Consider the following 47,557-nt stretch of genomic DNA (forward strand, 5'->3'; position numbering starts at 1 on the left):
GGTGCGTGAAACCACCGAAGATGAGTCTCAGAACTATGGTTACAAGTTTGGTCAAGAGGAAGAAACCTACAACATTGTGGCTGCCCACGGCTACTTTGGTCGGTTGATCTTCCAATACGCATCCTTCAACAACTCTCGGGCGCTGCACTTCTTCTTAGGTGCATGGCCTGTGATCGGGATTTGGTTTACGGCTCTGGGCATTAGCACCATGGCGTTTAACCTCAATGGATTTAACTTCAACCAGTCTGTGATTGATTCCCAGGGTCGAGTGATCAATACTTGGGCTGACATCATCAACCGGGCGAACTTGGGTATGGAAGTGATGCATGAGCGCAATGCTCACAACTTCCCCCTGGATTTGGCTGCGGGTGAGGCGGCTCCGGTTGCTCTAGTGGCTCCTGCTATCCACGGTTAATTCCTCCTCGGTTAACGGTTGAGTCTGTTAAGTCATCAGCGCTCCCTTCCCAGGGGGCGCTGATGATGTTGGAAGCAATTGGAACGATCACGATGGATCAATTTCCACTAGTGCTAATACCTCCTGCCATCCGACGTCTAAGGTCTGAGCTTCCTCCTGTACCACCCTTTCAGGATCAGATGCCTGTGTGCCCTCGGGTTGACTTACAACTCATCAATATAAAATTGATATTTCTAGAAGCCTTGGGGCTGATGATCTTAGGAATTATCTTCACCCAGTTCTTGGGTTACTTGGGAACTCTGGTATTGCTTTTAGGATTGGTGGGTTTAGCAATTCAAATCTGGCAGCAACGCCGCACTTACGCCCAACGGGCTCGGGAATATCACCAACAACTGGAAAGCTATTATCAAGCCCTGGAACTATACTGCAAGAAAGAACTTTGCTACCAAGCCGAGATGACGGCAGCTTGTAGCCCTGATAAGGTTTCTGCCTACCAGTACCCACGACTTTTAAAAATTCTTGGTCGCACGGTGGTCGAAGATGGGGTGACCACGATCGCCCCTACATCCCCCGCGATCGCGATGTGGCTGCCAAGTCTACACCACTATTTCCCAGACAAAATCTCCACGGGTCTCTGGTTCAAAATGCCCCTAGAGCAACGACCCTATACGATTGATCTAGCTTACATTGACCCGGCGATCAATTTGCGCATTGCCATTGAGGTGGATGAACCCTATGACCTGGAATCGCTACAACCGACGCAGTTTTTTGCGATCGCGCGCCGATGAAGCCTGGAATACATTTTTCCTCGGTCAAGGCTGGCTCGTTGTCCGCTTTAGCCTCCAGCAAGTGACAGCGCAGCCCCAGTCCTGTTGTCGCGCGATCGCCCAGGTTCTCCACCAATTACTCGCGGACCCATTGCTATTGAAGCCTTTCGAGGAGGTACCGGAGTTAGTGCCAATGCCGCGATGGACTGAAGCGGAAGCCCGACAAATGCTAGCGCGGGAAAGGGTACTCTCAGAGTAAAGGACACCCTTAGGCGGGCTGCCAAAACTGTGAGACTTCATGGCCTAACTGCTGCACCATCTGCCGGAGCAGGGGTAAACTCAGACCAATGACATTGCTGTGACAACCCTCTAGTTTGTCTATAAACAGACCCCCACGACCCTCTAGGGCAAAGCAGCCTGCACAATTCAGTGGTTCGCCCGTGGCGATATAATCTGCAATTTCGCGATCGCTGATTTGGGCAAAATAGACCCGCGTTACCTGGGCTTTCACCAAGAGGCGACGATCTGCTGCCAATCCATCCACTAAGGCATGGCCGGTCCATAAATCCCCCACCTGACCTCGCATTTGTTGCCAGCGTTGGAATGCATCGTCGGGATCCCTTGGTTTACCGTGAATGGTGCCGTTGAGGGCCAGCACTGAATCGCAGCCTAAAATCAGCTGGGGAAAGGCACCCTCCTCCGGCAGTTGCGCAGCAACGGCTTCTGCTTTCAAGCGGGCTAAGGCTTGCACCAGTGCCAGGGGATCACTGAGTTGTACCTGGGATTCATCCACCTGGCTGGGAAAGACAAGCGGTGTGATGCCAGCACTTTGTAATAATCGGTAGCGTGCGGGTGAGGCAGAGGCTAAAACAAAAGTACCCATTAATAATTAACTTGGAAGGACTTCACAGCCTGTTCTAGTAAGGAATGAATCTTAGACCAGCGCTTCTCCGTGGTTGAAGCATTAAACGTATAGAGCTTCCCCCGGCTAACGACGGCACTGGCAAGGTTGTGTCGCTGCTGCTTGTTAGAGAGGGTGACGGCGTACTCTAGCAAATAATAGGTTTTAGCATCTATCTGGCGGGCTTCGGCATTTACCAGCTCGGCTTGTCGTCCCGATCCAGGAGGGGCGATCGCAGCTTTTGAGAGGCGATAGCCGACTTCACCCGGAGTGCCCAAGTCCTCAAGAGTTTTGCCAGCCGGAATCGGATTAATTACCACACTGACATTTTCGCTCTGCTCGATCAAGTCGTGAAAAACAATATCGGGGCCGCTGGTTACCTTGACAGGTGCCCAACCGACTGGATAGAGGAAGGCGTAACCATCGGAACTGTCTACGTAGGGTTGGAGACCACCCACGGCTAAGGCAGCTGGACAGGGACTCAGACTCAGACTCAACATGACCAGCAACATGGCTGCAAGCTTTTTCAGCATTTCCTTCACTCCTTCCGTGGCGGTGCTGCGGCCATCCCATCCGGTACTGTCTTGAGGAGAGATGCAACCTTTCTATTCTCCCATCAATCATTTCCCAGAGTTGGCTGTCAACGTGCAGTTGTATGATTTGGAGCAGCCTATGATCATATCCATCCGTATAACGCTGAATACTTGCAGGCTGCACCCTTGAACTTTCCCAGGCTCCTCCTCCCGGCATGAAACAACTTTGGATATCTCTCAAGCCCTATCTCCGCTGGGCAATTCTGGGAGGAACCCTTTTTTTTGTCGCCAAAGTCTTGAAAGACAATTGGCAAGAGGTTGCCGCTACCCGTCTCGATCCGGGGGGCTGGATCTTTCTGATCGCTGCCTTGGTGGTGACGCTCGCTGCCCACACTTGGGCGGGGTGTGTCTGGGGCTGGATTCTTCGGGACCTCTATCAGTCAGTTCGCACCCCTTGGGCGATTCGTGTGTATCTCAAGACCAATATTGCTAAGTACTTACCGGGGAATGTCTGGCACTACTATGGACGCATTGCCGCCGCCAAAACCATTGGGATTTCCCTGAGTACAGCTGCGTTAAGTGTGTTGCTAGAACCCTTACTGATGGCAGCGGCAGCCCTACTGCTCATTTTGGTCGGGAGTCAACAATCTTGGACAAAAATGCAGGGGGTGTTGCATGGCCTGTCCATTGTAGGCGTGGTCGGGTTGGTGTCTGGCCTGGTTGTGATTCATCCCAGGGTGCTGAATCCGCTGATGCGGTTTTGGAGCCGCCTCAAAGCCAAGGCAACCCATGGATTCCCCGCTGATGCTTCCACCTCTTATATCCGCTGCTATCCCCTCAAACCCCTGATGGGAGAACTGGTATTTCTCTCCCTGCGCGGCGCGGGATTCTTCTGTACGTTGCTGGCATTTAGTGTCATTCAGCCCAGTCAAGTCATTTTGGTGCTCACCACCTTTAGCCTTGCTTGGTTCCTGGGCTTAGTGCTGCCCGGAGCACCTGGGGGCATTGGGGTGTTTGAAGCTGCCGCGATCGCCCTGTTAGATAAATCCTTTTCACCTGGAATTGTCCTGACCACGGTTGCCCTGTATCGGCTGCTCAGTATTCTAGCCGAGACCCTGGGAGCTGGTCTCGTCTGTTTAGAAGAACGCTATTTGATGCATCCGGTTGACTAATCAAGTGGTTCCCAGGGTGATGCAACAGGTCAGCAGCAGGTTAATCAGGAGCAACACCGCCATGGTTGACTGAGTGACTTGGGGATGGGAGGACGGTACCACTAGCTGCCGCACCAAAATGGAAGCCATGGTTCCGGTGGTATAGCTCATACATAGGATCAAGTAAGGCCAGCTGACGGAGAATTGCCAGATCAGAGCGCAACCCCAGATCATAAACCAGCCTAATGCCAAAACCCCCATTACCAGTTCAATAAACTGTGGTGGGTGATTCCGACTTTCTTGCACTAGGGTGCGCCACCAGAATTGACACGCTCTCATGGGAACCTCGACTTATGTCGGTTCGCGACTGCTTAGCTTCTCAGATGTCTGGCCCATTCTAGCCCCCTGATAAAGCTGGACAATTTGGTCAACTACTTGGTCAATGGTCAAGCCATCTGTTGGTATTGCAATTGCGTCCCCTGCTTGGCGTAAGGGTGATAAATTGCGTTCACTATCCTGCTGGTCTCGTGACAGAATCGCCTGCTCTAGCTGTGCAAGGCTGATCTCCTCTTTGCCCTGCTGCTGCAATTCCAGTTGTCGGCGGCGGGCTCGTTCTTGGATGGAAGCGGTGAGGAAAATCTTGACCTCGGCATCGGGAAACACATGAGTGCCAATATCTCGGCCTTCCATGACAATACCTCCCTGGCGACCAAAACGGCGTTGTTGGTTCACCAAGGCACGACGCACAGCGGGTTGGGCAGCGATCGCAGACACTTTGGCAGTGACGGCTAAACTTCGAATTTCCTCGGTGACATCCTCTCCCTGTACCCACACTCGGAGAGTATCGTTCTCGGTGCCGATCTCGATCTGGCATTGGCTGACCAATTCAGCGATCGCGGGTTGATCGGTGATCTCGATCTGGTTTTGTAAGACGAACCAGGTAATTGCCCGATACATTGCCCCCGTATCGAGATAGAGAAGCCCCAAGACTTGGGCAACCCGGCGAGCCACGGTGGATTTCCCAGCCCCTGCGGGCCCATCAATGGCGACAATGGGGCGGCGATTGCGCAGCAGCAGATTGTCGATCAGGCGGGTGGAACCGAGATAAGCCGCGATCGCCAAGAGTCCTTGGTCATCTAAAGTGGTTAAAGGCTTGAGGCTTTCGGGATCGACCAACTCAATATAATCAAGCTGTACCGTTGGCGCGGTTGCTAAGGTCTGGTTCACTGCCGCAATCAGCACCGGGGGCGATCGCTCCCCCGACCGGAATAATTGCTCAGCTCGTTGTAACCCTGCGAAGATCACCGCCGCTTCTTGGCGTTGTGGTGCTGATAAATACTGATTTCGCGAACTCACCGCTAAACCACTGGATTCCCGAACCGTTGGACAGGCGATAATCTCAACGGGAAAATGCAGATCCAACACCAACTGGCGGATGATCGCTAACTGTTGCGCATCTTTCTGCCCAAAATATGCTCGGTCGGGTTGCACCAAATGGAACAGCATCGACACAATGGTGGCAACTCCCTGAAAATGCCCCGGTCGAGAGCGTCCACAGAGGCCAGCGGTCAAACTAGGAGGGGGGAGCACCTGGGTTAATTGCCACGGCTTCTCGAGTTCAGCCCCTTGTAGCTGTAATGCCGTTGACGTTGGGGTAAAGAGCACATCTATCGATGCCTGCTCACACAATTGCCGATCTTGCGCTAGGGAGCGGGGATACTGCTGCCAGTCCTCTGTAGGGGCAAATTGCAGTGGATTCACAAAAATGCTGACCACAACCAGATCATTGTCACGCCGTGCCTGTTGGATCAAGCTGGTATGTCCCTCATGGAGCGCCCCCATGGTAGGGACAAAGCCAACACTGGGCTTGGCTGCACAAGCGAGCGCTGGGTGCAGCCATTTAGATCCATTGAGAATCTGATCGAGATAGCAGCGTAATCCTGCAACCGTCGAGAAGCTGCGCATGGGTTTGGCTAGGTCAACTTTTTGCTAGCCCTAGTCTAGCAGTGGGTTAACTACTGCCCCAGTACCTCCAAGCGTACCGGAGCCACGCCGCTACTGACCAAACCAATGGTTTGCGCTGCCGCTGTCGATAAATCGATAATCCGACCATGGGAAAAGGGGCCACGATCGTTGATCCGTACCACCACCGAGCGACCATTATCGACATTGAAGACTCGCACCCGCGTCCCAAAGGGCAGGGAACGGTGAGCCGCAGTTAAATCGTATTGATTGAAGGGTTCACCACTGGCACTGGGACTGCCATGAAAACCAGGCCCATACCAGGAAGCCATGCCACTCAACTGGAAGCGGACAGGCCCAAAAGCAATCTGTTGCACCTGCGACCGCGGCTTGCCAGCAACCTCCCGCAGGGGAGGGGCATTGCCGAGGAGGCGACGCAGGCGGTTGGCAACCTGTAGTGCCGTAGCTTCCGAGTTCTTTTGCTTTCCGGGAACCAGGGTGGAACTGTCAAGGGTGACGAGCAATCGACCACCAGCTTCGATGGTGTAGCGATCGCGCCGCACCCCGGTGGCATCTGGTTCTGCTTTCCACTGGACTTTGATGGTAGTGGGATCGATCTTGTCTCGTGATAGTTGATTCAGTTGCGCCGCCACCGCCGTTGCCCGCCAAACTGGATCGGTGATTGCGGAGGTGGTGAGGCTGGAATCGGGGGAAGTGGCGCTGGAAATAGCGGTGATGCCAGTGACCGCTGTGGAAATGACTGCAGATTTAACGTTGGCATTCAGCGGCGAGACTGCATTTCCAGGCGTACCCATTTTGATCGTCTGGGAGGAACGGCGACCAGAACCTAAGAAAGTTAGGATAGGGAGATTCCGGACATACAGGGTTGCAGCCTTGCGTCCAGACCATTCATGGGGTTGGATTTTGGCGATGATTTCTCCACTGACTTGAGGCGTGGAAGGAGCTTGACGTTCGCCTACTTTTACAACATCACTGCGCTGCAGTTGCGCGGGGTTCAAAGGAATAGAGGTGGGAACTTGTGACAGTTGGGAAAGTGGTTTGATGGCAAACGGTACAGCCCCTGAAGACGGGATAGTATCTTGACCTTGAGCTACTGCTACACTCTGCTTCACCTGGGAGGCATAAGCTGTCCCCAGGGCAGCAACAAGTATTGCGAGTTTAAGGCCATTCCAATGTTTTTGATTCATACGTCCATAGGTGAAGGTCACTAAGGAGGCGAGCGCAAGCCTCAAATCGGCACTGATGAGGGGAACCCCCTGCCACCGAAAAACTCATACTCGTTCCGTGTTCACTTTTGGTGAGTAACTGCAACAGACTATCACGAACTTCCTAGCTTCGGGATCAGGGTAGTACCTGCCTGACCCACAATTAAGCCTTAGCTCGAGACTCAGAGGTCTACAGGAAAAACTGTTCCTGACTGACTTTCCGCCGTCTCAGTACCCTAAAGTAATATATTAATATATCGAAATATTTACAAAACTTTACAATTTGTCGATGTTTTTGCCCCTCAAATGCTCCTATTGGGGGATGCTCGATGATGAAGCTTGGGTAAAGATGGTGCTTTTTAAGGAAATTCGGCATTGCTGGGAATTGATGAGTAAAATACACCCTGCATAGAGTGTTGGCGATGTAAATCATGGATTATCGTGAGGCAGGGGTCGATGTGGTGGCGGGTCGCGCATTTGTAGGCCAGATCCGCAAGCTAGTAGAACAAACTTACCGTCCGGAAGTCTTGGGGCAACTGGGTGGATTCAGTGGCTGTTTTCAACTGCCCACGGGTTATCGAGAGCCAGTCCTGGTGTCAGGAGCGGATGGCGTTGGCACGAAACTGAAGCTCGCTCAAGAGCTGGACTGTCACCATACTGTTGGCATTGATCTGGTCGCCATGTGTGTGAACGATGTCCTCACCTGCGGGGCGGAACCCTTGTTTTTCCTCGATTATTTGGCAACCAGTCAACTCAACCCTGCCCAGTTGACCCAGGTGATCACGGGCATTTCCCAAGGATGCCAGACAGCAGGCTGCGCTCTGCTGGGCGGCGAAACAGCTGAAATGCCAGATTTTTATCAACCCCAGGAGTATGACTTAGCTGGCTTCTGCGTTGGGATTGTGGAAAAAGGGCAGATGTTGGATGGTTCCCAGGTTCAGGTGGGCGATCGCGTCATTGGCTTAGGCAGTCAAGGGGTTCATAGTAATGGTTTTAGTCTGGTGCGGAAAATTGTCCGAGATCGTGGTTGGCAGTGGAGCGATCGCCCCAATCTCCTAGCTGGAGAAACCTTAGGAGCAGTATTACTTACACCGACCCAAATCTATGTCAAGCCAGTTTTAGCAGCGCGGCAGGCGGGTCTGATGGTTCATGGCATGGCTCATATCACCGGGGGGGACTGCCGGAAAATTTACCCCGTTGCTTGGGAATGAATCAAAGTATCAAAATAGACATTAGCACCTGGGAAATTCCCCCGATCTTTACCTGGCTTGCCCAGGCAGGAGATGTCAATCTTTCCGATATGTTCAACACCTTTAATATGGGAATTGGCTATGCCCTGGTTGTGCCTCCCTCCCAGGTAAAAGCAACCCTTCGCTGGTTTACTGACCGGGAAATGAATGCCTGGGAAATTGGCGGTGTCATCAATGGCGATCGCGAATTGCTGGGAATTCCTGAATAGGCCGGGATGCAGGCGTTGCTTCATCCAAGTATGCATCGAAGAGCTTAACAATGCCACAAGCCAGGTACAGGTAAATTTTGGGATTGCCAGAAAGAGTAGATTCATACCGCTAATCAGCAACACCGGAATGCATTGGCAGAGCCGCTGCGAGCTAGAACCCTCTTCGAGGATGGCACACAGAGTAGTGATGCCACAAACACAGACACCTCAGAAATCAAAGTCCAAATCCCTTGGGTTTTGAGTGTTACCGCCAGTGACTTCAGTGCAATTCAGTGTTGTGGAGATTAGCCATGCTCTTGATCAAGATCCCACCGGATTCCTAGCTTTCTCCGCTGCTAGAATCATCTCCCCAGGGAAGGTAAACTTTAGTTGCACAGCTTTGATCCCAGCCCAGAACAGATTATATTTAGAGGTGAAGCAGACAGGCTTCCCTGGCAGATTCAACAGCCAAGTTCACATCAAATCAATGAGGTAAAAAAGCTGTTATTTCTCCGATCTGTCTCGTTAACCAACAGCATCACCCAAACGGCAAGCTGATACTTCCTCAATCTGAAACATAGGGAGATAGGCAACTAGTTGTTCAAGAGACTCTTGCAATTAGTGCAACTCTGTAGTTAAGACATAAGATGAGGAGTTTACTCGGTGGACTAGTCTTGGGTGTTGTTGTTTTTAAATGAAATTTTATTATGTTCAATTCCGTAGATTTAAATGCTGAATTTCTCAGTCAATCGAAACTAAGGCTATAAATAAAACCAAAGCTGATCTCTTCAGTCTCTGAAAGTCTGCCCAGGATGGATTGTAATCGGGGCTTAAATCACCAGAGTCACCCAGTGGGTTGGAAGGCATCTGTAAATCAGAACTGCCTCTAGATCTTCGGTAAAGTGATGGGCAACACTGTTTAGACCACAGTTTGCGGCTAGAACTTCTAGAGAGTTCTCTGCATCCCTTCCTTCTCATTCAGATAGCATTCATCATGGCAATCATTGCCCTTAAGGCCTGGTATCTTCAAGAGTATGAACCGCTCCGAGACTTAGAAAAGCGTCCCCATGACCTGCGGCTCAACAAAAATAGCCTCTTAAAGTCAGCCCTGAGGGCAGACTTCCTTGATGACAGTGAAACGGTCAAGCACTCAGCTTGGTTCCAGCGCTATCTCCAAGGCGAGAGGGTTGAGTTTTATATTGAAGGCAGTGGTGGCTATGCCATTGCCAATATTGACCTCAGCAGCCACGAAATTTATTTCATCAAACAAGAGGTTCTGGCTCATTTAGAACCAACGATTTTCTTCTGTTACCAGACGGAATACCCTGTCTCCAGTGATTTATTGCGAGACGAACTGAAGCAGACGATTGCCACACTGAACCATCGGGCACGCCTGCCCATTCTCTTGGAAGAGTCCCATCGCCTGACGGAAGGCCCCCTGCGACTTAACAGTACCCTGATCCGCAAAATGCGTCTGAGCCTGCTGCTGGTTGCTGATGTCACCGCGATCGCCCAGATTCCAGGAACACCTCCCCAACTGATTCCCAGTCCCAAGGTTTGTGTGGAGGTCGGCTATGCCTTGGAAAGTAAACGACCGGAACAAATTTTATTACTACACCAAGAGCGGGCAGAAATGCCAGGGCAATTTCCCTTTGATTTGCCTAGCCCGAACCGCTTCAGCTTTCAGACCCAGGCAGACTTACACAAAGCCTTACCCCAGATGATTTCCACCCAGCTGCGGCGATATCATCTCTTCATTGATGCGTGACCCGTGAAGATTTTTTGATGGGTTAAAAACCCTCAAAAAATCACTTCAATTCAAGCCCTTGAGCCATCAACGAGTGGCTGACAAAGTCTTAGTTTTTGGGAACAGCAGAGACACCGTAGTAATCGGGTTCATGGCCGGGTCGCCATTTAATATTGCAGCCAATACTAGGGCGTTGCTCTAAGGGCAGGGGCTGGTGGGCGAGAACTGCATCAATGGCCGTTCGTAGATCTCGACCATCCACTGGCAGATTGTTGCCCGGACGGCTATCATCTAATTGCCCCCGATAGACCAACTGGAACTTACTATCAAACAAAAAGTAATCAGGGGTACAGGCGGCACTGTAAGCCTTGGCGGTTGACTGATCCTCATCGAAGCAATAGGGGAAGGTGAACCCCAGCCGCTCAGCCATTGCCTTCAGGTATTCCGGGCTATCTTGGGGATGGGTCTCAATACTGTTGGAGCTAATGGCTACAATTCCCAGGGGTTGATGCTGATAATCCTGACCGATGCGCGCTAACTCTTGCTCCACATGCTTGACGAAGGGGCAGTGCTCACAAATAAACATCACCAAGAGTGCTTGTTTGCCTGCGAAGGTAGTCAGGGAAATAGTTTGCCCGGAAACAACATCGGGTAACTGAAAATCTGGAGCCGGGGTGCCCAGCTCTAACATCATTGAGGCAGTACGTGCCATTGTCTGAAGATCCTCCTAATCTGAGTCGTAGCCAGGAAAGGCTTGAGATATCGTGCTGGTCAGGCAGCTTAGATCATTCTCGGGGCTGACGCAAGGGACATTTGAACCGATGGGTACTTGGGTTGTGCCACCAATTACTTTGACTGCATTTCCAGCTTAATTTGATCCATCGTTCTTTAAGACCCTTTATCCATCAACTCAAGAATAACGGAGTTCTAGTTGTAGTAGCGAACGGAGTGTAGATAGTGATCCAGCGCTTGATCGGGGCTACCGATAAACTCAATTTGTCCCTTATTTAACCAGACTACACGTTCACAGGACTGGCGGATAAAGTCGAGATCGTGGGAAACCACCAAGACCGTCGCATGGGCTTCCCAAAATTTCTCAATCCGCTGTTTACACTTACTTTTAAAGCTTTCATCGCCAACGGAAAGGACTTCATCCAAAATTAGAATGTCCGGCTGTACATCTGTGGCGATCGCAAACCCGAGCCGCGCCACCATCCCCGAAGAAAGTGCTTTCACTGGTACGAGAGCATAGTCTTCTAGTTCAGAAAATTCTAAAATTGACCGCGATCGCCGGAGCATTTCAGACCGGGAGAACCCCAGCAGCACGCCATTAAAAATAATGTTGTTGTTCACCGACATCTCTGGATCAAAGCCAGCCCCCAGCTCAATCAGGGGGGCGATTTTACCCAATACCTGAACATTACCTGTGGTCGGCCGGAGAATGCCACAGATGATCTTGAGGAGGGTAGACTTCCCGGAACCATTAGAGCCGACGATGCCGATTTTCTCGCCGGTCTTGACCGTCAACTCGACCCGATCCAAGATTAATTTTCTTGCTGGTTTCCGGTACTTGCCCTCCAAAAACGACAGCACGGTTTTTTTAGGTCATAGGTGTACTCCTCTTGGGTTCGTCGCCACAAAGAAACCTGATTGAGCCGAATCACTTCCATCTAAAGCAAATCCATAAACTGCGATCGCGACCGACTGAAGCAAAGCCATCCCAACCCCAAAATCAAGAGACTGCTCAATAATGCCTTTCCGATCAAAATCAGATCAGGGGCAGTTCCCACCACAGCAATCTGACGCAAGCTCTCAATAATGGAAGCCAATGGATTCAGTCCTAATAACTTTTTCACATTGCCCTGCACAATATTTGCCGGATAGAAAACGGCACTGCTCATCAAGATCACAAGGAGAATTAATTCATAGAAGTAGGGCAAATCTCGAAAAAATACGTAGAGGGCGCTGACAAAGAAACTCACACCCATGGAAACAAAGATCAAGGCTAGCAGTGGCAGCGACAGGGCTAAGACATTCAAAATGCTCCCTGACTTGATCAGCGCCACCACCGCTAACAGGGGCAGCACCCCCACCACAAATTGAAAGATGTTAGCCCCCACCATCGAGACAGGAAAAATGCTGATCGGGATACTGATCTTGTTCAAGAGCCCCCCATTGCCGACAATGCTTGGCAGGGCTTGGGTTGTGGAAGCCGAGAAAAAACTTGATCACCACCAAGCCCGTAAAGACGGCAAGGACATAGTTGAGAACCGAGTCACCATAGTAAGACTTGAAGGCAGCCCCAAAAATGGCGGTATAAAGTCCCGTCATCAACAGGGGATTGAGCAATGACCAATACACCCCCAGCAAAGAGCCTCGATAGCGAACTTTCAGTTGCCGCGCGATCAAAACCTGGAGTAACTCCCAATAGCGCTGTGCTTGTGCCCAATTTTTCTCGGATTTCAGCGAAAGTATCATAGTGAACGGAAGGCAGGGGGCAAGGTAAACAAAGGCTAAGAGATTGAAGATGGGGTCTCATCAGTTCCTGGATGGATGGCTCCGATGAGTAAGCCAGGTTTGGTCTCGGAGGGCGGTAAAGGGTATGGGAATAGTCAGGCAAAAGGTTTGAAGCGTGGTGCTCACGGTCACTCACTCCCACGGCACGTAGATTCAAGGCTGGCCGTGCAATGTTGTGCCAGTGCCCACAGTTTATCAGTCGAGAGTCCCCGGGCGATCGCCTCCGAGAGGGTCTGGGTGACCTCTGAAAGCACTGCTTCCGAGGAGAGTTGACCCGCAACAGCCACAATTTTGGGATGGGCGGTGGCGACAATTTTCTCGGTTGCCCCCACTAAAGACTCATGGAGTTTCTCACCGGGGCGCATTCCCGTGACCTGGATGGGAATATCCAAATCGGGGGTAAATCCTGCTAGTTGAATCATCTGATGGGCCAGTTCATAGATGTTCACAGGCTCTCCCATATCTAAAATCAAGGTCTGTCCAGACTGCCCCACCGCCAGACTTTGAATCACGAGTTGCGAGGCTTCTGGTGTGGTCATAAAGTAGCGGGTCATCCCTCGATCCGTCACGGTCACAGGCCCCCCCCTGGCAATTTGCTGCTCAAAGATCGGGACAACACTGCCGCGACTGCCAAGAACATTGCCAAACCGCACAATTAAGTAGCGAGTTTGACTTTTGGTAGCATACGCTTTCACCATCAGTTCTGCCAAGCGCTTACTCAAACCCATAAAACTGGTGGGGTCAATGGCTTTATCCGTGGAAATCATCACAAAGGTTTGGACGCCGCAGGCTGCCGCTAATTGGGCGAGATGGGCGGATGCCAAACTATTATTCTCAATTGCCTCCGTGGGGTTGCGCTGCATCAGGGGCACGTGCTTGTGAGCCGCAGCATGAAAAACAATATCAGGCTGCCAGACTTTGAAGATGTCTTGCATTCGCTGGCTGTGGCGAATATCGGCAATGATGGGCGTGGTCATCACCGTCGGGAAGTCTCGCCCCAACTCCTGCTGGATATTGAAAATACTATTCTCCCCTCGCCCCAACAACAACAACTGTTTAGGATCGAGGCGAACCAATTGGCGACAGATCTCGGAGCCAATGCTGCCCCCGGCTCCGGTGACTAGAATTGTGCGTTGATAGACTTGAGCCTTGGCGGAGGGGAAGTGAGGGGTAAAGGCAAGCGCCGGATCTAACTGAATTTCCGGACGTCCTAGAATATCTTGGATTTTGATTTCTCGAGCCTGGGGAATCAGCCGTTGACTCCCCAGAATTTCTGCTTGTCCCGGCAAGACCTTCAGTTTTAGCCCAGTACCTCGGGAGAGATTGACAATTTTGCGAATTTTGTCGGCACTGGCGGAGGGCATAGAAATCAACACTTGCTCGACCTTCAGGCGCTGGGCGATCGCAACCAGCTGCTGGGTTTGTCCCAACACGGGCTTCCCTTCGACTTTGCGACCCACCTTGGTGGCATCATCGTCAACAAATCCCACCACTTCCAGATGAAGTTGGGGGTTCTGCTGCACTTCTTTCACAATTTGAGCCCCTGCGAGACCCGCTCCGACTAAGAGCACCCGATGGCGTTCTCCTCCTGAGGCGCTCGATAGCTGTTCCAGTTGTTGTCGGCGAGACGACCCGCGACGGACATAGCGCAGGGTCACCATCCCTAAAAAACAGAGACTCCAGTCAATCACAGCCACGCTCAGGGGAATGCCCAGGGTGGTAGAAACAGCAGGTAACACCCCCCGTGTCACCACGAGCTGTGCCAGGGAGTACAGGCTAACCGCCTGGAGCAGGGAAATCGCATCTTTAAAATCAAACAAACGCCAGACCTGTTGGTACAGACCCAGACGACTTTGTAGCAACAAACGCCCTGGTACAGCAATTAGGGGTAAGAGCAATGCCAAGATGTCATGGGTGGGGGGGGTTACGCCTTCAAATCGCAACCAGAAGGCAGCACTACAGGCGAACCAGGCGACCAACCCATCTAAGCTCAACTGTCCCAGTCGATAGACAAATGGTGGGATCGCAGGCTTGGTCATCAATCTTTTACCGTCAGACTCAATCTCTATTCATGGTACTCATACCGCAGCCCTAATCTCGACGGCTGCCCAGATAAGGTTGGGGATCTGCTGCTACCCAGCCCAGGGTGGAGGCATGGCGCACTTCAAAGTGGAGGTGAGGTTCCACAAGACTCGGTGTCCCCGTGGTACCCACGGTTCCCAAGCGATCGCCTGCCTGAACCTGCTGCCCAGTTTTCACCGCCAGATGATCCAGCTGGGCATAGCGGGTTTGGAGTCCTCCCGGATGGTTGACAACCACCAGTTGACCATAGACTCCCTGGCTGCCTGCAAATGCCACCACACCTCGATCCACCGCCTGCACCGCAGCTCCCAGGGGGGCTGCCAGATCCCAGCCACTATGGAAAGCCACCTCTCCGGTGCGGGGAAACAGTTGCCAGCCATAGCCCATGAGCAAGGGGGCAGTAACTGCCAAGGGATAGGCGGGGAAACGTCGCGGGAGGGCTGTCGCTGGGGGCACCAATGGTTGAGCCGGGGATTGATTAGGTGACCAATTCACCCCTGGTACAAAGACCACCTGGGGATTCGGCTGGCAGCCATTGACCTCAAATAGGGTATCTGGACGTACCTGAAAGGCACGGGCGATCGCTTGCCAGGTCTGTCCAGGGGAAACTGCGACTCGGATGCCATTGTAGGGGGGAATCCAGATGTCTTGACCGGGGGTGACGCGACCCTGGCGCAGGGTTGGGTTCAACCCCATCAGCGTTGCTGGAATCAGATTATAGCGTTGGGCGATCGCAGCTAGGGTTTCTCCAGGAATGACCCGATGGCGGACAAATCTCTCTAGGGCGGGCAGTGGGCAATTGGGGGGAGACTGGGCAGCGGCGATTGGCAACGCCATCCCCGTTAAGAAGAACCCGACCCTGAAAAGCCAGTGGCGTGCAGTCATCTCTAGCAGTAGAGTAGTCCTAAAAACGTCTGGATGTCATTTATGCCATTGCTGAAAAAAGTTTCTCCTTGGCCGTCCTTAGGAATTCTCATGGCAACCTATAGTGCCTTTGGCTGGTATATCACCAACTTCGTCAATCACCTCAAACCAGCTCCGGAAGACCTCGATCCAGTTTTTAGCATCCTGGGCTGGACAATCCCTGTATCGACATTACCCTGGTTAATCTGGTCATCGGCCATTACGGGCACCTTGCTGTTGGCTGCCACTCTCACATCTCCCCTCGCCAATATGCGGGCACTGATCGCTCGTTCCTCCCAATCGGAAACCAGAGCCTTTATTTCAATGCTGATGGCTGCAGTGGGGCTGGTGTTTGTCTTAACCTGGATTCACATTACCGCCCATGTTTTGGTGATTGTGGCAGCAGCGATCCTCGCCCGCCTGGATATTGACCAGGGTGCAGACTTAACAAAATTGCAGGATTTCCTCATCCTAGGTGGTGTTTCTGTCACTGGCTTAGGCATGGGCTGGATCGGCTGCCAGCTCTTCTAGCTGCCAGCCTAGCTGGACACTCCAGAAACCGTCACAGCGCCCCTACAGTGGCAATCAGCGAGTTGAGAAGCTGAAATCAGCGTTTAACTGTGTCAATGCCCTACCGCCAATTGGCCGTGGGGCACTTTTGTTTAGGGATTCGTGGCTTGCGCTGCTAGCAGCTGCTTCAGCTTTTCTAGCTCCTGTGCCCAACGGGGATCGGGTTGGGTGGCCTCTGGATCTCCACTCGTACGGGTGGTTGTTCGTTGTTTGTTTGACTTTTGGGTATTTTTGCGCCGATTGCTCCGCTCCAGTGGAGGAGCAACGCTATCTTCTACCTCTGGGCTTCCCTGCAACTCTTCATCTGATTTGCCCTTGGCCCGTGGGAGTGCTTTCTCGATTTTCAGTGCATTCTCTTTAAAGAGGTAACCATTGAACTTTTCGATCAGCTCATCTGCCTGCTCAGGTGTTTTCACCGTCACGAAGCCAAAACCACGGCACTTCCCTGTTTTGCGGTCAGTGATCACCTTGGTAGACACAGAATCCCCAGCCTCTGCAAAGACAGATGCTAGTTCCTGACGGTCTAGTTCTTCAGGAAGATTGCCCACATAGAGACGGATGGACATACGAAAGATACCTCCAGATTCAGACACATTTGCTAAACAACACTGTTAACTTCCGGAATAGCAAAAAACTGGCTCAAGCAGGAACTCGCTTCCAGCTTGGCACAACTGCTTTTTACTTGGGAACTGACTGGGTACAACAACCACCCTAAAAAACTCAATATTTTCAGCTCTCTGGTCTGTGTCCAGTTGACAGCCAAGGGTGCAGGGGAGAGATCACAGATTTGGTCTTCGGACATAACTGGAGGCTTTTCGGAAAGGCTTACCAGGAGAGCTACCCCACTAGCTTGTACCCGGTAAGAACAAGCCACTTATATGAACAAGCCACTTATAAGGTTATCACAGCATTTGTTACAGATGGGGGATCTGTGTTGTTGGCGACGACTCTCATAGAAGCTGAAGATAGTTTAGTTGCAGTTCATTGAACGCCATCAAGACGGAGTCAAAAGATACACCTGTAGAGCTTTCAAACACTACAATTCATGCTAGATAAGAGCTTCCAAACCTTATTACTCTAGGCTGTGGGTCGATGCAGCTGATTTAAAGTCTATCTCTGTTCGGGTTCCTTGCAACAGCGGCCATCAAGATTGGGCAAGATCAAGGTACGCGGGAGCTAGGTTGCCTCTCCCTAAGCTATGGCAATCCAGTAAATCCCCACCAAGGCGGTTCCGGCGATTAATAAGGTCGACCAAAGGGGATGACCACTGCGCTCAAGCGGCTGGTTGGGACGTTGCCAACTGGCAACATCTACCCACGGGGTCGCCCCCCGACGAAACCAGCCTGTAACTTGAATGGATTGTCCAATTCCTAGCCTCTGAGGGCGCAGCCAGAGATTACCGCAGACCCCAAGACTAGATAGCCAGTGTAGTTTGACGAGGCCACTTTGGGTCTGCAAGATCAGGTCTTGGTTCAGCCAATTGCCGGTGCCGGGACGACCTAACAAGACACCATCTTGCCATTTGACGGCCAAACTATCGACAGGAAGGGCTAGGGGTTGGGAAAGTAGTTCTCGGAGCGAGGGCTCAGTCTGCAGGTTTCCGGGTTTGATATCGGGGAAGAAGGAATTCATCCGCACCAGAATGCCGAGGCTGACTCCAATCGATAGGCAGCCCTGGATCACGAGTTGATTGCCATAGAGCCAATCCAACAGCCCAAACCGAGTCAGGTAACTAATCGCGCCCACCAGCCAGAGACTGATGCCTAAACTCAAGCCCAGCAATAGACCCAGGTAGGGGGCACCCTGAAGCCAGAGGGGATGACGGAGATTCCAGAAGGGTAATCGGCCTCTAGAAGACACGGGAGTTGATATCTGAAATTCAGGGCAGATTTGCCACTGGTGCGCGTAGTTGATCAGGCGTTGGAGGCGATCGCCCAGGGAAGGATGGGGTTGATTCAGGGTTAACCAATGACGACCGAGATTTTGTGTGTCCCAGATAAAACAGGCAGTGGGGGTATCAGTACTCAAACTCCCGAGAGTGAGCGCCTGACGATGCCCGAGGGGCATGAGCAGATCAAAGCCCTCTAGGAGGTAACTGGTCTGTTGCTGCTGTTGAATATCAGTGGCAATGCCGATCGCGAGTTGGGAGAGGGCTCGAATCAGGGCGTTGGGGTTCCCGGTGATCGCGATGGCTTGGCGATCGCTGTAGGCCACCCGCAGGCGAGAGAGCCAGAGCACTGGCCAGCGCCACAGCCAGTAAACACCATAGGCGGCAGCAGCAATGATCCCCAAACTGCCTTGAAGGAAGGGATGCTGCCAGCGATCGCCCCAACGCGCCGCCTGCCAATAGAGGGTGTAGGGTATTTGCAGTACCAGAATGATCAGAGACATCACCCCCACATTCCAGTGGATCTGATGCCCAAGTTCATAGGCAAAAATCGCTGCCAGTTCCTCATCAGCGAGTTGCTCTAAAAGTCCCTGACTAACGACGATCCGGGCAGTGCGGGGGAGCCAGCCATAGGTGAAGGATAGGGGAGCCAAGGTCGGAAGAACGCCAAGCTGCGGCCAAGGCCAATTTCGTTGCCAGCACTGACGCTTCAGCAATTTCGCTACCCCAGGATGCTGCTGAGTCAGTTGCTCCATACTCAGAGGGTTTAAGCCATAACCCCACTGTAAGAGTTGCTGGAGTAGCCAGGGAGCCCCCCCCCCGAGGCAGACAAAAACGGCAATGACAAAGAGAGTGGGATCTGCATAAAGCCAGTCAAGGGGGTTGAGCACTGGAGCTATCCCCAACACCCAATTGAGGGCGAGCATTAAGGTCTGTAGGCTCCAGCGCACCCACCAGAACAGAGCCAGGATGGTTACCCCCTGTACTAGCCAAAGTTCCCAGAGAGGGGAAGACCTCAAGGGCGATCTCGGTTCCGGTGTCCGGGAGGGTGGTGGCTGGGAAGCAGGGCGGGGGGGTAACCGATGGGTCACTAGTGAAGGATTCCTGGGAGCTAGGTGATGCCGCTGGGGACGGCACGGCAGGAGCAGGGACGGATGCACCAGGTGATGGGGCAGCAGTCTCAGGGGAAGAGGATGGTGGTACTGCTGGGGTGAATTTAGCCAGGAGGCTGTTGAGGGTTTGCTGAGCCCAAGCCTCCACCGTTGGGGTGGGACTCTGGGTCAGTTCCCGACAGTAGTCAATGGCCTGCTGGGGCTGGGCAATTTTTTCGCAGGCAATTACCAATCCCACCAGTGCCTGCTGTCGAGGCTGGGAATGGATGTCTGGATACTGCTGGTAGACCAATTCCAAATAGGCGATCGCCGTCGGGTAATCCCCCAACTTCAAGGCAGTCAGACCATCGGATAACAGCGGGTCTGGGGAGGAATCGGCCATTGGCGTTAAGTTTGCAAGGGCTACAACAACGCTGGCTGGGAACCAGAGGCCACAGGGGCGATGGTATTCAGCTTTAGTTCAGGATGATCAGTCTGGATTTGCTGGCAGTTCCATTCATTGCGAAACAGCAGCACCGGGCGATTCCAGGCATCTTTCACCGTCAGGGTATTGAAGAGGCGACCCACCTGCTGGAGTGCCTCCCAACCGCCCTCTACCCAGCGCGCTAGGGTGAAAGGCAGCAACTCTAGTTGGGTTTCCACCCCATATTCATTCTGGAGACGGAACTGCACCACTTCAAACTGCAACTGCCCCACCGCTGCCAAAATGGGTTCTCGCTTGGCCTCATCGGCGGAATGCATAATTTGCACCGCCCCCTCTTCCTTTAGTTCTGAAACGCCTTTGTGGAATTGTTTGAACTTAGACGGGTTGGGGTTGCGCAGGTAGGCAAAGAGTTCTGGTGAAAAGCTAGGAATACCCTCATACTCAAGTTTTTGGCCATTATAGATCGTATCTCCAATGGCAAATACCCCTGGGTTATTGAGGCCAATCACATCCCCTGGATAGGCTTCTTCCAGGGATTCACGATCTTGGGCAAACAGCTTTTGGGGACGGGAGAGACGCACCGTTTTACCCGTGCGGGCATGGTTGACGTTCATGTCCTTCTCAAATTTGCCGGAGCACACCCGCACAAAGGCAATGCGATCGCGGTGCCTCGGGTCCATATTGGCTTGGAGCTTGAACACAAATCCCGAAAAGTCTGGGTGGGTCGGGGGGAATGTCACCCAGATTACTGCGGTGAGAACTGGGTTTGAGAGCACAGTCTAGAAACGAACGCAGGAAGAGTTCCACCCCAAAATTGGTCATGGCGCTGCCAAAAAACACGGGCGTCATTTGCCCCTGGTGAACCGGTGCTAAATCTAAGTCAGGCCCGGCTCCCTCCAATAACTCCAAATCGTCCTTTAATTGGTAGTAGAGGTCTTGCTCTAATAGGCGCTCAATCCGGGGGTCTCCTTGGTCGATCACCGTATCAATGGCTTCTCGCTTGCCATGGGCACTGCGTTCAAATAAATGGATCTGCTGGCGCTGGCGGTCATAGACCCCCTGGAAGCGATCGCCCATGCCAATCGGCCAATTGACCGCGTAGGTTTGCAAGCCTAGCTCTTGCTCAATTTCATCCAGCAGGGCGAGGGGTTCTCGTCCAGGACGGTCGAGCTTATTGATAAAGGTAAAAATTGGCAGCGATCGCAGGCGGCAGACCTCAAACAGTTTCCGGGTCTGGGGTTCTAAGCCCTTGGCTGCATCAATGAGCATCACCGCATTGTCTGCGGCTGCCAGCGTCCGGTAGGTATCCTCACTAAAGTCCTGGTGACCGGGGGTATCCAGTAGATTAATCTGACAGCCTCGATACTCAAACTGCAACACCGTTGAGGTGATGGAAATTCCCCGCTGCTGCTCCATCTCCATCCAGTCAGAGGTTGCATGGCGCTGAGCCCGACGCGCCTTCACGGCTCCCGCCTCATGAATGGCCCCTCCATAGAGCAGCAATTTCTCTGTCAGGGTTGTTTTCCCGGCATCTGGATGGGAGATGATGGCAAAATTTCGACGCCGCGCCACGGCTAGCTGGAGTTCAGTTTGCAGTTCATCAGACATGGATACGTCCCAATCCTTTCAGTGCCTTTTCCATGCTAGCAGGCTGCCAGAAATTGCTAAAACTAGGGAGGTTGGTGCCCTGGAATGCTGTCAAACCTTCAAAGGCGCTAGATAAAGGCAATACAACATTGCTCCCGAGTAAGTTGCTAGAGTGAGATAGTACTTAACCTTTCGCCATGTCCCGATCCCGGTTCCTCAGTGCAATTGTCGCGATCGCCCTCGCTTTGGGCATGATTGTATTGGGAGGCTGGTACTTTACCCTCTGCTTCGGCGTCATCATCTATTTGGGGCAACTGGAGTACTTTGAGCTTGCCCGCACCAACGGGGGTTGCCCCAGCGCGGAAAACCACCCTGGCGGTGAGTCAGGTGTTATTAGTCACGGCAACCTTTGCCCCTAACCTGGCGGATGCGGTCTTACCCGTTGCCGGTACCTTTATTTGCTTTTACCTCCTGTTTCAGCCCAAGCTGTCAACCATCGCCGATATTTCTACCTCGATTTTGGGACTATTCTATGGGGGCTATTTACCCAGTTACTGGGTGAGGCTGCGATCGCTGGGGAGTTTAGAAAGCAGCAACCTTCCCCTCGGCGGCTACTGGCCAGACTGGGCGCATTTAAACTGGCAGACCTTGCCCCAAGGTTTGAGCCATACCCTGCTGGCCTTTGGCTGCATTTGGGCTGCCGACATTGGAGCCTACCTGGTTGGGAAGTTCTTTGGCCGCACCCGGTTATCGAATATTAGTCCCAAGAAAACCGTCGAAGGTGCTGTTTTTGGAGTCGTGGGCAGCATCACCGTGGCCACCATTGGTGCCTGGTCCCTCCACTGGCCGTTTTGGCAGTTCACAGGGGTGGGGCTGGGGCTGGTAATCGGCATTGCCAGCCTCTTGGGTGATCTCACTGAGTCAATGATGAAACGGGATGCCGGAGTTAAGGATTCGGGGGATTTAATTCCCGGTCACGGCGGCATCCTCGATCGGGCAGATAGTTATGTGTTTACGGCTCCACTGGTCTACTATTTTGTTACCCTCCTGCTCCCCCTCTTACAGACTCAGTGATCTGTAAAGATATTTTTGAGGGGTTTCAGCCCCTCAAAAATATCCCCCTTGAAACCGCTTTACCCCTTCACTTAAGGTTGACAGGGTGCGATGGGGAGCGATAACCGCAGGCCCATTTAGCCTTAGCCAGCCGCTCGCTCCGTGAGGCGGGTCAGCACTTGATTGGAGCGTTCCACAAAGGTCTGCATGCCCTCGGCATCAAACCCTTTTTGGGCCATCAATGCCAAATCGTAAACGTGCTGGCAGATGAGATTTGCCAGTTCTCCCGAGGGAGACTCGCCACTTCCTTGAATGATGCCTCCCTGACTCAGACTGGTGAGATTTTGAATCAGGGGATGGGCCGTGTTGACCAGCAGGGTGTGTTCATCGGGGAATTGCGCCAGTTGCTCTTGACGCATTAGTGCCGTCATTTCCTGGAGCCGCCGCAGGGTTTCCGGTAGCAACACCATCGCTGGAGGAGTTCCTTGGGGATTATCCGACTTCAGGGCTTCGGTACGAATCGTCAGTTTCGGTTTGTTGAGGGCTTTCTGAAACAATTCCTGAATTTGTTCACTGCGGGTCTTGTTGGTTTTGGGGTCTACAATCTCCCCGGTCTTGTCTTTTTCAATCAGGGTGTCATCCAGATCGGCATCCACCCGCGAGAACTTGACATCGGTATACTCCCGCTCTAGGAAGCTGACGAAGTGGGTATCAATGAAAGCGTCCATAAATAGGACTTCAATACCCTGGTTCTTGTGTAATTGCACATAGGACGATTGATTCACCTCCTCAGTACAATAAAACACCCGATTCTCGTGGTGGGCTTTATTGCGCTCTAGGTATTCCTTGAGATTGGTATAGAACGGGCCACCGGAACTGGAGGCGGCTGGCGTCACGGTTTCCCAAGCATCGCCGCCTTCAGACTGCACTTCCACTGCTGGCATCTCCGCCGAGGACGTTGTCAGGTTGGCCGTCGTCCGGAAGATGATCAGATCTTCGACTTGCTTTTTAAATTTCTCGTCGTTGAGGGCCCCGAACTTGACAAACGTCCCCAGATCTTGCCAGGAGCGAATGAAGGCCTCTCGGTCGTCACGGTACAACTCTTTCAGGCGATCGCCGACTTTCTTGGCAATATAGTCTGCAATTCTGCGAACGGTGCGATCGTTTTGCAGAAAGCTGCGGGAGACATTCAGGGGGATATCCGTGCTGTCAATCACCCCTCGCATCGGCAGCAGGAACTTGGGCACCACCTCTTCACAGTGGTCGCTGACAAACACCTGATTACAGAACAGTTTGATCTGACTCTTGGTGACATCCACCTCAGGACGGAGTTTCGGGAAGTAAAGGATGCCGTTGACAATGAAGGGGTAGTCTGTGTTCAGATGCACCCACAACAGTGGGTCTTCCTGGAAGGGATAGAGATAGCGATAGAACTCTAAGTAGTCCTCGGAGGTGAGATTACTGGGGGCATCTTTCCAAGGGGCTTTCTGACGGTTGACCTGCTCGCCATCCAACTGGATGGGAACGGGCATGAAGTCACAATAAGTCTTGACCAACTGGCGAATCCGAGGGACTTCCAGGTATTCCAATTCCTCCTCTTGGAGGGTGAGGGTGACGGTGGTACCTCGGGTGGTGCGGGGCGAAGATTCTAATTGAAAGGCGGTGGAGCCATCGCAGCTCCAATGCACGGCCTCAGCGCCCTCACGGTAGGAGAGGGTATCGACTTCTACCCGACTGGACACCATGAAAGATGAGTAGAAACCCAACCCGAAGTGACCGATAATCTGCTGATCCTGGTTGGATTTATATTTCTGCACAAATTCTTCGGCACTGGAAAAGGCTACCTGGGTGATGTATTTCTTCACCTCCTCGGCGGTCATGCCAATGCCATTGTCGGAGATGGAAAGGGTTTTCTGCTCTTTATCCAGGGTGATCTGAATCGCAGGTTCCCCCAGATCTCCGGAAAACTCCCCGGCATGGGACACCATCTTCAATTTTTGAATTGCATCCACGGCATTGGAGATCAGCTCCCGCAAAAAGATCTCATGATCGGAGTAGAGCCATTTTTTGATGATCGGAAAGATATTCTCAGTATGGATACTGATATTGCCTGTTTCCAGAATCGTCGTCATGAATTCCAACCTGTGTTGTGAGTAGCGTTCTCTTGTTTGATTGTCATAGAAGCCTTTGGCAAACGACAAGGCGATCGCCCCCCTCGGGGCATTAGGGATTCTGCGGATATTGATTACGGTTATCCCTACCGTTGCTGTTTCCAGACGTGGTAGATCGCCCAGATGGCCATCGGGCGCAAGTACATGCAGGCTCGGAAGGTGCCAGCGGCCGTAATCGCTTCCGGAGTCCGGAACTGCAAACCGTTGTCATAGATCTGCCGCACCACCACTTCGGTTAACTTAAAGGCCTCTGCTTGCATCCCCATTTGCAATAGAAAAGCCGCCAACCCAAAGTTGATGCCTGTCCAGACTTCTAAAGGATGGGTGGCATCTGGCCTTTCCGCCACTCCCCCCGGACGTAACCCGTTGGCGGCGCCAAACTGTCCCCCCTGGAATTGGCGGAAACAGGTGTCGTACACCATCTCTAGGGCAGCGTGGGCGCAGTCTGCTGGAACCACATCCGGGAGTCCCAGCAGGCGGGCGTAGAACTGTCCACACAGTTGATCGGCCATGACCACATCGGAGCCACTGCCGCTGTCGAGGCGGTAATAGCGCCCATTCCAGAGGCTGTCTTGATAGAGAGGGCGAGATTGACTGAGCCAGGTTTGGTAGGTGGTAATTGCTGCTGTCAATCCGGGCGGTTGATTGGGTTGCTGTAATAGCAACTGGGCGATCGCGATCGCTGCCTCGAGCGCTGCAATCCACAACCCCCCGCAGTAGGCGCTGATGCCCTGCAATCGCCAATCATCAAAGGTCTGATCCGGGGCACCAGAGTTTTCCGGGATGCCATCGCCATCCAGATCAAAGGCTTTCAAATACGCTAGGGCAGACTCAATGGCTGGCCAGCCGCTAGCTAAGAACTCGAAGTCCGTGCCACCGGTAAAGAGAAAGTCTCTATAGACCAGCAGCACAAAATCTGCAGGTAGATCTTTCCAGAGGTTACAGTCCTGATAGCTGGTGTAATTGGTTTGCTCCCAGGGATGCTCGTTGGGGGCACCCAGATCGTGGGGCGTGGCGTTGGCGACCTTGCGCACGGCAATCGGACTAGCGACCCCCTGGGTATAGTAATAGCCGATGACCCTGGGGGTGGGATCAGCGGCGGGAATCGCCCTCGCAAAGGCCTCCATGACAGATTTCTCTAACCGCGGCCAGAGGAGCAATAGGGCGAAGGAGCCGTAGAGTCTGACATCTAAGCTCTCATACCAGCGATAATCCAGGCATTCCAATATGGCAAATTGGCCGATGGGATCCCGCTCATCCCCCGCACTCCAGAGACTCCCGCCGCTGGTCAGGTCGTAGAGTTCGTTAAACAGCGCCATTTTGAACCAATCGGGCAGATCGGACTGCGCCAGAATCGGTTGCTGCCAAGCTTGAATCTGCTGCTGCCAGAGGGGATAATTTTTCAGCGCTGTGCGGGCGATCGCCCAGGCATTTTGACCATTACGACCAAAGAAATCAGTATAGCGGCGGTAGTTCATCACCCCCTGGGCAAACTCGGTCACGGGCAAATCCCAGTTGAGAACAAAGGGAATCTGGCGGCTTTCTCCCGGTGCCAGGGTAAACCGCACCGCGATCGCCACCCCAATTTGTTCTCCGGCAGCCGCTGGCGTCTCATCCGCTCGATCGGGGAGGGAACCATCTGCGGCAAACTGCTGCCAAATTTCGGCTCCATCCCCCGCTGGGTTCCAGCGTCCCTGATAGAACACCTCCCAACGATAGGGGCTGGCCAGGGTGGCCACCGCCCACTGACCTTCTCCTTCCTGGGGGATCTGGGCCGGATCTCGTCCGGCGCGATCGAGGATAAACCCCGCCCGGTCGTGATCGGCAATCCACTGGTTGCAATTGCCCTGACTTTCACCCCAACGGGGTTGATATTCGTAGACCGGACTGCCATCGTCCCGCACCTTCACCTGGGGGGATTTCAGCCGATTGGTAAACCAGCCCACCAGATTTTGCCAGGTGAGGAGAATGCTCAAGGTCAGGGGCTGATCCGTGGGATTGTGGGCGCTCCATTGAAACATTGCCACCGGATAACTGGTTTCCTGGTAGTTGTGCGCCCAAATCGGAGAGAATTGCTCACAGATCAAAGCCGCCGCGAACACATCGGCATAGACAAACCAACTCCGGGGATAGAGGGCGTGATAGGAACTCCCGGTTGTTGCTGGATACCACTGCCAGGTACTAAGGCTGCCATCGGTAGGCGGCTCGGTACAGAGAGCGTAGGCGGTAGCAGGCTGACCCGCTCGCTGCTCAAACACGCTAAACTGACAGGCCGGGATGGGTTGAAAGGTGTGTTCTCCCCCATCTAGATGCCAGAGGTTAAAGTCTCCCCGCGGGGAGCGCCCCAAACAGCCAGCCCCAAAGCCCCCTAAGGGCATCCCATGCCAGGGGCCATCATCCAAATTGCTGGCATAGCGAACGGTGTAGGGGTGTTCCCATCCCAAGCCCAGGGGACGGCTCCAGGTACAGGCAGGGAGAGTGGGGAAGGTCAATGAATCTTGCATCCAGCAGTATAGAAGGGGTTTGTCGGCTACCCATCCACCCTACAGGTGGGATCAGGGTAGTTAGATTCTACGGTTAAATTAGGTCAGGTGTCGTCTGGAACCTGCTGTGTCTGAATCCTCAAAACCATCACGCTCTCTCGCAGGTATTGCCGGAATTGTTGCGGTTGCAACGTTAATTAGTAAGGTGTTTGGTCTGGTGCGTCAGCAGGCGATCGCCGCTGCCTTTGGGGTCGGGCCAGCGGTGGGGGCTTACAACTTTGCCTATGTGATTCCCGGATTTTTATTAATTCTCCTGGGGGGGATTAATGGCCCCTTTCACAGTGCCATTGTGAGTGTGTTAGCCAAACGCCAACGGGAAGAAGTGGCTCCTGTGGTGGAAACCATTACCACCCTAGTGGGGGGGCTGTTGCTGTTGGTGACGGTGGGGCTGATCTGCTTTGCCGATCCCCTGATGCATTTGGTGGCACCGGGGTTATATATTTCTCCGGCGCAGGCACAACTGGAGGGTATTACCCCGGCAGAGTTTCAGCTATTGCTGCAAACTAAGGCGATCGCCATTCGCCAGTTTCAGATCATGGCTCCCCTGGCACTCCTGGCCGGATTGATTGGCATTGGCTTTGGCACCTTAAATGCCGCCGATCAGTACTGGTTACCCTCGATTAGTCCTCTCTTTTCCAGTGTCACAGTGTTGATTGGTTTAGGGGTTTTGGGACTGCAACTGGGAGAGCGGATCACGACCCCCCAGTATGCCCTGTTGGGAGGACTGGTGCTGGCCTGGAGTACTTTGGCAGGGGGCTTGCTCCAATGGTTGGTGCAACTGCCTGCCCAATGGCAAGCCCAGTTGGGGGGGCTGCGTCTGCGCTTTGACTTCCAGCGGCCAGAGGTGAAAGAAGTGGTTGCAATCATGATCCCGGCTACCTTTTCCTCCGGGATGATGCAGATTAATGTCTGGACGGATCTATTTTTTGCCTCCTTTATTCCCAATGCTGCGGCGGCGGTCTCTGCCCTAGGCTATGCCGGACTGCTGGTGCAAACTCCCCTGGGCATTCTCTCGAATATGATTCTGGTGCCGCTGCTGCCAATTTTCTCCCGGCTGTCTGACCCCCAGGATTGGCCAGAGTTAAAAGGGCGTATTCGCCAGGGTTTAATGCTCACCGCCGTGGTGATGCTACCCCTCAGTGCCCTGATGATTGCCTTGGCCGTTCCGATAGTGCGGGTGGTCTATGAACGCTTTGCCTTTGATCAACAAGCTTCAGTGATTACGGCCAAGGTGCTGATGGCCTACGGGGTAGGAATGTTTGTTTATTTAGGGAGAGATGTCTTGGTGCGGGTTTTTTATGCCCTAGGGGATGGCGAGACACCGTTTCGCATCAGCCTATTCAATATTTTCTTGAATGCATTGTTGGACTTTCTTTTGGTGGATGCCTATGGGGCACCGGGACTGGTGTTGGCAACGGTGGGGGTGAATCTGTTTTCCCTCGTGGCCTTGTTGTGGTTGTTGCAGCAAAAGCTAGGGGGGCTGCCGCTGCGGCAGTGGAGCTTGCCGATCCTGGGTTTGGCCGTTGGCAGTGGATTCACGGGCATCACCAGTTGGATGGCTCTTGGGGGGTTGCAACAACTTTGGGGCACAGAAGGCTTGTGGATTCAACTGCTACAACTGTGTCTGGCAGGTGCTGCGGGTCTGGGCGTCTTTTGCCTTTGGGCGATGCAACTACAACTGCCAGAGGTGAATCAATTGATCAGGCGCATCGGGCAAAAATTAGGACGCTAAACAGCCCGGTCAACATCAACGCCGATCATCTTGGCAATTTTCAGTCATCCTGGAGAAAAGCCACCACAGGTAGGTTCTGATGCAACGACCGTGGATGATAACCAACGACGGGCAAAACTGGGTGTTCGTTGCGATCGCCCCTCCCATCTGCAGGCTCATTGCCCCAGGTCTACTCTGGAGTACAGCCCTGGCGATCGCCACTGGAGTGTTTCCACCGTCCATCGTCAGGGCACAGGACAGTGGTTGTTTTATGGTTACCCCAACAGGCGGCACCCTGGATTTAAACCGTTTGTGTGGAGGATCTGCAGCGTCTGATCCGAACCAACGGGTGTTTCGAGCCAGAATCAAGCGCCGTGCCGGAGGTACCCCCGTGATTGATGTCACCTTTAACGGGAAACAGACTTTTGAAATGATTGTGGATACGGGAGCCAGTGGCACCCTGCTAACCTACCAGATGGCTGTGGCTCTCCGGGTCAAGCCTGTGGGGTATGTGAATGTGGAGACAGCTAGTGACCGGAACCTGCGAATCCCGGTGGGCTATGTGAAGTCCATTGAAGTCAATGGTGCCGTAGCTGAAAATGTGCTGGTCGCAGTCGCTGGGCCTGATCTAGGAATTGGCTTATTGGGGCACGATTTTTTCGGCAATTATGATGTCACCATCAAACGTGATGTGGTGGAATTCTCTCGCCGTTGATGTTGAGCCAGGACGGATCCTGATTTGCTCAAAGCGTTAGCAACCGCATTTCCAGAAGTGACGATAGAGAACTTACTCGGTTGGTTCACTCACTGCTGTTACTGTGCTTCATTTGAAAGATATAAGAAAACCAGGTTTCCAGGCGATCGCCCATGACGGACATCGAATATTCGGCTTCGGCTTGTTGCCGACAAGCACTGCGATCGAGGGTTTCTAAATTGTCAATAGCCGTCATCAAACCAGGGACACTGTCCGGTTCCACTAACCATCCTGTTTTGCCATCCCGGACAATCTCTGCCAGACCCCCCGCGGCGATAGGCAATTACGGGCACCCCACAGGCAAGGGCTTCAATTGCCACATTGCCAAAGGCCTCGACCCAGCGGGAGGTCACCAGTAAGGCTCGACACTGACGGAGTTGCTGTTGGAGTTCCTGAGTCGATAAAAACCCTCGGTAGGAGATGGGGGCAGCGGGATAGGTGGTCTGGATCTGCTGCCAGTAGGCCGGATCTTGAATCACTCCAAAAATTTCTAGGGGAATCCCGGTTTGCTGAGCTGCCGCCACAGCATCCTCTAAGCCTTTCTCGGGGGAAATTCGCCCCACCCATGCTAGCCGCTCCTGAGGTTGGGCACAGAATTCATACAGAGACAAATCCAAGGCACTTCCCAGGGGATAGCAATGCGGGGCAAAGGCAAAGGTATCGGCCTGCGCCTGGGTATAAACGGCAATGGTGCCAGGGAATTGAGTTGCTACCTGGCCGATGATCTCATCCATGGTGGTGGTGAGGGACCCCATGCTGACCAAATGGGCGATCGGGCGCTGGAAAAAAGGCGTGAGATAGAAGGGCAACCAATCATAGGCACAGTTGAACAGAAGATCATATTGGGACTGTACCTGACGAGCATAGGCCCACATATTTGCCAAGGCCGAATTACCCGGCATGATCACAGGCGCGGTAAGTTCTTGGGTTTGAGCCGCCACCTGGAGTGCTCCCGGAATTTCGACCAATGGAATGCCCGCTAGAACTGATCCCTGAGGCGCGACGATGTGAACCTGATGACCCCGCTGCTGCATTTCTTGAGCCAGGTTGCGGAGGGTGAGTTCCACCCCCCGCCCCCGCCAGAACCGAGGGGAGCAACAGGGGTTGATAGGAGTAATAACTTGTAAACACGCATAGGAAAAAAGCTACCTGACTCTCACGATAGTCTGGACAATGTCTCCGGACTCCTAGGTCGCCACGTAGAATGAAAGCAGTGAACTAAGAAGACAGCTGTGAGGGGTGCTGCCCAGGCTGTAATCATTTCCCCGTTGCCCTTCTTGCCCCATCCCCTATGTTTGCCACCTCCTCTCCTTCGCGGCCAATTGATCATAGCCAAATTCGGCCTGCTGTGCGATCGCTCCAGTCGCAACTGGTGGAGTGGCGGCGACACCTGCACCAACGTCCCGAACTGAGTTTTCGGGAGCAGTTGACGGCGGCATTTGTGGCTCACAAGCTGCAAGCCTGGGGAATTGAGCATCAGACAGGGATTGCCCAAACAGGGATTGTTGCTGTGATTCCGGGACGTCAGCCGGGACCAGTGCTGGCAATTCGAGCCGATATGGATGCACTGCCAATCCAGGAAGAAAATCAGGTTCCCTACCGTTCCTGTCACGATGGAGTGATGCATGCCTGTGGTCATGACGGCCATGTGGCGATCGCCTTGGGAACAGCTCTCTATCTGGCTGAACACGCGGCGGAGTTTGCCGGAACGGTGAAAATAATTTTCCAACCCGCAGAGGAAGGACCGGGAGGCGCGAAGCCCATGATTGAGGCCGGGGTGCTAGAGCACCCTCACGTTGATGCCATTATCGGTTTACACCTATGGAATAACTTGCCCCTTGGCACCGTGGGGGTGCGCAGTGGTGCCCTAATGGCTGCGGTGGAAGCCTTCCGCTGCAAAATTTTCGGGAAGGGAGGCCATGGTGCCATGCCCCATCAAACGGTGGATTCAATTGTCGTTGGCGCTCAAATTGTCAGTGCTCTGCAATCGATCGTGGCCCGGAATGTGAATCCGATTGATTCAGCAGTCGTGACGGTGGGGGAGTTCCAATCTGGAACTGCTTCCAATGTCATTGCCGATACAGCTGATCTCAGTGGGACGGTACGGTATTTCAACCCAGCCTATGAACTCTTCTTTGCCCAGCGGATTGAGCAGGTAATTGCTGGCATCTGTCAGAGCTATGGAGCTAGCTACAAACTGGACTATTGGCGGTTGTATCCCGCCGTGATTAATGATGACGGGATGACAGAACTGGTACGTTCGGTTGCCGCAACGGTAGTGGAACCCCCGGTGGGCATTGTCCCAGAATGCCAGACCATGGGAGGGGAGGATATGTCGTTCTTTCTGCAAGCAGTGCCGGGGTGCTATTTCTTCCTGGGGTCAGCCAATCCTGAAAAAGCCCTCGCCTATCCCCATCATCATCCCCGATTTGATTTCGATGAAACAGTCTTGGGGCTGGGGGTGGAAATTTTCCTCCGTTGTATCGAGAAGTTCGGTAATCTTGCCAAGGGTCAGGCTGTTGATGAAATCCCCAGGACGATCACAAAACGGAGTGGTTCTAAAGAAGCCGAGGGTTAAACTTGGATCTGAGAGCCTGCTATTGTTGATGTCTCTTAACCGGAGAATTCTATGACGGAACAAATTACCCCCCTGAGTCAACGGATTGAAACTGCGATCGCTGAAGCCCATACTGCCGCGCAGGAACATGGGGATTCATCTCCCCAAGCGGCCTCGGCGTGGGACATTGTGGAAGAGCTAGAGGCTGAAGCTTCCCACCAACGTGATGCTCAAAAGAGCAACTTTGAAGAGTTCTGCGAAGAATTTCCCGATGCTCCGGAAGCTCGCATGTACGACGCGTGAGCTCATGCATGAACTGGGTCTGCTAGAAAACACCTTGGAATTGGCTCTTGGCTATGCGCAGCAACAGGGCGCGAGTCAAATCCATCGGCTGACGTTACGGGTCGGCCAATTATCGGGGGTGATGCCAGAAGCCCTGCGATTTGCCTTTGATGTCGTGGTGCAAGGGACGATCGCCGCAAATGCGGAACTCGAGATCGAAACCATCCCGGCAATTTGCTATTGCCCAACCTGCCAGCAAGACTTTCAGCCCCCAGATTGGATTTATGAATGCCCCGACTGTCATCAACTTTGTACGCAGCTGCTTCAGGGGCGCGACCTAGAACTTGTCTCATTAGAGGTTTCCTAGTATGTGTCAGGATTGCGGGTGTAGCGAAGTGGGATCGGTTGCCATCAATGGAGTCATTCAGCCGGATACCCTTCATCCGCAGTTCCCTAACCATGACCACCCCCACGGTGATCGGGATCAGTCTGGTCATCCCCATGGGCACAGTCATTCCCACGGATCAAAGCACTCCCCTGAGCCTGCCAGCAATATCCATGTCATCCCCATACACCAGGGGATTCTGGCGAAGAATGATCGGATCGCGGCGCAGAATCGCAGCTTTTTCCGCGATCGCGGCATCTTGGTTTTAAACCTGTTGTCCTCTCCTGGTGCGGGCAAGACCGCCCTGATTGAGCGCATGGCAGGGGATTTACCCCAACTTTGCTATCCCCCCAGCGGCACCCCCTTGAAAATCGCCGTGATTGTTGGGGATTTAGCGACGGATAACGATGCCCAACGCTTACGTCATGCGGGGGCAGCCGCAGTGCAAATTACCACCGGGAACACCTGCCATCTAGAAGCGGACATGGTGGCTCAGGCGATGCAAGGACTGGATTGGCAAGGGCTGAATTTACTGGTGATTGAGAACGTGGGTAACCTGGTTTGTCCCGCTAGCTATGACCTCGGAGAAACCCTCCGCGTCGTTGTTTTATCGGTTACCGAAGGGGAAGATAAGCCGCTGAAATACCCGACAATGTTTAAAACCGCTGATTTTGTCCTTGTTAGCAAAGTAGAGGTGGCGGAGGCCGTGGGCTGTGATCTAGCCCTAGCGATCGCCAATATCCAGCGCGTGGCTCCCCAGGCCCAACTGTTTGAGGTTTCCGCCCGCACTGGGGTTGGTTTAGACAATTGGTATCAGGCGCTCCTAGCAGCCATGCCTGGGGCTGGGCAGCCTGAAATGGAATTTCATTGAGGTCGTCTAGCCCCATGATTTCCCTGGCGACTGACCCTGCACTTCCTGCCCATCGCCTCCAGTTGCGGATTAAAGGGGCAGTCCAAGGGGTGGGATTTCGGCCTTTTGTCTACCATTTGGCTCAATCCCTGGGCTTAAGGGGCTGGATTCGCAATACCCATCAAGGAGTTTTCATTGAGGTTGAAGGCAGTAGCCCCCAGCTCGAACAGTTCCAAGCACGCTTACAGCAAGAAAAACCAGCCCATGCAGACTTGCAAAAGATTGAGGTGACGTGGTCAGACGTGATCGGCTATCAAGATTTTGCCATTCTCTCGTCGGAGGAGCCGACCTCCCCGCAAGCCACTTCAGCTCTGATACTGCCGGATTTGGCCACTTGCCCTGCCTGCCTAGCCGATCTTTTTGACCCCCAGAATCGTCACTACCGTTATCCCTTTACCAACTGCACCCACTGTGGGCCTCGATTTAGTATTCTGCGATCGCTGCCCTACGATCGCGCCCATACAACGCTGCAAACCTTTTCGCTCTGTCCCGCCTGTCGGTTGGAGTATGACAATCCTAGCGATCGCCGCTTTCATGCCCAACCCAATGCTTGCCCCCGCTGTGGCCCCCATCTAGAACTGTGGGATTCCTCAGGCCAAGTGCTGGCGTCCCACGATCAAGCGTTACAGCAAGCTGGAACGGCACTGCGGGCAGGAGAAATTCTAGCGCTCAAGGGCTTGGGTGGGTTTCATTTGATCGTGGATGCGCGGAATAATCCGGCAGTTGAGAGGCTCCGCAATCGCAAACATCGTCCCGATAAACCCTTGGCCGTGATGTTTCCCTCCCTGGATCAGATCCGGGAGTATTGCCATGTCAGTGACTTGGCCGCCCAACTTTTACAGTCAGCCGCCGCCCCAATTCTGCTGCTACCGATCCAGAACCCATCCTTAACAGCTCCTCTAGCCGCCGCGATCGCACCGGGTAATCCCTATCTGGGGGGGATGTTACCCTACACACCGCTGCACCACTTGCTCCTGGCTGAACTGAGTTTTCCCGTCGTTGCCACCAGTGGCAATCGCGCCGGTGTACCCATTTGTATTGATGAAATCCAGGCCCTTAAGACCCTGGAGGGGATTGCCGATGTCTTCCTGGTTCACAATCGCCCCATTGCCCGCCCGATCGATGACTCGATGGTGCAAGTGGTTAACGGCCAAGGGATTTTACTTCGTCGTGCCCGTGGCTATGCGCCCTTCCCAATTACCCTCGCTAAAGGGTTAGCAGATCCCAGCCCTGAGGTGATTTTGGCGGTGGGAGGGCATCTGAAAAATACCGTTGCCCTCTACGTTCATCAGCAACTCTTCGTCAGTCAACACCTAGGGGATCTGGATCAGGCACCCACCCGCGATCGCTTCCAGGAAACAATTCAACAGCTCTGTAATCTCTACCAAACAACGCCCACCGTCATTGCCTGTGATGCTCATCCAGACTACTATTCCACCCAATTTGCCCACACCTTAGCTACGTCGCCGCATCCGCTCAGTTCAACCCGTCCCCACCTGATTGCGGTGCAGCATCACTATGCCCATGTGCTGTCTTGTTTGGCCGATAATCAATGGCACCCCCCCGTGTTGGGAGTGGCCTGGGATGGCACGGGCTATGGATTAGATGGCACAATTTGGGGGGGAGAATGCCTGTGGCTACCGGGGGAGGCAGTCCCTGAGCCGGGATTTATCCGTGCTGCTCACCTGCGAACCTTTCCCCTCCTGGGTGGAGAACAGGCAGTGAAAGCACCCCGGCGATGTGCCTTGGGGCTACTCTACGAATGTTTGGGTGAGGCAGCCTTTGAAAGGTTGGATCTAGCGGTCTTGCAATCGTTCTTGCCAGCTGAGTTAGCCATTTTCAAAACCATGCTCCAGCGAGGGCTAAACACCCCCCGGACTTCTAGTATGGGACGCCTGTTTGATGCGATCGCCGCACTACTAGGATTCTGCCCCCAGTCGAGCTTTGAAGGTCAAGCCGCCATGCAACTCGAATTTGCGATCGCAGGTCATCGCACCGATGCTACCTATCCTTACCAGGTAGAGCAACAGGCCAATACCTCTGCGGAGCGGCGACGAGAACCGTCTTTACAGTTCGACCCTGCACCCATGGTGAAAGCAATTCTCCAAGATCTACAGAATCAGGTGCCCCCTGGAATCATTGCAGCCACCTTCCATAACACCCTTGTGGCGGGACTGGTAGAGGTAGCATGTCGGCTGAGAATCACCTATCCAGAAATAACGCAAATTGTTTTGACCGGAGGATGCTTTCAAAATCAATATTTATTAGAGCGCGCCATTGAACACTTACAAAAGCAGGATTTTTTAGTCGGTTGTCATCATCAACTTCCCAGCAACGATGGCGGCATTGCCGCAGGGCAAATTATGGCGGCACTGCGGTTCTTCAAACACCCGTTAACAACCATTAAGGATCATGAGAGGAGTCAACCAAGATGTGCTTAGCCATTCCAGGACAATTAATCAGCATTGATCAGCCCCTACCGGGAGATGGTGAGTCGCCAGAAGATGCGTTTCTGCGCCGCACGGGAAAGGTGAGTTTTAGTGGCATCCTCAAGCGTGTGAGTTTAGCCTACGTACCGGACGTTACCATTGGTGATTATGTGATCGTCCATGTTGGGTTTGCTTTGAGTATTTTGGATCAAGCTGAAGCCCAGGAAACTTTGATGTACTTGGAACAGTTGCAACCTGGGGTTGAGGATTAGTCCGATCTCATTTTCAGGATCAGATCGGGCGATCGCCTTCAACCCTATATGAACCAGTAGTTACCCCAAAGGTGGTAATTCCGAAATATCTTAAACAGCTAACCATTGGGAGATAAACACTGAGTTTATCAAGCGATCGACCCGGATTTTGGAGCGTTGGCTTGCTTCCAGATCAATCCATGATCTAGAAGTTGGAGCTTCACGGATTGTATTTATAAATCCGGACGTAATCGACTTGCATGGTTGCCGAATTAAATTGGGCGCTTGGACAATCGGCCCAGCTTCCACAATTGCCTGTACCCGTTCCCATTGCAAGCTTCATCCCCTGGGGAACTGGGGTAAATAGTTGGGGCTGGGTCAGTACCAGAACACCATCTACATAATACTTCAACTGTCCCGGCACCCAATCTAGTCGGTAGACGTGGAACCCAGCAGTCCAGTCGGAGCCGTTGTTATAGCTAAAGCTACTCTGCTGAGTACTTCCATCTGCGGAGTAGTGTTGAGTCAGGTAAAGGGTTTGAGGGCTTTTTCCAATCACCTCTGCAAAGTCAATCTCTGGGGGCCAGCTGACACCATCAGCGGCGAATAGTCCGGCATAACCTTGGGTGCCGGAGCCAGATGGGAACCTAGCGACAATTTCCCAGCGTCCATAGTTTTGAGCATAGTTTTGGTAAGTATCCAGTCCACTCGAAGAGTAGGAACGGTTGCAGGGGTTAGTAGTCCGGTTAATTCGGAGGTTTAACAGCCCGTTAATTGTCAAGCTATTGGCAGTGGTAAAACAGGCGTTGGCACTAGATGCAAAAGAACCACTATAGACATTCCAAATATTTTTATTAATTGATTTATCGAACACATCAGACCAGACTAGAGAAAAACTGGATGCACTAGCTGACTTCGGGAGAAAGAATATCGGGCAACAGAAGGCATAGCATGCCAGGAAAATATGCGACCAGAACCATCTACGCATCACTTATCTGCTCCAATGTAACGATTGAAATTCAAGGGTTTTGGTCTTGCCTGCTGCTCTGATAAAACCCGATGGCGATCCATGCCCTTTCCGGTGCAACGTAAACCGCGACTGTGACTAAGTCTTGAAAAAGTAAAATTCTTGCCGATTGCAACCCGATCGCCCTGAGTTGGGTTGCCCTTGGTTCGTACTTCCCTGTAACCCATTTTTAAACCACAGGCTGAGATCTATGCAACCGTGCAGCCAAATCTCAATCCCTCGGATGACAGAGATCGCACAATCCCTGCACAGCTACCTCATAGGTGGTTGCTTGCAGCCCTAACCGTAGCTGCCCTAGATCTAGTCCTTGGAAGGTGTTCCAGGGGATATCTTCAATGGCACCACAGCCATCACATCGAAAGTGATGGTGAGGAGCAACATTGGCATCGTAGCGAGACACTCCCTCGTCCAAGAGGACTTCCCGCACCAGACCAACCTCTCTCAAAGCTTGCAGAGAGCTGTAAATGGTCGCCTGGGAGGAGACCGGAAAATCTTGGTTGAGATCACTGAGGATTTGTTCTGCCGTCGGGTGATCTGTGCGCGACAACAGATTCGCGTATACAGAAAACCGCTGGGGAGTCACCCGTAAGCCTCTGGCCTTCAGGGTTTGAACAATCTCGCCGACCTGCTGTTGCATGGGAACTTGTCTGTGATTCAATAAACTATCTATTATAAGACTTCTTGTTCAAGAGTCAAGATTTTATTGGAACCTGCCTGAAGTCTTTCTTGATAAGACTATTTACTTTTTCTCAAATAAGAATTATTCTGACTTCAGTCACGTCATATGCAGATAGGAAAACGACCATGGCAGTTCTTGAAAGAGTTCCCGATGTTGTCTTTAAGACCCGTGTCCGTGATGAATCGATTCCCGGCCCCAACCCCTTTCGCTGGCAGGATCTCACCACTCAAGAAATCTTCGGTGGCAAGCGAGTTGTTGTGTTTTCCCTGCCAGGTGCCTTTACCCCCACCTGTTCCTCAACCCACCTGCCCCGCTACGAAGAACTCTATGAAGAGATCAAGGCTCAAGGGGTGGACGCAATTATCTGTATCTCGGTGAATGATGCCTTCGTGATGTTCCAGTGGGGTAAGCACCAAGGCGCTGAACATGTGTTTCTGCTCCCCGATGGCAATGGTGAGTTCAGCCGCAAGATGGGAATGTTGGTGGATAAGTCCAATCTGGGATTTGGGATGCGTTCCTGGCGCTACTCCATGGTTGTCGATGACGGCAAAATTGAGAAAATCTTTGTCGAGCCTGATTTTGGTGACAACTGCCCCATCGACCCCTTTGAGGTGTCCGACGCCGATACCATGCTGGCCTACTTAAAGGCGGCCAAGGCTGCTGCCTAGTTGTTTTAATAGAGACACTGGTTGGCTCTGTGCTGGCTCCGGAGTCCGTAAGACTACGGATTTGGCTTCCAGCAATATCTTTGCTAGAACTGGCTAGAGTTTGCAGGAATCTCTCTAGCCCTCAGTCTCTCAAAAATCGATGTTGAAACGACGGCGCAAGTATTGGCCCCTAGTGTCTCTGGTCATAGGCAGCGGGTTGTTGGTCTCTGGGGGACTCTTTGGCCTCCACCAGTACCAGTCTCGTCCAGCGGTGCTCTCCCTGGATCAAGTGAATGGCAATCGCCAGGAAGACTGGCTGCCCCATTCGATGTCGTCGGCTCAGGGAATGACTCAACTCACTGCGATCGCTCGTCATGGCGGCACCCCTGAGCGCTACCAGGCTCGTTATTTACTAGCAACTGAACTGATTCAGCAGCGGCAGGGGCAGCAGGCACTAACCTGGCTGCAAGGGTTAGAGCAGGATTATCCAGTCTTAGCCGCTCAAATCGCGCTCAAACGGGCACAGGCCTATACCGCCAGTGGAGATCTAATCCAAGCGCAGGCAGCATGGCATCAAATGCTCCAGCGCTATCCTGATAATCCAGCGGTTGTGGAGGCTCTGTATGTTTTGGGTCGTCAGGATGGGAGGTACTGGCAGCAGGCGATCGCCCAATTCCCGGCCCATCCCCGCACCCTGGAAATTGTCCAGCACCAATTGCAGGCTCACCCCCAGCAACCCAAAATGCTGTTGGTTCTGGCAAAGCATGGTGTTTATTTGTCAGGGATCACAACCGTGCTAGACACCTTAGTGAGCCAGTATGGTCGAACCTTACAACCTCAAGACTGGGAAGCGATCGCCTTTGCCTACTGGGAAAATCAAGTGTATGGCAAAGCCGGATCTGCCTATGCCAAGGCTCCACGCACCGCTCTGAATCTCTACCGCACCGCGCGGGGACTGCAACTCAATGATCAAACCGCTGCTGCTCGTCTGGCCTATCAACAGTTGATCCAGGCATTCCCGACCGCACCAGAAACTGGGTTGGCACTGATGCGAATGGCAAAGTTAGGAGATCCATCCCAAGCACTGGCCGCTCTGGGACAAGTGATTCAACGATTCCCTGAGCGGCGGGCGGCGGCGCTGTTGGCCAAAGCCAATCTGCTCGAGACCTTGGGGAATTCTGAGGCCGCCACGCAAGCACGGCATACCTTACTCACCCAGTACGGCAACTCAGAGGCCGCTGCTGAACTACGTTGGACCCAGGCACAACAACAGGCTAAGGCAGGAAATCTAGCCGCAGCGCGCACTTGGGCACAGCAAATTGTCAGCCAAAATCCTGAGAGTGAGGTGGCCGCAGAAGCAACCTTCTGGAACGGGAAATGGGCTCAAAAACTCGGGCAGACGGATGCCGCTGTGGCTGCATTTAACCGGGTGCTAGTGCAGTATCCGGAGTCCTACTATGCTTGGCGTTCAGCCGTAATGCTAGGTTGGCACGTGGGGGACTTTACAACGGTTCGCTGGCTGGATCCGTGTAAGAGAGCCTCCTGTACGACCTTGATTCCGGCCCGCCGTTCGGAGTTACCCTCCGGTTCCCCACCCTCAAGGCTCTCTATCAATTAGGGCAAGATCGAGATGCCTGGGCTCTCTGGCAGGTGGAATTTAACCAGCCGATGCACCCCAGCGTCGCGGAACAAATGACCGATGGCATTCTGCGCTTGGGAGTGGGGGATCACCTGGATGGGATTTTCATGGTGGCTCACCTAGCGGAGCGGGAAGATCCAGGGGCGAGATCGCAGTACCATACCCTCAAACAGCAACCGGCCTACTGGCAAGCCCTCTATCCAGTCCCTTATCTGGATCAGGTTTCCACGTGGTCGCAAAAACGTCAATTGAATCCGCTGCTGGTGATGGGGTTGATCCGTCAGGAATCACGCTTTGAAGCCGCCATTCATTCAGCTGTGGGAGCCGTGGGTCTGATGCAGGTGATGCCGGATACGGGAGACTGGATTGCTAAAAACCTGCACCTCAAGCACTACAACCTTGCGGATTCGGGTGACAACCTCAAGCTCGGAACCTGGTATTTAGACTACACCCATGATGAATATCGAGATAACTCGCTGCTGGCAGTGGCTAGCTACAACGCGGGGCCAGGCAATGTCTCGGATTGGCTCACCCGGTTTGGCTTCAACGACCCAGATCAGTTTATCGAGGCGATTCCATTTAATGAAACCCAAGGATACGTCAAAGCAGTATTTGAGAACTATTGGAACTATTTACGGCTCTACAGTCCAGAGGTAGCCCAGCGTTTGGCAGCCCACAGGCAGCGACAGCCCATTGCGGCGAAACCCCTCACCTAGTTCTCGTTTTACTTGTTTTATCGGAGGCAAGGGGAATTCAGGGTTCAGGGGTAATGAGAGTGGCGGGGGTAGGGGCAAGGAACGTTATCAGAGACAGCAGATACAATAAATGGACAGCATCTTGGACTGAGTTGCTACCTGGTTTTACCTGTGCTGTTGCCCGTCTTTTGAACCCATGACCCCCACACCTTCAGACCTAGAAACCCATTCCCAGTCGGATGCCCCAATCCATCCCGTGGCGGCAGATCAGCCACCTGCCATCGATACAGATAGCCTGAGTGGCGTCCTGCCTGCAATCAGCCTTGATGAGGTGCCCGACGATGTGGAAATGTCCTTGTTCGATCATCTGGAGGAGTTACGGCAGCGGATCTTCTATGCCTTGATTGCCATTGTCGTAGCGATCGCGGGGTGTTTTCTAGAGGTGAAGCCGATTGTACGCCTCCTCGAAGTACCAGCCCAAGGGGTGAAGTTTCTGCAACTGGCTCCGGGGGAGTAGTTTTTTTGTCTCCATGAAAGTGGCTGCCTACAGTGGTCTCTTGGTAGCGAGTCCCTTTGTGCTTTACCAAATAATTCAATTTGTGCTGCCAGGGCTGACCCGTCGAGAGCGGAGATTTCTGGGGCCGATTGTCCTGGGTTCTAGTGTTTTATTTGTCGCGGGGTTGGGCTTTGCTTACATTGCCCTGGTGCCAGCAGCGCTGAAGTTTTTTCATCAACTACGGGGCCGATGTGGTCGAGCAACTGTGGTCGATTGATCGCTACTTCGAGTTTGTGTTGCTGTTGCTATTTAGTACCGGGCTGGCATTTCAGATTCCGGTGATCCAAATGCTCTTGGGTTTGTTGGGCATTGTCTCTTCTCAACAAATGCTCTCAGGTTGGCGCTACGTGGTTCTGGGGGGAGCGATTTTAGGAGCGGTGCTCACGCCTTCCACTGATCCCTTGACCCAGAGCCTTTTAGCGGGGGCGGTTTTAGGGCTGTACTTTGGGGGAACTGGTTTAGTCAAACTCTTGGGTCGCTAGGGAAGAAAAGCCTCGTTAAAACTCTTCCAAGAGCCACTCAGAGGCTCGCCCCCCTAACGCTAGGGGAATGGTGACGACTTTGCCTAAACGGGGGCGATCGCGGGTCTGGGCAATGAATTGCTGCACCTGAGCCACCCGATCCCAAGCAATCAGATATTGGGCAACTTGATCAAGGTGCGCCAAATACTCAGTTTCCGTCAGGGGAAATGACGCTTGCTCCCAATACTTCCACATTATTTGCACCAAAATCTTGCCCTGGGTGCGTCGTAATTGAATGTCATAGGAGCATCCCCACTTTTGCAGGAGAAGTTGTCGCAGTTCTGATCCTGTCATAGGTCATTGAGGGGGGCATTGAGGGCCGCAGGCCTAATTTACATTTCGTATCAATGCAAGGGTACTTGCCTCAGATATTATGGCTTATGTCAAGAAATGTAATAATACCGATGAGAAGGTTGCAGACAGCCGTTGAAAAGGGTGCTTCGCAGATCGTTGCTTGTAGTTGACTGCATTCAGTCTTCCTCCCTTTGCTTGGAACGTAGCCTCGTTTTAAGGTATAAAACCTTTCTGAGACTGAACCTGTAATTTCTGGCTTAGATACACACCTTTACACATATATCAGCATCGGTCATGGCTCAAGTTTCTGCTACTCCTGACGTCCCAGATATGGGGCGTCGCCAATTCATGAATCTTCTGACGTTTGGTGCGATCACAGGAACAGCGCTCGGGGCTTTGTATCCTGTGATTAAATTCTTTATTCCACCGTCCGCAGGGGGCGCGAGTGGGGGCGCGATCGCCAAAGATGCGCTGGGTAATGACATCCTGGCCAGCAATTTTCTGGCAACGCATAATCCTGGAGATCACGTTTTAGCCCAGGGTTTAAAGGGTGACCCGACCTACATTGTGGTCACGGAAGAGAAGGCGATTGGTAACTATGGACTGAATGCAGTTTGTACCCATTTAGGCTGCGTTGTTCCCTGGAATGCGGCGGAGAATAAGTTCAAGTGCCCCTGTCACGGTTCACAGTACGATGCCACTGGCAAGGTGATTCGGGGCCCTGCTCCCCTCTCCTTGGCATTGGTGCATGCGGCGGTTGACAACGACCGTGTTGCCTTTACCAATTGGACTGAGACAGATTTCCGCACCGATGAAGCACCCTGGTGGGCTTAGTCCGTTGCTGCCGCTTACATTCCTCTGCTGCCGAACATTGTCAAAAGATTCTCCACCCATGAAGAACACCCTTGTATCCATGCCCTTCCTCTCTGGTTTGTGGCAATCCGGGAAACGGCTACTATTCGCTATTGCAGCGATCGCCGTGGTTCTGGTCAGTAGCCTGGGAGTTTCCCAGCCTGCCGCTGCTTACCCGGTCTATGCCCAGCAGGCCTACGATAACCCCCGCGAACCGACAGGCCGCATTGTCTGCGCCAACTGTCACCTGGGCGCTAAACCCACAGAGGTTGAAATTCCACAATCAGTTCTACCCGATACAGTATTTGAAGCTGTTGTCAAAATTCCCTACGACACCCGGATGCAGCAGGTATTAGGGAATGGGGAGAAAGGTCCCCTGAATGTAGGGGCGGTGCTGATGCTGCCTCCTGGCTTTAAGATTGCCCCTGAAGACCGCATCCCGGAAGAACTGAAAGAAAAAATTGGGGGTCTGTACTTTCAGCCCTACAACGAGACGTCGGACAACATTGTTGTTGTCGGCCCGCTGCCCGGTGAACAGTATCAAGAACTCACCTTCCCGGTGCTGTCTCCTGACCCTGGGACGGACAAGAACATTCACTTTGGTAAGTATTCCGTGCATGTGGGGGGGTAACCGAGGTCGCGGCCAGGTCTACCCCACAGGTGACAGAAGCAATAACAACGTCTTCACTGCTTCGGTGACTGGTCAGATTAGCCAAATCGTCAAGAATGACATGGGTGGCTACGATGTCACGATTCAAGCAGTGGATGGCAGTACAACGGTTGACAGCATTCCCCCTGGCCCGGAACTTCTGGTGACCCAAGGTGAGGACGTCACGGTTGGGACAGCGCTGACCGCGAATCCAAATGTGGGCGGCTTTGGTCAAGCCGATGGCGAAATTGTGCTCCAAGACCCTAACCGCATCAAGTGGTTGATGGCCTTCATCGCGGCCATCATGCTATCCCAGGTGCTGCTGGTACTGAAGAAGAAGCAGATCGAGAAAGTGCAAGCTGCTGAAATGAATTTCTAGAATTGGGCATTCCCCAGTTCGCTTTCGAGAGCACCCACTGGTGCTCTTTTTTTCTGATTTTTTCGGATCACAACCTTACTGCTGAACAACTTGTGCAAGGCTTTTTGAACTTAAATAAACCGGCAGGACTGACCTCCCACGACTGTGTCGCTAAAGTCCGCAAACTGCTGCACATGAAGCGAGTGGGTCATGCAGGTACCCTTGATCCGGCAGCGGTGGGGGTCTTACCCATTGCCCTGGGAACCACCACCCGGTTGCTCCAGTTTTTGCAACCGGGCAAGGCCTACCGAGCCACCCTGCGGTTAGGACAGCGGACGACCACCGATGATCTAGAAGGGGAAACCTGCTTTCTAGAACCCGCAGCTCACCTCGATCTGAATCAGGTGACCACGGCTCTGGAAGGGTTTGTGGGCAAAATTCAGCAGATCCCCCCGGCGTACAGTGCGATTCAAGTTGAGGGCAAACGGCTGTATCAACGGGCGATGGCAGGGGAAGTCCTGGAAGTTCCCCCGCGGACGGTGGAGATTTTTAGGATTGAGATTTTGGACTGGCGACCGGGAAAGTTTCCAGAACTTGAGGTGGCGATCGCCTGTGGATCTGGCACCTATATTCGCGCGATCGCCCGTGATCTCGGCTTGGCACTGGCAACGGGTGGGACGTTAGTTCATTTAATTCGCACGGAGAGTAGCGGGTTTCCCTTGGCCGAGAGTTTAACACTGGAGGCTTTAGCGATACAGGTACAACAGGGAGAATTCTACCCATTGTCGCCGGAGTCGGCATTGGGGCACTTGCCGAGGCTGCAATTAGCGGATGATCTAGCGCAGCGCTGGTGCTATGGTCAACGGCTGACTTGGAACCCAGCAGACACAGGGGGAGAGGGCACAGACTATTGGCGGATCTATGATTTAGCGGGACACTTTCTGGGTGTCGGTCAGCAGGGCAACGTTGCAGGGGAACAACAGTTGTTACCGAAGGTGGTACTACACCCTTGATCAGAATCCATGCAACGACTGAGACGAGAGCGTAGAGTCGCTGAATGCCTATTAATGCCTATTATCGTTATCAATCTAGGGGACTGCGAACCCCTAGGCCACCTTTGTTGAGCACATGGGTGTAGATCATGGTGGTCTTGAGATCTTGATGGCCTAAACGTTCCTGGACGGTACGAATGTCGTAGCCATTTTGCAGCAAATGGGTGGCGAAACTGTGGCGCAAGGTATGACAAGTTACTTTTTTGTCCACGCTGGCTTTCTGGGTCGCTTGTTTCAGCGATCGCCCAAGGGCAGCATCATCCAGGTGATGCCGACGTGTTACCCCCGATCGAGGATCAACAGACCGTTGCGGGGCAGGAAAAACATATTGCCAAAGCCATTGGCGATCGGCGTTGGGATATTTCCGCCCCAAGGCAAAGGGCAGATAAACCGCACCATAGCCCAGCGCCAAATCATCTAGGTGGGTCTGTTTGACTTGGACTAAATGTGCCTGGAGTAGAGCTGAAATGCTTTGAGGAAGCATCGTTACTCGGTCTTTATTGCCCTTGGAATCTCGGATGATAATTTGGCTTTGGGCAAAGTCTAGATCTTTAACTCGCAAGCGCAGCCCTTCCTTGACCCGCATTCCTGAACCATAAAGTAACTTTGCCAGGAGTTGATGGGTTCCTTGCAGATGTTGCAGAATGCTTTTGACTTCCTCCTGGGTTAGAACCACAGGCAAGTGCTTAGATTGGCGCGCCCTTACCGAATCGATGGATTCAGGGAGAGGCTGTTGTAAAACGAAGCGATAGAGAAACAACAGGGCACTAAGGGCTTGATTTTGAGTTGAAGCCGCGACATTCTCTTCAACTGCGAGATGGGTTAAAAAAGCTTCAACCTCAGCCGCTGCCATATCCTTGGGGTGGCGCATATCGTGAAACAGGATGAAGCGACGAATCCATTGGACATAGGAGACTTCAGTACGATAGGCATAGTGCTTGACCCGAAGGGCATCGCGCACCTGGTCAAGAAGCTTTTTGGGTTTGGTTGAGTTCATTCTAAGTGAGGAATAAGATCCCTTTTTTGCAAGTTATGATCCCACGATGAAGACTAAGTAACCAGATTTTGCCGAATAAAAATATCTATAATGCTTTACAGATAATGTATTCAGCGATTTTGTGCTTAGTTTCTATATCAGGGTTCTAGTTTCTATATCAGGATTTTTTAAATATAGCCTATTCAGATAGGGTATGCTAAAATCCCCATAATCCTTAACCCACAAGCAATCCTGGGTATTAAGCACCAATTTGCTTAGATCCCTAAATGAGATCTAAATATAGTTGGGCGATCGCTCGCGGGGCTCGCCTGCTCGCCCAATGGGGCGCGAGACTTCATCGAGTTTGTTATACCTCCAATCTTCAGCTCGCAATCTGCCCAACTACTCGATGAAGCAGAATCCTTCGGATTCCGTTGCACTTCACTCCTTGGTCGTCCGATGCTTCCGCATCGTTCAAGTCGGAGTTCCGCTTATCTCGCGCCCCATTAGGCAGCGGCCTGTGATTGTTGACTTCCTATTTTATGACTTGGCAATTAGAAGTAAGCATCAATGAATCGGAATCAGTTTAGATTTCTCAGTATTCTTGCCATAGGTTTGGTCGGTTTTTTTCACGCCTGTGGAGTGGCAGACAAACCGACTCAATCCGAACAACAGCCAATTTCTCAACCTTCTATCACTGAGAAAAAGTGGCCTTACCAATTCTTAGAATCTAAAACCGAACAGACTGGGCATAACAATGTTATGGATCTGTATGCATTTTCTGGTAAGTTCGATCTTGATGAACTGAAAGCATTTTGTCTAGATCGAAAACAAAAAAGCACCGCGAAAGTGTTCTACTATGTTGTGATATTTGACAACGCCGCCAACGCAAGTTTTCCATCATCACCGTTTACAGCGAAGTTTGGCCTTGAGGAAAACACCGCGAAGCATATCAGAGCAATCTATGAATATAACCAACTGAATGGATTCAGTGAACTTGAATACCATGACAAGAACATCTGGGAAAATATTCCAAATCGTGAGAAGATCTAATTAAAATGCTTCCTTTAACACCAAATCAACTAATGGGCACCTCGAAAAATTCAGTCAAAGCTGTCTCACATCAAGGAAACAATGAGATCATTGAGCATTAGACTAGTCATCCATTCACAGCTATGGGACAACAAAGCCTTTGGGATCTAGAGCAGCGTTATGAAATCCTAGCCCAGAAACAAGACATCCTGATTCGTCTAGACAGCATTATCCCTTGGCAAGAGTTTCGCCCCATCCTGGAGCAAATTCACGACAAACCTCGCAAAAGCAACGCCGGACGCAAACCCACC

At 52.7% G+C, this 47,557-nt stretch carries 37 protein-coding genes and 8 pseudogenes; 24 read left to right on the forward strand and 21 right to left on the reverse strand.

The features are described 5' to 3' along the window. The 3 genes from DO97_RS16685 to DO97_RS16695 all read left to right on the forward strand — a co-directional run. Nucleotides 1-415: photosynthetic reaction center family protein (locus tag DO97_RS16685; RefSeq protein ID WP_036535606.1), on the forward strand; the 415-nt coding region annotated here is incomplete at its 5' end. Between the two features lie 179 nt (nucleotides 416-594). Then, nucleotides 595-1,203: a hypothetical protein gene (locus DO97_RS16690; protein ID WP_156120631.1), complete on the forward strand. Its 609-nt coding sequence runs from the start codon at nucleotides 595-597 to the stop codon at nucleotides 1,201-1,203. Beyond that, nucleotides 1,151-1,441, forward strand: a complete 291-nt coding sequence (locus tag DO97_RS16695; RefSeq protein WP_156120632.1) for a hypothetical protein — start codon at nucleotides 1,151-1,153, stop codon at nucleotides 1,439-1,441. The genes DO97_RS16690 and DO97_RS16695 overlap by 53 nt, the downstream gene beginning before the upstream one ends. A gap of 9 nt (nucleotides 1,442-1,450) precedes the next feature. Here DO97_RS16695 and DO97_RS16700 read toward each other — a convergent pair whose 3' ends face one another. Then, nucleotides 1,451-2,065, reverse strand: a complete 615-nt coding sequence (locus DO97_RS16700) for a Maf family protein (RefSeq protein ID WP_036535613.1) — start codon at nucleotides 2,063-2,065, stop codon at nucleotides 1,451-1,453. Further along, nucleotides 2,065-2,616 carry a photosystem II reaction center PsbP gene (gene psbP / locus DO97_RS16705; protein WP_036535616.1) on the reverse strand — a complete coding sequence of 184 codons (552 nt, stop codon included), beginning with the start codon at nucleotides 2,614-2,616 and terminating at the stop codon, nucleotides 2,065-2,067. The genes DO97_RS16700 and psbP overlap by 1 nt, the downstream gene beginning before the upstream one ends. 215 nt (nucleotides 2,617-2,831) lie before the next feature. Here psbP and DO97_RS16710 point away from each other — a divergent pair, with 215 nt between their 5' ends. Beyond that, nucleotides 2,832-3,788 (forward strand): lysylphosphatidylglycerol synthase domain-containing protein, encoded by a 957-nt coding sequence (locus DO97_RS16710; RefSeq protein ID WP_036535619.1) that lies wholly within the window; start codon nucleotides 2,832-2,834, stop codon nucleotides 3,786-3,788. Here DO97_RS16710 and DO97_RS16715 read toward each other — a convergent pair whose 3' ends face one another. Genes DO97_RS16715 through DO97_RS16725 form a run of 3 tightly spaced genes read right to left on the reverse strand, consistent with a single transcriptional unit; the run spans nucleotide 3,789 to nucleotide 6,937 of the window. Next, nucleotides 3,789-4,106 carry a hypothetical protein gene (locus DO97_RS16715; RefSeq protein WP_036535622.1) on the reverse strand — a complete coding sequence of 106 codons (318 nt, stop codon included), beginning with the start codon at nucleotides 4,104-4,106 and terminating at the stop codon, nucleotides 3,789-3,791. A 12-nt stretch (nucleotides 4,107-4,118) separates the two neighbouring features. After that, on the reverse strand, nucleotides 4,119-5,732 hold the full coding sequence (locus DO97_RS16720; protein WP_052128881.1) for a bifunctional pantoate--beta-alanine ligase/(d)CMP kinase: 1,614 nt from the start codon (nucleotides 5,730-5,732) through the stop codon (nucleotides 4,119-4,121). Between the two features lie 50 nt (nucleotides 5,733-5,782). After that, the gene (locus DO97_RS16725; RefSeq protein ID WP_036535671.1) at nucleotides 5,783-6,937 is read right to left on the reverse strand and encodes a septal ring lytic transglycosylase RlpA family protein; all 1,155 of its coding nucleotides are present in this window, start codon (nucleotides 6,935-6,937) and stop codon (nucleotides 5,783-5,785) included. Between the two features lie 449 nt (nucleotides 6,938-7,386). Here DO97_RS16725 and purM point away from each other — a divergent pair. Together purM and DO97_RS16735 are read left to right on the forward strand one after the other, a co-directional pair. Next, nucleotides 7,387-8,414: pseudogene (gene purM, locus DO97_RS16730) on the forward strand (phosphoribosylformylglycinamidine cyclo-ligase). 973 nt (nucleotides 8,415-9,387) lie between these two features. Continuing rightward, nucleotides 9,388-10,161 carry a hypothetical protein gene (locus tag DO97_RS16735; protein WP_036535625.1) on the forward strand — a complete coding sequence of 258 codons (774 nt, stop codon included), beginning with the start codon at nucleotides 9,388-9,390 and terminating at the stop codon, nucleotides 10,159-10,161. 88 nt (nucleotides 10,162-10,249) lie between these two features. On the opposite strand, the gene DO97_RS16740 is transcribed toward DO97_RS16735, so the two are convergent. The 5 genes and pseudogenes from DO97_RS16740 to DO97_RS16760 form a co-directional block, all read right to left on the reverse strand. Next, nucleotides 10,250-10,852: a thioredoxin family protein gene (locus DO97_RS16740; protein ID WP_036535628.1), complete on the reverse strand. Its 603-nt coding sequence runs from the start codon at nucleotides 10,850-10,852 to the stop codon at nucleotides 10,250-10,252. 215 nt (nucleotides 10,853-11,067) lie between these two features. Next, a pseudogene (locus DO97_RS16745) lies at nucleotides 11,068-11,810 on the reverse strand (ABC transporter ATP-binding protein). After that, nucleotides 11,811-12,618 (reverse strand): annotated as a pseudogene (locus DO97_RS31410) (ABC transporter permease). Between the two features lie 167 nt (nucleotides 12,619-12,785). After that, the gene (locus tag DO97_RS16755; protein WP_036535631.1) at nucleotides 12,786-14,696 is read right to left on the reverse strand and encodes a polysaccharide biosynthesis protein; all 1,911 of its coding nucleotides are present in this window, start codon (nucleotides 14,694-14,696) and stop codon (nucleotides 12,786-12,788) included. Nucleotides 14,697-14,748: 52 nt separating this feature from the next. After that, the gene (locus DO97_RS16760; protein ID WP_036535633.1) at nucleotides 14,749-15,624 is read right to left on the reverse strand and encodes a LysM peptidoglycan-binding domain-containing M23 family metallopeptidase; all 876 of its coding nucleotides are present in this window, start codon (nucleotides 15,622-15,624) and stop codon (nucleotides 14,749-14,751) included. Nucleotides 15,625-15,666: 42 nt separating this feature from the next. Between DO97_RS16760 and DO97_RS21420 the strand changes: the two genes are divergently transcribed. Beyond that, on the forward strand, nucleotides 15,667-16,173 hold the full coding sequence (locus tag DO97_RS21420; RefSeq protein WP_156120633.1) for a hypothetical protein: 507 nt from the start codon (nucleotides 15,667-15,669) through the stop codon (nucleotides 16,171-16,173). Nucleotides 16,174-16,304: 131 nt separating this feature from the next. On the opposite strand, the gene DO97_RS16770 is transcribed toward DO97_RS21420, so the two are convergent. The 4 genes and pseudogenes from DO97_RS16770 to prfC form a co-directional block, all read right to left on the reverse strand. Further along, entirely contained in the window at nucleotides 16,305-16,778 is a 474-nt protein-coding gene (locus DO97_RS16770) for an RNA recognition motif domain-containing protein (protein ID WP_036535635.1), read from the reverse strand. A 625-nt stretch (nucleotides 16,779-17,403) separates the two neighbouring features. Further along, nucleotides 17,404-19,026, reverse strand: coding sequence for a M48 family metalloprotease (locus DO97_RS16780; protein WP_081980816.1), 1,623 nt, complete (start codon nucleotides 19,024-19,026; stop codon nucleotides 17,404-17,406). Continuing rightward, a complete protein-coding gene (locus tag DO97_RS21425) occupies nucleotides 18,974-19,594 on the reverse strand; it encodes a tetratricopeptide repeat protein (protein WP_052128885.1) in 621 nt (206 codons plus the stop codon). Before DO97_RS21425 ends, DO97_RS16780 begins: the two co-directional genes overlap by 53 nt. A gap of 20 nt (nucleotides 19,595-19,614) precedes the next feature. Then, nucleotides 19,615-21,244 (reverse strand): annotated as a pseudogene (gene prfC, locus DO97_RS30350) (peptide chain release factor 3). A gap of 176 nt (nucleotides 21,245-21,420) precedes the next feature. Between prfC and DO97_RS16795 the strand changes: the two are divergent. After that, nucleotides 21,421-22,297 (forward strand): annotated as a pseudogene (locus DO97_RS16795) (phosphatidate cytidylyltransferase). Between the two features lie 122 nt (nucleotides 22,298-22,419). Here the strand turns inward: DO97_RS16795 and htpG are convergent. Together htpG and DO97_RS16805 are read right to left on the reverse strand one after the other, a co-directional pair. After that, the gene (gene htpG, locus DO97_RS16800) at nucleotides 22,420-24,408 is read right to left on the reverse strand and encodes a molecular chaperone HtpG (protein WP_072016487.1); all 1,989 of its coding nucleotides are present in this window, start codon (nucleotides 24,406-24,408) and stop codon (nucleotides 22,420-22,422) included. 125 nt (nucleotides 24,409-24,533) lie between these two features. Continuing rightward, a complete protein-coding gene (locus DO97_RS16805) occupies nucleotides 24,534-26,951 on the reverse strand; it encodes a GH116 family glycosyl hydrolase (RefSeq protein WP_036535641.1) in 2,418 nt (805 codons plus the stop codon). Nucleotides 26,952-27,057: 106 nt separating this feature from the next. On the opposite strand from DO97_RS16805, the gene murJ reads away from it, so the two are divergent. Together murJ and DO97_RS16815 are read left to right on the forward strand one after the other, a co-directional pair. Further along, nucleotides 27,058-28,722, forward strand: a complete 1,665-nt coding sequence (gene murJ, locus DO97_RS16810) for a murein biosynthesis integral membrane protein MurJ (protein ID WP_036535643.1) — start codon at nucleotides 27,058-27,060, stop codon at nucleotides 28,720-28,722. Between the two features lie 79 nt (nucleotides 28,723-28,801). Next, entirely contained in the window at nucleotides 28,802-29,416 is a 615-nt protein-coding gene (locus DO97_RS16815) for a retropepsin-like aspartic protease family protein (RefSeq protein ID WP_081980817.1), read from the forward strand. An 85-nt stretch (nucleotides 29,417-29,501) separates the two neighbouring features. Here the strand turns inward: DO97_RS16815 and DO97_RS16820 are convergent. Further along, nucleotides 29,502-30,590: pseudogene (locus DO97_RS16820) on the reverse strand (glycosyltransferase family 4 protein). Nucleotides 30,591-30,746: 156 nt separating this feature from the next. Between DO97_RS16820 and DO97_RS16825 the strand changes: the two are divergent. From DO97_RS16825 to DO97_RS16850, 6 genes are read left to right on the forward strand one after another with little or no spacing between them, the layout of a single operon-like run. Further along, the gene (locus tag DO97_RS16825; RefSeq protein ID WP_081980818.1) at nucleotides 30,747-32,033 is read left to right on the forward strand and encodes a M20 metallopeptidase family protein; all 1,287 of its coding nucleotides are present in this window, start codon (nucleotides 30,747-30,749) and stop codon (nucleotides 32,031-32,033) included. Between the two features lie 51 nt (nucleotides 32,034-32,084). Then, the gene (locus DO97_RS16830) at nucleotides 32,085-32,315 is read left to right on the forward strand and encodes a Calvin cycle protein CP12 (RefSeq protein WP_036535645.1); all 231 of its coding nucleotides are present in this window, start codon (nucleotides 32,085-32,087) and stop codon (nucleotides 32,313-32,315) included. Nucleotides 32,316-32,319: 4 nt separating this feature from the next. Then, entirely contained in the window at nucleotides 32,320-32,661 is a 342-nt protein-coding gene (gene hypA / locus DO97_RS16835) for a hydrogenase maturation nickel metallochaperone HypA (RefSeq protein ID WP_036535646.1), read from the forward strand. Between the two features lies 1 nt (nucleotide 32,662). Continuing rightward, the gene (gene hypB, locus DO97_RS16840; protein WP_052128886.1) at nucleotides 32,663-33,550 is read left to right on the forward strand and encodes a hydrogenase nickel incorporation protein HypB; all 888 of its coding nucleotides are present in this window, start codon (nucleotides 32,663-32,665) and stop codon (nucleotides 33,548-33,550) included. Nucleotides 33,551-33,564: 14 nt separating this feature from the next. After that, a complete protein-coding gene (gene hypF, locus DO97_RS16845; protein ID WP_072016488.1) occupies nucleotides 33,565-36,030 on the forward strand; it encodes a carbamoyltransferase HypF in 2,466 nt (821 codons plus the stop codon). After that, nucleotides 36,021-36,290, forward strand: coding sequence for a HypC/HybG/HupF family hydrogenase formation chaperone (locus DO97_RS16850; protein ID WP_036535649.1), 270 nt, complete (start codon nucleotides 36,021-36,023; stop codon nucleotides 36,288-36,290). The genes hypF and DO97_RS16850 overlap by 10 nt, the downstream gene beginning before the upstream one ends. Nucleotides 36,291-36,489: 199 nt before the next feature. Here the strand turns inward: DO97_RS16850 and DO97_RS16855 are convergent, their stop codons facing one another. Next, nucleotides 36,490-37,143 carry a glycoside hydrolase family 16 protein gene (locus DO97_RS16855; protein WP_036535652.1) on the reverse strand — a complete coding sequence of 218 codons (654 nt, stop codon included), beginning with the start codon at nucleotides 37,141-37,143 and terminating at the stop codon, nucleotides 36,490-36,492. A gap of 364 nt (nucleotides 37,144-37,507) precedes the next feature. After that, nucleotides 37,508-37,933 carry a Fur family transcriptional regulator gene (locus DO97_RS16860; RefSeq protein ID WP_036535654.1) on the reverse strand — a complete coding sequence of 142 codons (426 nt, stop codon included), beginning with the start codon at nucleotides 37,931-37,933 and terminating at the stop codon, nucleotides 37,508-37,510. A 167-nt stretch (nucleotides 37,934-38,100) separates the two neighbouring features. On the opposite strand from DO97_RS16860, the gene DO97_RS16865 reads away from it, so the two are divergent. The 4 genes and pseudogenes from DO97_RS16865 (at nucleotide 38,101) to tatC (ending at nucleotide 41,994) form a co-directional block, all read left to right on the forward strand. Beyond that, nucleotides 38,101-38,643, forward strand: coding sequence for a peroxiredoxin (locus tag DO97_RS16865; RefSeq protein WP_036535657.1), 543 nt, complete (start codon nucleotides 38,101-38,103; stop codon nucleotides 38,641-38,643). Between the two features lie 139 nt (nucleotides 38,644-38,782). Further along, nucleotides 38,783-40,240 (forward strand): tetratricopeptide repeat protein, encoded by a 1,458-nt coding sequence (locus DO97_RS16870; protein ID WP_204368703.1) that lies wholly within the window; start codon nucleotides 38,783-38,785, stop codon nucleotides 40,238-40,240. A 50-nt stretch (nucleotides 40,241-40,290) separates the two neighbouring features. After that, entirely contained in the window at nucleotides 40,291-40,977 is a 687-nt protein-coding gene (locus DO97_RS25430) for a lytic transglycosylase domain-containing protein (RefSeq protein WP_204368704.1), read from the forward strand. A 328-nt stretch (nucleotides 40,978-41,305) separates the two neighbouring features. Beyond that, nucleotides 41,306-41,994, forward strand: a pseudogene (gene tatC / locus DO97_RS31415) (twin-arginine translocase subunit TatC). 15 nt (nucleotides 41,995-42,009) lie between these two features. On the opposite strand, the gene DO97_RS16880 reads toward tatC, so the two are convergent. Beyond that, nucleotides 42,010-42,327, reverse strand: coding sequence for a DUF3067 family protein (locus tag DO97_RS16880; RefSeq protein ID WP_036535660.1), 318 nt, complete (start codon nucleotides 42,325-42,327; stop codon nucleotides 42,010-42,012). Nucleotides 42,328-42,621: 294 nt separating this feature from the next. Between DO97_RS16880 and petC the strand changes: the two genes are divergently transcribed. The 3 genes and pseudogenes from petC to truB all read left to right on the forward strand — a co-directional run bounded on the left by petC (nucleotide 42,622) and on the right by truB (nucleotide 45,199). Further along, nucleotides 42,622-43,161, forward strand: a complete 540-nt coding sequence (gene petC, locus DO97_RS16885; protein ID WP_036535662.1) for a cytochrome b6-f complex iron-sulfur subunit — start codon at nucleotides 42,622-42,624, stop codon at nucleotides 43,159-43,161. Between the two features lie 58 nt (nucleotides 43,162-43,219). Further along, nucleotides 43,220-44,207, forward strand: a pseudogene (gene petA, locus DO97_RS31420) (cytochrome f). Nucleotides 44,208-44,299: 92 nt separating this feature from the next. Further along, nucleotides 44,300-45,199 carry a tRNA pseudouridine(55) synthase TruB gene (gene truB / locus DO97_RS16895; protein ID WP_036535691.1) on the forward strand — a complete coding sequence of 300 codons (900 nt, stop codon included), beginning with the start codon at nucleotides 44,300-44,302 and terminating at the stop codon, nucleotides 45,197-45,199. A gap of 70 nt (nucleotides 45,200-45,269) precedes the next feature. On the opposite strand, the gene DO97_RS16900 is transcribed toward truB, so the two are convergent. Beyond that, on the reverse strand, nucleotides 45,270-46,235 hold the full coding sequence (locus DO97_RS16900; protein WP_036535664.1) for an integron integrase: 966 nt from the start codon (nucleotides 46,233-46,235) through the stop codon (nucleotides 45,270-45,272). Nucleotides 46,236-46,784: 549 nt separating this feature from the next. Between DO97_RS16900 and DO97_RS16905 the strand changes: the two genes are divergently transcribed. Next, on the forward strand, nucleotides 46,785-47,267 hold the full coding sequence (locus DO97_RS16905; RefSeq protein WP_036535666.1) for a hypothetical protein: 483 nt from the start codon (nucleotides 46,785-46,787) through the stop codon (nucleotides 47,265-47,267). The last annotated feature ends 290 nt before the right edge of the window (nucleotides 47,268-47,557 follow it).

Origin of the sequence: Neosynechococcus sphagnicola sy1, from assembly GCF_000775285.1 — a bacterium.
GTDB lineage: Bacteria > Cyanobacteriota > Cyanobacteriia > Neosynechococcales > Neosynechococcaceae > Neosynechococcus > Neosynechococcus sphagnicola.

Coding starts and splice junctions, on each gene's coding strand:
- DO97_RS16690 (WP_156120631.1), top strand. CDS start 595: ATGCCTGTGTGCCCTCGGGTTGACTTACAACTCATCAATATAAAATTG.
- DO97_RS16695 (WP_156120632.1), top strand. CDS start 1,151: ATGACCTGGAATCGCTACAACCGACGCAGTTTTTTGCGATCGCGCGCC.
- DO97_RS16700 (WP_036535613.1), bottom strand. CDS start 2,065: ATGGGTACTTTTGTTTTAGCCTCTGCCTCACCCGCACGCTACCGATTA.
- psbP (WP_036535616.1), bottom strand. CDS start 2,616: ATGCTGAAAAAGCTTGCAGCCATGTTGCTGGTCATGTTGAGTCTGAGT.
- DO97_RS16710 (WP_036535619.1), top strand. CDS start 2,832: ATGAAACAACTTTGGATATCTCTCAAGCCCTATCTCCGCTGGGCAATT.
- DO97_RS16715 (WP_036535622.1), bottom strand. CDS start 4,106: ATGAGAGCGTGTCAATTCTGGTGGCGCACCCTAGTGCAAGAAAGTCGG.
- DO97_RS16720 (WP_052128881.1), bottom strand. CDS start 5,732: ATGCGCAGCTTCTCGACGGTTGCAGGATTACGCTGCTATCTCGATCAG.
- DO97_RS16725 (WP_036535671.1), bottom strand. CDS start 6,937: ATGAATCAAAAACATTGGAATGGCCTTAAACTCGCAATACTTGTTGCT.
- DO97_RS16735 (WP_036535625.1), top strand. CDS start 9,388: ATGGCAATCATTGCCCTTAAGGCCTGGTATCTTCAAGAGTATGAACCG.
- DO97_RS16740 (WP_036535628.1), bottom strand. CDS start 10,852: ATGGCACGTACTGCCTCAATGATGTTAGAGCTGGGCACCCCGGCTCCA.
- DO97_RS16755 (WP_036535631.1), bottom strand. CDS start 14,696: ATGACCAAGCCTGCGATCCCACCATTTGTCTATCGACTGGGACAGTTG.
- DO97_RS16760 (WP_036535633.1), bottom strand. CDS start 15,624: ATGACTGCACGCCACTGGCTTTTCAGGGTCGGGTTCTTCTTAACGGGG.
- DO97_RS21420 (WP_156120633.1), top strand. CDS start 15,667: ATGCCATTGCTGAAAAAAGTTTCTCCTTGGCCGTCCTTAGGAATTCTC.
- DO97_RS16770 (WP_036535635.1), bottom strand. CDS start 16,778: ATGTCCATCCGTCTCTATGTGGGCAATCTTCCTGAAGAACTAGACCGT.
- DO97_RS16780 (WP_081980816.1), bottom strand. CDS start 19,026: ATGCTCGCCCTCAATTGGGTGTTGGGGATAGCTCCAGTGCTCAACCCC.
- DO97_RS21425 (WP_052128885.1), bottom strand. CDS start 19,594: ATGGCCGATTCCTCCCCAGACCCGCTGTTATCCGATGGTCTGACTGCC.
- htpG (WP_072016487.1), bottom strand. CDS start 24,408: ATGACGACGATTCTGGAAACAGGCAATATCAGTATCCATACTGAGAAT.
- DO97_RS16805 (WP_036535641.1), bottom strand. CDS start 26,951: ATGCAAGATTCATTGACCTTCCCCACTCTCCCTGCCTGTACCTGGAGC.
- DO97_RS16815 (WP_081980817.1), top strand. CDS start 28,802: ATGCAACGACCGTGGATGATAACCAACGACGGGCAAAACTGGGTGTTC.
- DO97_RS16825 (WP_081980818.1), top strand. CDS start 30,747: ATGTTTGCCACCTCCTCTCCTTCGCGGCCAATTGATCATAGCCAAATT.
- DO97_RS16830 (WP_036535645.1), top strand. CDS start 32,085: ATGACGGAACAAATTACCCCCCTGAGTCAACGGATTGAAACTGCGATC.
- hypA (WP_036535646.1), top strand. CDS start 32,320: ATGCATGAACTGGGTCTGCTAGAAAACACCTTGGAATTGGCTCTTGGC.
- hypB (WP_052128886.1), top strand. CDS start 32,663: ATGTGTCAGGATTGCGGGTGTAGCGAAGTGGGATCGGTTGCCATCAAT.
- hypF (WP_072016488.1), top strand. CDS start 33,565: ATGATTTCCCTGGCGACTGACCCTGCACTTCCTGCCCATCGCCTCCAG.
- DO97_RS16850 (WP_036535649.1), top strand. CDS start 36,021: ATGTGCTTAGCCATTCCAGGACAATTAATCAGCATTGATCAGCCCCTA.
- DO97_RS16860 (WP_036535654.1), bottom strand. CDS start 37,933: ATGCAACAGCAGGTCGGCGAGATTGTTCAAACCCTGAAGGCCAGAGGC.
- DO97_RS16865 (WP_036535657.1), top strand. CDS start 38,101: ATGGCAGTTCTTGAAAGAGTTCCCGATGTTGTCTTTAAGACCCGTGTC.
- DO97_RS16870 (WP_204368703.1), top strand. CDS start 38,783: ATGTTGAAACGACGGCGCAAGTATTGGCCCCTAGTGTCTCTGGTCATA.
- DO97_RS25430 (WP_204368704.1), top strand. CDS start 40,291: ATGCACCCCAGCGTCGCGGAACAAATGACCGATGGCATTCTGCGCTTG.
- DO97_RS16880 (WP_036535660.1), bottom strand. CDS start 42,327: ATGACAGGATCAGAACTGCGACAACTTCTCCTGCAAAAGTGGGGATGC.
- petC (WP_036535662.1), top strand. CDS start 42,622: ATGGCTCAAGTTTCTGCTACTCCTGACGTCCCAGATATGGGGCGTCGC.
- DO97_RS16900 (WP_036535664.1), bottom strand. CDS start 46,235: ATGAACTCAACCAAACCCAAAAAGCTTCTTGACCAGGTGCGCGATGCC.
- DO97_RS16905 (WP_036535666.1), top strand. CDS start 46,785: ATGAATCGGAATCAGTTTAGATTTCTCAGTATTCTTGCCATAGGTTTG.